The organism is Curvibacter sp. GW821-FHT01G03 (assembly GCF_059422285.1).
On record NZ_JBWKWP010000004.1, the window covers coordinates 284,274 to 340,533 of the forward strand.

At 65.3% G+C, this 56,260-nt stretch carries 51 protein-coding genes and 3 tRNA genes (2 of these 54 only partly in view); 24 read left to right on the top strand and 30 right to left on the bottom strand.

What is annotated here, in order from left to right; genetic code table 11:
• From uppS to rpsB, 5 genes are all read right to left on the bottom strand, one after another.
• A protein-coding gene (gene uppS, locus AC07VS_RS07335; protein ID WP_494657494.1) for a polyprenyl diphosphate synthase crosses the window boundary here: on the bottom strand, window positions 1-655 show its 5' portion. Its footprint begins 89 nt before the window's first position; 655 of the gene's 744 nt are visible here — the first part of the coding sequence; its start codon is at window positions 653-655; its stop codon lies off the left edge, out of view.
• Between the two features lie 119 nt (window positions 656-774).
• Window positions 775-1,335: a ribosome recycling factor gene (gene frr / locus AC07VS_RS07340; protein ID WP_019573212.1), complete on the bottom strand. Its 561-nt coding sequence runs from the start codon at window positions 1,333-1,335 to the stop codon at window positions 775-777.
• 64 nt (window positions 1,336-1,399) lie between these two features.
• Window positions 1,400-2,122 carry a UMP kinase gene (gene pyrH, locus AC07VS_RS07345; protein WP_492346318.1) on the bottom strand — a complete coding sequence of 241 codons (723 nt, stop codon included), beginning with the start codon at window positions 2,120-2,122 and terminating at the stop codon, window positions 1,400-1,402.
• Window positions 2,123-2,180: 58 nt separating this feature from the next.
• On the bottom strand, window positions 2,181-3,104 hold the full coding sequence (gene tsf, locus AC07VS_RS07350) for a translation elongation factor Ts (RefSeq protein WP_492346317.1): 924 nt from the start codon (window positions 3,102-3,104) through the stop codon (window positions 2,181-2,183).
• A 112-nt stretch (window positions 3,105-3,216) separates the two neighbouring features.
• Window positions 3,217-3,969 (bottom strand): 30S ribosomal protein S2, encoded by a 753-nt coding sequence (gene rpsB / locus AC07VS_RS07355; RefSeq protein WP_492346316.1) that lies wholly within the window; start codon window positions 3,967-3,969, stop codon window positions 3,217-3,219.
• A 276-nt stretch (window positions 3,970-4,245) separates the two neighbouring features.
• Between rpsB and AC07VS_RS07360 the strand changes: the two genes are divergently transcribed.
• The gene (locus AC07VS_RS07360; protein WP_494750588.1) at window positions 4,246-5,499 is read left to right on the top strand and encodes an FAD-dependent oxidoreductase; all 1,254 of its coding nucleotides are present in this window, start codon (window positions 4,246-4,248) and stop codon (window positions 5,497-5,499) included.
• A 51-nt stretch (window positions 5,500-5,550) separates the two neighbouring features.
• Window positions 5,551-7,047, top strand: a complete 1,497-nt coding sequence (locus AC07VS_RS07365) for an NAD(P)H-hydrate dehydratase (protein WP_494750589.1) — start codon at window positions 5,551-5,553, stop codon at window positions 7,045-7,047.
• Window positions 7,048-7,063: 16 nt separating this feature from the next.
• On the opposite strand, the gene AC07VS_RS07370 is transcribed toward AC07VS_RS07365, so the two are convergent.
• Both AC07VS_RS07370 and rnr read right to left on the bottom strand, forming a co-directional pair.
• Window positions 7,064-7,840 (bottom strand): SDR family oxidoreductase, encoded by a 777-nt coding sequence (locus AC07VS_RS07370; protein WP_492346313.1) that lies wholly within the window; start codon window positions 7,838-7,840, stop codon window positions 7,064-7,066.
• Window positions 7,841-7,894: 54 nt separating this feature from the next.
• Window positions 7,895-10,222 carry a ribonuclease R gene (gene rnr / locus AC07VS_RS07375; RefSeq protein WP_492346312.1) on the bottom strand — a complete coding sequence of 776 codons (2,328 nt, stop codon included), beginning with the start codon at window positions 10,220-10,222 and terminating at the stop codon, window positions 7,895-7,897.
• A gap of 18 nt (window positions 10,223-10,240) precedes the next feature.
• Between rnr and AC07VS_RS07380 the strand changes: the two genes are divergently transcribed.
• Together AC07VS_RS07380 and AC07VS_RS07385 are read left to right on the top strand one after the other, a co-directional pair.
• Window positions 10,241-10,325, top strand: a tRNA-Leu gene (locus AC07VS_RS07380).
• Between the two features lie 72 nt (window positions 10,326-10,397).
• Window positions 10,398-10,482 (top strand) — tRNA-Leu (locus AC07VS_RS07385).
• Between the two features lie 153 nt (window positions 10,483-10,635).
• On the opposite strand, the gene rimO is transcribed toward AC07VS_RS07385, so the two are convergent.
• The 5 genes from rimO to AC07VS_RS07410 form a co-directional block, all read right to left on the bottom strand.
• Window positions 10,636-12,048 carry a 30S ribosomal protein S12 methylthiotransferase RimO gene (gene rimO / locus AC07VS_RS07390; protein ID WP_492346310.1) on the bottom strand — a complete coding sequence of 471 codons (1,413 nt, stop codon included), beginning with the start codon at window positions 12,046-12,048 and terminating at the stop codon, window positions 10,636-10,638.
• Between the two features lie 75 nt (window positions 12,049-12,123).
• A complete protein-coding gene (gene phaR, locus AC07VS_RS07395; RefSeq protein ID WP_492346309.1) occupies window positions 12,124-12,654 on the bottom strand; it encodes a polyhydroxyalkanoate synthesis repressor PhaR in 531 nt (176 codons plus the stop codon).
• Window positions 12,655-12,965: 311 nt separating this feature from the next.
• Window positions 12,966-13,042, bottom strand: a tRNA-Val gene (locus tag AC07VS_RS07400).
• An 84-nt stretch (window positions 13,043-13,126) separates the two neighbouring features.
• Complete coding sequence (locus tag AC07VS_RS07405) at window positions 13,127-15,340, bottom strand: RelA/SpoT family protein (protein ID WP_492346308.1); 2,214 nt, start codon at window positions 15,338-15,340, stop codon at window positions 13,127-13,129.
• Window positions 15,341-15,345: 5 nt separating this feature from the next.
• Window positions 15,346-16,266: an alpha/beta fold hydrolase gene (locus tag AC07VS_RS07410; RefSeq protein ID WP_494750590.1), complete on the bottom strand. Its 921-nt coding sequence runs from the start codon at window positions 16,264-16,266 to the stop codon at window positions 15,346-15,348.
• Between the two features lie 72 nt (window positions 16,267-16,338).
• On the opposite strand from AC07VS_RS07410, the gene AC07VS_RS07415 reads away from it, so the two are divergent.
• Window positions 16,339-17,121, top strand: a complete 783-nt coding sequence (locus tag AC07VS_RS07415) for a 3-hydroxybutyrate dehydrogenase (RefSeq protein WP_492346306.1) — start codon at window positions 16,339-16,341, stop codon at window positions 17,119-17,121.
• 77 nt (window positions 17,122-17,198) lie between these two features.
• Here AC07VS_RS07415 and AC07VS_RS07420 read toward each other — a convergent pair whose 3' ends face one another.
• On the bottom strand, window positions 17,199-17,912 hold the full coding sequence (locus tag AC07VS_RS07420) for an SIMPL domain-containing protein (protein ID WP_492346662.1): 714 nt from the start codon (window positions 17,910-17,912) through the stop codon (window positions 17,199-17,201).
• A gap of 265 nt (window positions 17,913-18,177) precedes the next feature.
• Here AC07VS_RS07420 and ompR point away from each other — a divergent pair, with 265 nt between their 5' ends.
• Window positions 18,178-18,909, top strand: a complete 732-nt coding sequence (ompR, locus tag AC07VS_RS07425) for an osmolarity response regulator transcription factor OmpR (RefSeq protein WP_492346305.1) — start codon at window positions 18,178-18,180, stop codon at window positions 18,907-18,909.
• Between the two features lie 114 nt (window positions 18,910-19,023).
• The gene (locus AC07VS_RS07430; RefSeq protein ID WP_492346661.1) at window positions 19,024-20,412 is read left to right on the top strand and encodes an ATP-binding protein; all 1,389 of its coding nucleotides are present in this window, start codon (window positions 19,024-19,026) and stop codon (window positions 20,410-20,412) included.
• Between the two features lie 40 nt (window positions 20,413-20,452).
• Here the strand turns inward: AC07VS_RS07430 and ispF are convergent, their stop codons facing one another.
• The gene (gene ispF / locus AC07VS_RS07435) at window positions 20,453-20,929 is read right to left on the bottom strand and encodes a 2-C-methyl-D-erythritol 2,4-cyclodiphosphate synthase (protein WP_492346304.1); all 477 of its coding nucleotides are present in this window, start codon (window positions 20,927-20,929) and stop codon (window positions 20,453-20,455) included.
• On the bottom strand, window positions 20,926-21,612 hold the full coding sequence (ispD, locus tag AC07VS_RS07440) for a 2-C-methyl-D-erythritol 4-phosphate cytidylyltransferase (RefSeq protein ID WP_492346303.1): 687 nt from the start codon (window positions 21,610-21,612) through the stop codon (window positions 20,926-20,928). The genes ispF and ispD overlap by 4 nt, the downstream gene beginning before the upstream one ends.
• A 161-nt stretch (window positions 21,613-21,773) precedes the next feature.
• On the opposite strand from ispD, the gene mfd reads away from it, so the two are divergent.
• From mfd to AC07VS_RS07460, 4 genes are all read left to right on the top strand, one after another.
• On the top strand, window positions 21,774-25,256 hold the full coding sequence (gene mfd, locus AC07VS_RS07445) for a transcription-repair coupling factor (RefSeq protein ID WP_494750591.1): 3,483 nt from the start codon (window positions 21,774-21,776) through the stop codon (window positions 25,254-25,256).
• A gap of 15 nt (window positions 25,257-25,271) precedes the next feature.
• Window positions 25,272-25,913 (top strand): hypothetical protein, encoded by a 642-nt coding sequence (locus AC07VS_RS07450; RefSeq protein WP_492346301.1) that lies wholly within the window; start codon window positions 25,272-25,274, stop codon window positions 25,911-25,913.
• A 70-nt stretch (window positions 25,914-25,983) separates the two neighbouring features.
• On the top strand, window positions 25,984-26,700 hold the full coding sequence (gene serB / locus AC07VS_RS07455) for a phosphoserine phosphatase SerB (RefSeq protein ID WP_492346300.1): 717 nt from the start codon (window positions 25,984-25,986) through the stop codon (window positions 26,698-26,700).
• Window positions 26,701-26,745: 45 nt separating this feature from the next.
• Window positions 26,746-27,999 (top strand): MFS transporter, encoded by a 1,254-nt coding sequence (locus tag AC07VS_RS07460; protein WP_494750592.1) that lies wholly within the window; start codon window positions 26,746-26,748, stop codon window positions 27,997-27,999.
• Between the two features lie 27 nt (window positions 28,000-28,026).
• Here AC07VS_RS07460 and trxC read toward each other — a convergent pair whose 3' ends face one another.
• Window positions 28,027-28,485, bottom strand: coding sequence for a thioredoxin TrxC (gene trxC, locus AC07VS_RS07465; RefSeq protein ID WP_494750593.1), 459 nt, complete (start codon window positions 28,483-28,485; stop codon window positions 28,027-28,029).
• Window positions 28,482-28,850 carry a hypothetical protein gene (locus AC07VS_RS07470; protein WP_492346297.1) on the bottom strand — a complete coding sequence of 123 codons (369 nt, stop codon included), beginning with the start codon at window positions 28,848-28,850 and terminating at the stop codon, window positions 28,482-28,484. Before AC07VS_RS07470 ends, trxC begins: the two co-directional genes overlap by 4 nt.
• Window positions 28,851-29,086: 236 nt before the next feature.
• Between AC07VS_RS07470 and AC07VS_RS07475 the strand changes: the two genes are divergently transcribed.
• Window positions 29,087-29,653, top strand: coding sequence for a hypothetical protein (locus AC07VS_RS07475; RefSeq protein WP_494750594.1), 567 nt, complete (start codon window positions 29,087-29,089; stop codon window positions 29,651-29,653).
• Window positions 29,654-29,664: 11 nt separating this feature from the next.
• Here the strand turns inward: AC07VS_RS07475 and AC07VS_RS07480 are convergent, their stop codons facing one another.
• Entirely contained in the window at window positions 29,665-30,507 is an 843-nt protein-coding gene (locus AC07VS_RS07480; protein WP_492346295.1) for a helix-turn-helix transcriptional regulator, read from the bottom strand.
• Between the two features lie 197 nt (window positions 30,508-30,704).
• Here AC07VS_RS07480 and AC07VS_RS07485 point away from each other — a divergent pair, with 197 nt between their 5' ends.
• Window positions 30,705-32,135: an aldehyde dehydrogenase family protein gene (locus AC07VS_RS07485; protein WP_494750595.1), complete on the top strand. Its 1,431-nt coding sequence runs from the start codon at window positions 30,705-30,707 to the stop codon at window positions 32,133-32,135.
• 51 nt (window positions 32,136-32,186) lie between these two features.
• On the opposite strand, the gene AC07VS_RS07490 is transcribed toward AC07VS_RS07485, so the two are convergent.
• On the bottom strand, window positions 32,187-33,188 hold the full coding sequence (locus AC07VS_RS07490) for an aldo/keto reductase (protein WP_492346293.1): 1,002 nt from the start codon (window positions 33,186-33,188) through the stop codon (window positions 32,187-32,189).
• Between the two features lie 177 nt (window positions 33,189-33,365).
• Here AC07VS_RS07490 and AC07VS_RS07495 point away from each other — a divergent pair, with 177 nt between their 5' ends.
• The gene (locus AC07VS_RS07495) at window positions 33,366-34,643 is read left to right on the top strand and encodes a DEAD/DEAH box helicase (RefSeq protein WP_494750596.1); all 1,278 of its coding nucleotides are present in this window, start codon (window positions 33,366-33,368) and stop codon (window positions 34,641-34,643) included.
• Here AC07VS_RS07495 and AC07VS_RS07500 read toward each other — a convergent pair whose 3' ends face one another.
• Entirely contained in the window at window positions 34,644-35,834 is a 1,191-nt protein-coding gene (locus AC07VS_RS07500) for an aminotransferase-like domain-containing protein (protein ID WP_492346660.1), read from the bottom strand. It abuts the gene before it with no gap.
• Window positions 35,835-36,031: 197 nt separating this feature from the next.
• Here AC07VS_RS07500 and AC07VS_RS07505 point away from each other — a divergent pair, with 197 nt between their 5' ends.
• The 3 genes from AC07VS_RS07505 (at window position 36,032) to AC07VS_RS07515 (ending at window position 38,083) form a co-directional block, all read left to right on the top strand.
• Window positions 36,032-36,859, top strand: coding sequence for an HDOD domain-containing protein (locus AC07VS_RS07505; RefSeq protein ID WP_492346291.1), 828 nt, complete (start codon window positions 36,032-36,034; stop codon window positions 36,857-36,859).
• A gap of 95 nt (window positions 36,860-36,954) precedes the next feature.
• Window positions 36,955-37,593 carry an endonuclease III gene (gene nth, locus AC07VS_RS07510; RefSeq protein ID WP_492346290.1) on the top strand — a complete coding sequence of 213 codons (639 nt, stop codon included), beginning with the start codon at window positions 36,955-36,957 and terminating at the stop codon, window positions 37,591-37,593.
• Window position 37,594: 1 nt separating this feature from the next.
• Window positions 37,595-38,083, top strand: a complete 489-nt coding sequence (locus tag AC07VS_RS07515) for a DUF1294 domain-containing protein (protein WP_494657509.1) — start codon at window positions 37,595-37,597, stop codon at window positions 38,081-38,083.
• On the opposite strand, the gene AC07VS_RS07520 is transcribed toward AC07VS_RS07515, so the two are convergent.
• The 9 genes from AC07VS_RS07520 to AC07VS_RS07560 form a co-directional block, all read right to left on the bottom strand.
• Window positions 38,065-38,955, bottom strand: coding sequence for a transglutaminase-like domain-containing protein (locus AC07VS_RS07520; protein ID WP_494750597.1), 891 nt, complete (start codon window positions 38,953-38,955; stop codon window positions 38,065-38,067). The genes AC07VS_RS07515 and AC07VS_RS07520 overlap by 19 nt on opposite strands.
• A gap of 279 nt (window positions 38,956-39,234) precedes the next feature.
• Window positions 39,235-40,197, bottom strand: coding sequence for a cation diffusion facilitator family transporter (locus AC07VS_RS07525; RefSeq protein WP_492346287.1), 963 nt, complete (start codon window positions 40,195-40,197; stop codon window positions 39,235-39,237).
• Between the two features lie 39 nt (window positions 40,198-40,236).
• Complete coding sequence (locus AC07VS_RS07530; protein WP_494750598.1) at window positions 40,237-40,923, bottom strand: class I SAM-dependent methyltransferase; 687 nt, start codon at window positions 40,921-40,923, stop codon at window positions 40,237-40,239.
• 115 nt (window positions 40,924-41,038) lie between these two features.
• Complete coding sequence (locus tag AC07VS_RS07535) at window positions 41,039-42,043, bottom strand: tripartite tricarboxylate transporter substrate binding protein BugD (RefSeq protein WP_494750599.1); 1,005 nt, start codon at window positions 42,041-42,043, stop codon at window positions 41,039-41,041.
• A 185-nt stretch (window positions 42,044-42,228) separates the two neighbouring features.
• Window positions 42,229-43,104 (bottom strand): HpcH/HpaI aldolase/citrate lyase family protein, encoded by an 876-nt coding sequence (locus tag AC07VS_RS07540; RefSeq protein ID WP_494750600.1) that lies wholly within the window; start codon window positions 43,102-43,104, stop codon window positions 42,229-42,231.
• On the bottom strand, window positions 43,101-44,504 hold the full coding sequence (locus AC07VS_RS07545; RefSeq protein ID WP_494750601.1) for an MmgE/PrpD family protein: 1,404 nt from the start codon (window positions 44,502-44,504) through the stop codon (window positions 43,101-43,103). Before AC07VS_RS07545 ends, AC07VS_RS07540 begins: the two co-directional genes overlap by 4 nt.
• Before the next feature lie 43 nt (window positions 44,505-44,547).
• Window positions 44,548-45,732, bottom strand: coding sequence for a CaiB/BaiF CoA transferase family protein (locus AC07VS_RS07550; protein WP_492346282.1), 1,185 nt, complete (start codon window positions 45,730-45,732; stop codon window positions 44,548-44,550).
• A gap of 782 nt (window positions 45,733-46,514) precedes the next feature.
• Window positions 46,515-47,678, bottom strand: a complete 1,164-nt coding sequence (locus tag AC07VS_RS07555; RefSeq protein WP_494657515.1) for an acyl-CoA dehydrogenase family protein — start codon at window positions 47,676-47,678, stop codon at window positions 46,515-46,517.
• A gap of 52 nt (window positions 47,679-47,730) precedes the next feature.
• Complete coding sequence (locus AC07VS_RS07560; protein WP_494657516.1) at window positions 47,731-48,618, bottom strand: HTD2 family dehydratase; 888 nt, start codon at window positions 48,616-48,618, stop codon at window positions 47,731-47,733.
• 142 nt (window positions 48,619-48,760) lie between these two features.
• Between AC07VS_RS07560 and AC07VS_RS07565 the strand changes: the two genes are divergently transcribed.
• On the top strand, window positions 48,761-49,654 hold the full coding sequence (locus tag AC07VS_RS07565) for a LysR family transcriptional regulator (protein ID WP_494657518.1): 894 nt from the start codon (window positions 48,761-48,763) through the stop codon (window positions 49,652-49,654).
• A gap of 140 nt (window positions 49,655-49,794) precedes the next feature.
• Window positions 49,795-51,003: a multidrug effflux MFS transporter gene (locus tag AC07VS_RS07570; protein WP_494657519.1), complete on the top strand. Its 1,209-nt coding sequence runs from the start codon at window positions 49,795-49,797 to the stop codon at window positions 51,001-51,003.
• 8 nt (window positions 51,004-51,011) lie between these two features.
• Here the strand turns inward: AC07VS_RS07570 and AC07VS_RS07575 are convergent, their stop codons facing one another.
• The gene (locus tag AC07VS_RS07575) at window positions 51,012-51,914 is read right to left on the bottom strand and encodes a LysR family transcriptional regulator (RefSeq protein WP_494750602.1); all 903 of its coding nucleotides are present in this window, start codon (window positions 51,912-51,914) and stop codon (window positions 51,012-51,014) included.
• Between the two features lie 600 nt (window positions 51,915-52,514).
• Here AC07VS_RS07575 and AC07VS_RS07580 point away from each other — a divergent pair.
• The 5 genes from AC07VS_RS07580 to AC07VS_RS07600 all read left to right on the top strand — a co-directional run.
• Window positions 52,515-52,769, top strand: a complete 255-nt coding sequence (locus AC07VS_RS07580; RefSeq protein WP_494750603.1) for a CDGSH iron-sulfur domain-containing protein — start codon at window positions 52,515-52,517, stop codon at window positions 52,767-52,769.
• Window positions 52,770-52,900: 131 nt separating this feature from the next.
• On the top strand, window positions 52,901-53,395 hold the full coding sequence (locus AC07VS_RS07585; RefSeq protein ID WP_494657522.1) for a Spy/CpxP family protein refolding chaperone: 495 nt from the start codon (window positions 52,901-52,903) through the stop codon (window positions 53,393-53,395).
• A 39-nt stretch (window positions 53,396-53,434) separates the two neighbouring features.
• Window positions 53,435-54,157 (top strand): response regulator transcription factor, encoded by a 723-nt coding sequence (locus AC07VS_RS07590; protein WP_492346276.1) that lies wholly within the window; start codon window positions 53,435-53,437, stop codon window positions 54,155-54,157.
• A complete protein-coding gene (locus AC07VS_RS07595) occupies window positions 54,150-55,505 on the top strand; it encodes a sensor histidine kinase (RefSeq protein WP_494750604.1) in 1,356 nt (451 codons plus the stop codon). Before AC07VS_RS07590 ends, AC07VS_RS07595 begins: the two co-directional genes overlap by 8 nt.
• Window positions 55,506-55,547: 42 nt before the next feature.
• On the top strand, window positions 55,548-56,260 hold the 5' portion of the coding sequence (locus AC07VS_RS07600) for an SOS response-associated peptidase (protein WP_494750605.1). The gene runs 13 nt beyond the window's last position; the window shows 713 of its 726 coding nt (coding positions 1-713); the start codon lies at window positions 55,548-55,550; its stop codon lies off the right edge, out of view.

Below are 56,260 nucleotides of genomic sequence, written 5' to 3' on the forward strand. Positions count from 1 at the left end.
ACGCCTCATCCAGAGCAGCCTCGTCGAAATCAGGCCAGAGGCGATCGCTGAAGAACAGCTCGGAGTAAGCGCATTGCCACAACAGGAAATTACTGATGCGTTGTTCGCCCCCTGTACGGATCATCAAGTCCGGGTCGGGCACATGGGAGAGGGCCATGGCCCGATCCAGTGCCAGTTCGGTGATCGGCTCACCTCGGGCGACCAACGCTGCTGCAGCCTGGGCAATGTCCCATCGACCACCGTAGTTGAAACAGACATTGAGGATCAATCGATCGTTCTGCGCTGTCGCGGCCTCAGCTTGGGCCAAGCCTGCAGCCACCTTTTCGGAGAGGCCTCGACGTTCGCCAACAAAATGCAGACGCACACCATCCGCCTTCAGTTGAGGAACCTCACGGCCCAGGGCCATCGCCAACAAATCCATCAAGCCGGACACCTCGTCAGCCGGGCGATTCCAGTTTTCGGACGAAAAGGCAAAAACGGTCAGCACCTTCACACCGCGCGCTGCGCAGGCCTTGACACAACGCCGCAAGGAATCAACCCCCTGCTTGTGGCCAGCCACCCGCGGGAGGAATCGGCGCGTGGCCCAGCGCCCATTGCCATCCATGACGATGGCGACGTGATGAGGAACAGCCTGGTTCGCGGGAATCTGGGTCATGGACAGCAAGATACTTCAGAGACAGGGCACGATACCCCAGAAAACGAATGGGGCAGCCCTGCTGGAGAGCCGCCCCTGAAATGGCCCTCAGGCCTGGATAGCACGACAACCGGCGGCCATCAAACCGCCATGATGTCCTGTTCCTTGGAAGCCACCAGTTTGTCGATCTCGGCAATGTGCTTGTCGGTCACCTTCTGGGTGTCGGCTTCTGCACGCTTTTGATCGTCTTCGGAGGCCAGCTTGTCCTTGACCAGCTTCTTCACCGACTCATTGGCATCGCGACGCAGGTTGCGAATGGCCACCTTGGCGGCCTCACCTTCGTTGCGCACGACCTTGGTCAGTTCCTTGCGACGCTCTTCGCTCATGGGGGGCATGGGCACGCGGATCAGTTCGCCCATGCTGGAGGGGTTCAAGCCCAGGTCGCTGTCGCGGATGGCTTTTTCGATCTTGGCGCCCATGCCCTTTTCCCAGGGCTGAACGCTGATGGTGCGAGAGTCCAGCAGCGACACGTTGGCCACCTGGCTGATCGGCACCGGCGATCCGTAGTAATCCACCTGCACGGCATCCAGCAGAGCCGGGTTGGCGCGACCCGTGCGGATCTTGGTCAGGTTGTTCTTGAAGGCCGCGATGGACTGATCCATCTTGGTTTCGGTTGTCTTCTTGATGTCGGCAATGCTCATGTCAATCTCCTGGAACGAATCCCGGCAACTGTTGCCGGAACTCTTCGGGCTGAAGGGCCGGGGCTCAGGCGTAAACCAGAGTCCCCTCGTCCTCACCCATCACGACGCGCTTGAGCGCACCGGGCTTGAAGATGGAAAACACCTTCACTGGCAACTTCTGGTCGCGGCACAGAGCAAACGCCGTGGCATCCATGATGCCCAGGTTCTGCGCCATCGCTTCATCAAACGAAATTTTCGCGTAACGGGTTGCGTTGGGATCCTTCTTGGGATCCGCAGAGTACACACCATCCACCTTGGTGGCCTTGAGCACCAGCTCGGCGCCGATTTCAGCACCACGCAAGGCAGCCGCAGTGTCCGTCGTGAAGAAAGGGTTACCCGTGCCGGCGGCAAAGATCACCACCTTGCCCTCTTCGAGATACTGCAAGGCCTTGGGACGCACATAGGGCTCGACCACCTGCTCGATGGCAATCGCGGACATGACACGGGCGATCAAACCCGCTTTTTCCATGGTGTCAGCCAGCGCCAGTGCGTTCATCACCGTGGCCAGCATGCCCATGTAATCGGCCGTGGCCCGATCCATCCCCACGGAGCCTCCGGCAACACCCCGGAAGATGTTGCCGCCCCCGATCACCACCGCCACCTCGACACCCAGGCGGGTGACCTCGGCCACCTCTTCCACCATGCGGACGATGGTAGCTCGGTTGATACCAAAGGCATCGTCCCCCATCAGGGCCTCGCCTGACAGCTTCAGCAGGATCCGCTTGTTGGCTGGTTTGGCGTTGGTCATGAAAGGGTTCTCCTGAGTTCGATGGGGTGACGTTGGGGGTTATTGCGAGATGACGGAATCAGGCTGCAGCCTTGGCAGCAGCGACCTGCGCAGCCACTTCAGCAGCGAAGTCGTCAACCTTCTTTTCGATGCCTTCGCCAACGATGAACAGCGTGAAGCCCTTCACATCGGTGCTGGCGGCCTTGAGCATCTGCTCGACAGTTTGCTTGTCGTTCTTCACGAAGGCCTGGTTGAACAAGGACACTTCCTTCAGGAACTTCTGCACACCACCTTCGATGCGCTTGGTCACGATTTCAGGCGACTGCACCGGCTTGCCTTCGGCCTGGGCCTTGGCAGCATCTTCTGCAGCCTTGCCAGCGGCCACAGCACGCTCTTTTTCAATCAGATCGCTCGGCACATCGGCGCTGGTCAGGGCCACGGGCTTCATGGCGGCCACGTGCATGGCGACGTCCTTGGCGGCAGCTTCGTCACCATTGAACTCAACCACCACACCAATGCGGGTGCCGTGCAGGTAGGCGGCCAGTTGGGCGCCATTGTCAAAACGCTTGAAACGGCGGAAAGACATGTTTTCGCCGATTTTGCCGATCAAGCCCTTGCGCACGTCTTCCAGGGTGGGGCCGTAGGTGTCTTGCTCATAGGCCAGAGCGCCCAGGGCTTCAATGTCAGCGGGGTTGTGCTTGGCAACCAGCTCAGCGGCAGCCTTGGCCAGAGCCAGGAAGCTGTCGTTCTTGGTCACGAAGTCGGTTTCGCAGTTCACTTCGATCAGCGCACCGGTGTTGCCTTCGATGAAGCTGGCGACCACGCCTTCAGCGGTCACGCGCGAGGCAGCCTTGCCGGCCTTGGTGCCCAACTTGACACGCAGCAGCTCTTCCGCCTTGGCCATGTCGCCACCGGCCTCGGTCAGTGCCTTCTTGCACTCCATCATGGGGGCGTCGGTCTTGCCACGCAGTTCAGCGACCATGCTTGCGGTAATTGCAGCCATTTTTTGTTACTCCGTATTCAGTTCAAGTCAAAACGTTGTTGATGGGCTAAAAAAAAGGGGGCAACTAAGCCCCACTTTCTTCGCGACCCTTCGGAATTCGCGCGGGGCAAACTCAGGCAGCCGATTCTTCGACTTCCACGAATTCGTCGCCGCCTTCAGCAGCCACAGCCTTGACCACTTCGTTACCGGCTTCTGCACGGCCAGCGATGATGGCGTCAGCAATGCCACGGGCATACAAAGCCACGGCCTTGGCCGAGTCATCGTTGCCGGGGATCACGTAGTCGATGCCTTCGGGCGAGTGGTTGGAGTCAACCACACCAATCAGCGGGATGCCCAGCTTCTTGGCTTCAGCGATGGCAATCTTGTGGAAGCCGACGTCAATCACGAAAATGGCGTCCGGCAGGGCCGTCACGTCCTGGATACCGCCGATGTCTTTTTCGAGCTTGTCGATTTCGCGGCTGAACGTCAGCTGTTCCTTCTTGGACAGGCCACCCAGGCCAGCTTCTTGTTGTGCCTTCAGATCCTTCAGACGCTTGATCGAGGTCTTCACAGTCTTGAAGTTGGTCAGCGTACCGCCCAGCCAACGCTGGTTCACGAAAGGCACGCCGGCGCGCTCGGCTTCAGCAGCCACGATGTCGCGGGCTTGACGCTTGGTGCCCACAAACAGGATGGTGCCGCGGTTGGCAGCCAGTTGCTTCACGAACTTGGAAGCTTCCTGGAACATCGGCAGCGACTTTTCCAGGTTGATGATGTGGATCTTGTTGCGATGGCCGAAGATGAAGGGGGCCATCTTGGGGTTCCAGAAGCGGGTTTGGTGACCGAAGTGGACACCGGCTTCCAGCATTTCGCGCATAGTAACGGACATGAAAATTCTCCGAAGGTTGGGTCTAAAATCCAGCCCGACTTTGGCGTTTCTTACAGGGAAAACCCTTGAAAACGCCAACACCTTGATGGGTCTGGTTTGCGATTTGTCTTGCCGTGACACCAGCAAAAACCCCAAAATTATAGCATGGCCAACCGCCTGTCCCGACCGATGGCCTACTCACCCATTGGCAGGTCCGCGTCGCGACAGCACCAAGCCCAACGAAAGACTGGCACCTCCGGTCGACCAAGAATTCACCAGGTGCCCCAAGCAAAGCGCATGAACATTGCCATCATTGGCGCCGGAATCATCGGCGTCACGACAGCCTACGAACTGGCCTCCGACGGCCACCAGGTCACCGTTTTCGAGCGCCACGGCGCAGTTGCAGAGGAATGCAGTTTTGCGAATGCCGGCCTCATCTCGCCGGCCCAGTTGCTGCTCTGGGCAGCTCCCGGCATGGCAGGCAAATGGCTGCGCCAATGGGGCGCGGCCCACTCAGCAATGCAACTCGGCCCCAGACTCGGCCTGCGCGAACTGGGCTGGATCGGGCAATGGCTGCGCGCCAGCCGAGGCAGCCGAAGCACGGAGAGTGGCCAACATCTGCAACATCTGATCACCCACAGCCTGACGCGTCTGCATCACCTGCGCCAACGACATGCACTTGAATTTGACTCCAGCACAGGCCATCTGCTGTTGCTGCGCAACGCGCAGGAACACAAAAGCCTGCAAGAACGCCTGAGCCGCCTGCGCGAAGCGGGTCTGGGCTTTCGCGAGCTCAACGCCGACGAGGCCCGCAAGCTGGAGCCCGCCCTGAACCCGGACAGCCCCATTGAAGCCGCCATCCACCTGCCGCAGGATGAGGTGGACAACTGCCGCCAGTTCGCACTGATGATCAGGAGCGAAGCTGTGCGCCTGGGTGTGACCTTCGAATTCAACACCGCCGTCAGCCACATCGCTCCCGGCCCGCGCCCCTCACTCAGCACCCAAAGCACAAGCCCGCCCCGACCCTTCGATGCCATCGTGCTGTGCACCGGCGCCGACGCCTCAACACTGATCAAGCCACTGGGCCTGAAGATTCCACTGATGGGCATTCAGGGCTACTCGGTCAGTGCCAATGTGCGAGAAGCCCTGAATGCTCCGCGAAGCATCGTCAGCGATGAGCGCCATCGAATCACCATTGCCCGACTGGGTCAACGCGTGAGGGTGGCTGGCGGGGCAGAATTGGGCTACCGGCAGGATGACAAGCGGACCTCCGCGCTGCGCACGCTCTATCAAGTGCTGCAAGACTGGTTTCCAGGCGCCGCCTCCATGACTGCAGGTGTGCAGGAATGGAAAGGCAGCCGGCCCATGATGCCCGACGGACTTCCGGTGCTGGGTGCCAGCGGTATTCCCGGCATCTGGCTGAACCTGGGGCATGGCGACAATGGCTGGGCCCTGAGTTGCGGTAGCGCCAGGCTTCTGGCCGACGCCCTGGCGGGCCAAAAGTCCGAACTGGATCTTGACGCCTGCTCCATCGCACGACTGCACCGATGACCGAAAGGGCAGCGCTGGTTCATAGAGTCCCACCACACGGATAGACACCCCATGCACCGCATTCACCCCGATCGAGCCCACCCCCTGCATCGGCTGTCCAGCACGCGCACACTGGAGGCCACGTGGCTGAAGCAACTGCCGGCACACACCCTGATGCAGCGCGCAGGACGTGCGCTGGCTCAATTGGCCCAGGCACTGGCACCCCACGCACAAGCCATCTGGGTGGCGTGCGGCAGCGGCAACAACGGCGGCGATGGCTGGGAAGCCGCCTACCACCTCCAACTTCAGGGCTTCAGGCCTGTGGTGACCTGGCTGGGCCGACCCGATCGGTGCAGCGCGGACAGCCTCGCCAGCCGTCAGGCAGCCCTGCAGGCCGGCGTGATCTACCAGGAACACCCGCCAGTGCTGGGGCCGAATGACCTTTGCATCGACGCACTGCTTGGCATCGGACTGATTCGACAGACAGCCCCCTCCGGCGACATTCGCCTGAGAGAATGGATTGAGCGCATCAATAGCAGTGCCGCCACCGTGCTCGCAGCAGACATCCCCTCGGGTCTCTGCGCCGACCAAGGCACCCCTGCACTGGCAGCAGGCGCCGTCCGCGCCGATCACACCCTCAGCCTGTTGACCCTGAAACCAGGGCTTTTCACAGCCCAGGGGCGTGACCACGCAGGTACTGTGTGGCTGGACACCCTGGATGTTCCGTCGCTGTCCACACCAGTCGACGCCTGGCTCAGCCCGCCGCCGCCACCTCGCCCCCATCGCCATGGCAGCCACAAAGGCACTTATGGCGACGTGCAAGTGCTGGGCGGCGAGGGCCTGAGCCTGCGCGGACTGGGCATGACCGGCGCCGCCCTGCTGGCGGGCCGGGCGGCCCTGCATGCTGGCGCTGGGCGCGTGATGGTCGCTTTGCTGGATGCCGACGAATCGCACCTGCCGGTCGATATGACCCAGCCCGAGTTGATGCTGCGCAGCCCCGAAGCGCTGGTCATGGGGAACGGCGTTCTGGTTTGCGGCTGCGGCGGCGGCGAAGCGATCGAACGCTGGGTACCCCAAGCCCTGACAGAGGCGCCTCGCCTCTTGCTGGACGCAGACGCCCTCAACCTGCTGGCGCGTCATCCTGACTGGATGCCGCTGCTGGCAACGCGTCGGCAACGCGGCTGGGACACGGTACTCACGCCCCACCCGCTTGAGGCAGCACGACTCTTGGACACCACGGCAGCCAGCATCCAGGACGACCGCCTGGCCGCCGCCCAGGCCCTGGCTGCCCTGACAGGTGCCGTGACGGTGCTCAAAGGCTCAGGGACTGTGATTGCACAAAGCGGCAAGCCACCTCACATCAACCCCACTGGCAACCCCCTGCTGGCCACAGCAGGCACCGGCGACGTGCTGGCGGGGCTGATCGGAGCCCTGTGGGCGCACCCCGGCACCCAGGCCTTCGACGCTGCCTGCCAGGGCGTCTTTGAGCACGGCCGGGTCGCAGACCAATGGCCAGCCCATCAAGCGTTCACGGCGGGCGCGCTCGCCAACGCCTTGCGCCGGCCGTGAGGCTGCAGATCCGCTCTCAGCCCCGACCGGCGAACGGCATCTTGGTCGCCATCACCGTGTGGAACATCACGTTCGCCTCCAGCGGCAAGCTGGCCATGTAAAGCACCGACTGGGCCACGATGTTCACATCCATCAAAGGCTCGATCGCCACCTCGCCATTGGCCTGAGGAACCCCCTTGGCCATGCGCGCTGCCAAATCGGTGGCCGCATTGCCGACATCAATCTGGCCGACTGCGATGTCGTACTTGCGGCCATCGAGAGACGCCGTCTTGGTCAAGCCCATCACCGCATGTTTGGTGCTGGTGTAAGCCACCGAGTTGGGGCGCGGCGTGTGGGCCGAGATCGAACCGTTGTTGATGATGCGTCCGCCCTGGGGTTGCTGCACCTTCATGACCCGGAAAGCCTCGCGCACACACAAGAACATGCCCGTCAGATTGGTATCCACCACGCGACGCCAATCGGCCAGCGCCAGATCCTCCAACAACACGCCCGGAGCGTTGATGCCAGCATTGTTGAACAACAGGTCGACCCGCCCCCAGGCTTTGACGGCGGCAGAAAAAAGCGCTGCCACCGCCTGTTCGTCGGCCACATCGCAAGGCACGACAAGGGCCCGCCCTGCAGCACCCGACTCGTCTGCCACCTGCTGCAGCAACTCAAGCCGTCGCCCCGCCAGGGCCACTGCGTAACCTGCGTTCAACAAGGCCAGCGCCACAGCCCGCCCGATACCCGATCCAGCCCCCGTGACGATCGCGACACGAAGCGCCGAAGCTTCCGATGCAGTGGAGGTATTCAAGGCAAGCTCCTGGAATGGCCGTGACTTTGGGGCACGGCAAGATCAACAATCAAATCAGCGATGGGATTTGCCACGGCCGCCTTTTGCACTCTTCTTCTTGGCCGCCGCGGCCGCTTTCTTCACCGAGGCCTTCAGCGCCTGGATCGGCGAACGAGGCGTCAGGTCGCCCCCCGAGCCAGACCGAGGCGTCCGGGCCGAGGCGTCGACCTTCTCGTCCTGCCGGGAGCCACTGCGAGCCTTCTTGCTCGCACTGCGCGAGCCTCCAGGGGCTGGCGCTAGACCCGACTTGTCACGCTGCGCACGCCCCGCCACGGCCTCACCCTCATGCACCAGACGAAAGTCGATCTTGCGACCATCCAGATCCACACGGCTGACCTGCACCCGAACCCGGCTGCCGATCGCGTAGCGGATGCCCGTGCGCTCGCCACGAAGTTCCTGACGGGCCTCGTCGAACTTGAAGTACTCACCGCCCAATTCGGTGATGTGCACCAAGCCCTCAACATACATCGCGTCCAAGGTCACGAAGATGCCGAAGCTGGTCGCCGCCGAAACCACGCCACCAAACTCCTCGCCCAGATGCTCGCGCATGTATTTGCACTTGAGCCAGGCCTCCACATCTCGACTGGCCTCATCGGCACGGCGCTCATTGGCACTGCAATGCAGACCGGCTGCCTCCCAGGCCTGGGTCTCGGCCGTGGCCTTGCGCGGCTTGACCGAAGGCTCTTTGACCCGAGACGCCAGGCGTCGAGCCAGCTTGGTATGGGCCTCGCCAGGTGTGGGCAAGGCCGGCAACTGATAGCGCGACTTGCCCAGAATCGCCTTGATCACGCGGTGCACCAGCAGATCCGGATAGCGCCGGATCGGACTGGTGAAGTGGGTGTAAGCCTCGAAAGCCAGGCCGAAGTGACCGCTGTTGATGGGGGTATAGATGGCTTGCTGCATGGAGCGCAGCAGCATGGTGTGGATCTGCTGTGAATCCGGGCGGTCCTTGGTGGCCTCGGCAATCGCCTGGAACTCGCCCGGCAGCGGCTCATCACTGACCGACAGTCCGACCCCCATGGCCTTGAGGTAGTTGGCCAGCAACTCGCGCTTCTCGGGGGTTGGGCCCTCATGAACACGGAACAACCCGGGATGCTTGCCCTGCCCAATGAAGTCGGCACTGCAGACGTTGGCGGCCAGCATCGCCTCTTCAATCAAGCGGTGCGCGTCATTGCGGGTGCGAGGCACGATCTTCTCGATGCGACCACTGTCATCGCACACGATCTGAGTCTCAGTGGTGTCGAAATCCACTGCACCTCGGATCCGGCGGGCGCCCAACAAAGCCCGGTAGACATCGTGCAGGTTCAACAGGTGAGGTACCAATGCCTTACGGCGGGCGGCTTCCGGCCCTCGTGTATTGGCCAGAATGGCCGCCACTTCGGTGTATGTGAAACGCGCATGGCTCCACATCACAGCCGGGTAGAACTGATAGGCATGGATCTCGCCCTTGGCGTTGATCAACATGTCGCACACCATGCAAAGCCGATCCACCTCGGGGTTGAGCGAACACAGACCGTTGGACAGCTTCTCCGGCAGCATGGGGATCACCCGCCGGGGAAAATAAACACTGGTGGCGCGCTCATAGGCATCGATGTCAATGCCAGAGCCGGTGTGCACATACTGACTCACATCAGCGATCGCGACCAACAGACGCCATCCCTTGCCGCGTCCGACACGGGCGGGCTCGCAATAGACAGCATCATCAAAGTCACGCGCATCTTCACCATCAATGGTGACCAGCGGCACGTCCGTCAAATCGATGCGATCACGCTTGTCAGAGGGACGAACCTTGTCCGGCAGCGCCTTGGCCTCATCCAGGCAGGCCTGGGAAAATTCGTGCGGGACACCGTACTTGCGCACCGCGATCTCGATTTCCATGCCAGGGTCATCCACCTCACCCAGCACCTCCGTGATGCGACCAACCGGCTGACCGAACAGCGCCGGCGGTTCCGTCAGGTCAACCACCACCACCTGACCTGGCTTGGCGGCCCCTGTTGCGCCCTTGGGAATCAATACATCCTGACCGTAGCGCTTGTCTTCGGGTGCCACCAGCCAGACACCACTCTCTTGCAGCAAACGGCCGATGATGGGCTGAGCAGGTCGCTCAATGATTTCCACCACACGACCCTCAGGCCGGCCACGGCGATCAGATCGCACGATGCGGGCCTTAACCCGATCCTTGTGCAACACCGCTCTCATTTCATTGGGTGGCAGATAGACGTCTGGCTCACCGTTGTCACGGATCACAAACCCGTGCCCATCACGGTGTCCTTGGACGACACCTTCAAATTCATCTGAAAAATTGTTCACTGACTTGCTTTGGCCTAAATTTTTGATATACAATCGAATTCTTCCTGAGATGCCCAGGTGGCGGAATTGGTAGACGCACTAGTTTCAGGTACTAGCGAGTAACATCGTGGAGGTTCGAGTCCTCTCCTGGGCACCAAGTTTAATGAAAACGAACTCAATATTCGCTTTCAAATGAATTAAAATCAGGAAATATTATTGTCGATAGACTGCCCAGGTGGCGGAATTGGTAGACGCACTAGTTTCAGGTACTAGCGAGTAACATCGTGGAGGTTCGAGTCCTCTCCTGGGCACCAGTCTTCGATAAATATAAGCAAAGAGCCGCTGTTTCAGCGGCTTTTTTGTTTTTCAGTTCAAAATCAAAAATAGTCGACCCACAAAAAAGCCCCGGGCACCATGCAATGCCCAGGGCGATACCATGAAGCCGAAAAGAGTTCGGCGTTTCGGCTTCAGATCGGCAGTGCGACCAGGTCATGCCCCTCGGCAGCCACAATGCGAGCCCGAGTGAACTCACCCACTTTCAGTGTCTTGCTGATCTTCTCGGGCGGCAACAGACGCACCACACCATCAATCTCGGGCGCGTCCGCATAACTGCGCCCCACCCCACCGCGGCGCCCCATGGCCGGGGCAGAATCCACCAACACCTGCATGGTGGCCCCGACACGGCGCTGCAGGCGCTGGATCGATACCTCCTCAGCCACCGCCATGAACCGAGCACGACGCTCCTCCCTCACTTCAGGCGGCAACATCCCCGGGATATCGTTGGCTGCAGCACCCTCAACCGGGCTGTACGCAAAGCAACCAGCGCGATCAATCTGAGCTTCGCGAACAAAATCGAGCAGGTGCTGAAACTCTTCTTCCGTCTCGCCAGGAAAGCCAGCAATGAAAGTGCTGCGGATCACCAACTCCGGACAGATCTCGCGCCAACGCTGAATGCGCTCCAGGTTTTTTTCGCCACTGGCCGGACGCTTCATTCGCCTCAACACCTCCGGATGGCTGTGCTGGAACGGCACATCCAGATACGGCAACACCCGACCTGCCGCCATCAAAGGCAGGATCTCATCCACGCTGGGATAGGGATAGACATAGTGAAGACGAACCCAGGCACCGTGCGGCTCAGCCAACTCACTCAAGGCCTGCACCAGCTCCAGCATGCGGGTCTTGACCGGCTTGCCATCCCAGAATCCAGTGCGGTACTTGACATCAACACCATAGGCAGACGTGTCTTGGCTGATCACCAGGAGTTCTTTCACCCCCCCCTCGAAAAGGGCGCGAGCCTCTTTCAACACATCACCGACAGGGCGCGAAACCAGATCGCCACGCATGGACGGAATGATGCAGAAAGTGCAACGGTGATTGCAGCCTTCGCTGATCTTCAAATACGCATAGTGACGCGGGGTCAGCTTGATGCCTGCCTCCCCAAAGGCATTGGGCACCAGATCAATGAAAGGATCGTGGGGTTTGGGCAGATGCTGATGCACTGCATCCATCACCTCCTGAGTGGCGTGAGGCCCCGTGACCGCCAGCACGCTCGGGTGCATTTGGCGCACCAGATTCTCCCCACCCTGAGCCTGCTTGGCCCCCAAACAACCCGTGACGATCACCTTGCCGTTCTCAGCCAACGCCTCGCCAATTGTGTCGAGACTCTCCTTGACGGCGTCATCGATGAATCCACAGGTATTGACGATGACGATATCGGCACCCTCAAAGGTTTTGGAGGTCTGATAACCCTCTGCACTGAGCTGGGTCAGGATCAATTCGGAGTCGGTCAACGCCTTGGGACACCCAAGACTGACGAACCCAACACGGGGGACTGGCTGGGCCGAACCGGCGGGAGAGGGGGGAACAAGAACTTCACTCATCGGCGTATTGTCCCAGTTCTTGCCGACAACAGGCCAGGGCCAGCGCAATACCCGCCACCCAGGCCTCGAAAAAACTCAGCGCTTCAGACCAAAAGCCCCCAGCATCTGCTCGGTCTGCTTCTGCATCTGCTCCTGCATCTGAGTGAGCAGAGATTTGGACTGCTCGGTGTACCCGCCCATCATGCTCTGCAGCACGGGCGACTGCATGCTCATGAATTGCGCCCACATCTCCGGCGAAATACTCTTGGATTGAGCCGTCAACTGGGTCTGCATGTCAGAGAAGGCCTGGATGTTCTTTTCGATGTAAGAACCCATGAAGCCCTGCATGGCATGCCCATAGAAACGGATGATGCTGGACAACACCGCCTCCGTGAACATGGGGGCGCCACCCGCCTCCTCCTCGAGGATGATCTGCAAAAGGATGCTTCGCGTCAGATCATCATTCGTCTTCGCATCGCGAACCACAAACGATTCGCTGTCCATCACCAACTGACGCACCTCAGCCAAAGTGATGTAGGTGGAGGTGTCGGTATCGTACAGGCGCCGATTCGGGTACTTCTTGATGATCCGCTGAGACGGTTTGGCGGCTGCTTTCTTGCTTTGCACGTATGAGGCTCCTCGATCCTGGACAGACCGAAATATCGATGGGATCGTCACATTCTAGGGAGCACACCCGAGGCGACAGCCAAGGTTTACCCTGACCGTCTATTGTCAACCCGAACGCCACGAACAAAGACAATCTTTCCCGACCCAATGCTGCAGCACCGCCACAGCGCAACGCAGCGAGAATGCGGATCAGATCGAAAGCAGAAAAAGAAAAAGCCACCCATTGGGTGGCTTTTCAAGTTTGGAAGCTCTTGGGCTTCCGGGTCAGTTTACCGATGTTGCGAAGTCTGGTTATCTTCGCTCGGATAAACTGGTAGGCGCGATTGGACTCGAACCAACGACCCCCACCATGTCAAGGTGGTGCTCTAACCAGCTGAGCTACGCGCCTGTCTGTATTCGAGAATGTAGAGTATACAGCTGAAATTTCCTGTTTTTAGAAAAAACACAAAAAAGTTGAAATTCCCGCTTCAACTCAACGGCGCTTGGCCCACCTCACTCCTGGGACTGAAGCCACCAGCGACAACACCTTGCTCAGGCGCGCCGAATCCGAGACCTCCACCGTAAAAGTCATCCAGGCTGTTCCTTTGACGGACTGCGTCTGCACACCAATCACATTGGTCTTCTCGCGGGCGAAGACTTCTGAAATGTCGCGCAGCAACCCTTGTCGATCGGCCGCCTCGACGGCCACATCGACCGGATACCGAGCCAGGTCCTCGCCCTTGGCCCGCCCCCACTCCACCTCAATGACCCGCTCAGAACTGCGCGCAGCCATTTCACGGAAGTTGCTGCAATCAAGCCGATGCACACTGACGCCCTTGCCCCGGGTCACAAAGCCGCCGATGGCATCCGGTGGTGCGGGCTTGCAGCACTTGGCCAGTTGGGTCATCAATGAATCAATCCCCACCACCAGCACACCGCCCTTGGGGGCCTTTTCAACGTTGCGCGATTTCTTCAGCAGCAGGTAATCATCGGGCTCCAGCACCGGTTCAGGCGGGCGCAGCAGGTTCTCGATGTTGCGCAGCGAGAACTCATCCTTGCCCACCACCTCGAACAAGGCATCGGCTGACTTGAACCCCAACTGCGACGCCAGGTCGACCAATTTGATCGCCGTCTTGCCTTCGCGCTGCAGCAGCTTCTCGACGGCTTCGCGCCCTCGGGCGATGGTCTCATGCGTGATCTGAGCGTTGAACCAGGCCCGCACCTTGGCGCGGGCGCGGTTGCTGTTCAAGAAGCCGAGTTCGGCATTCAACCAATCCCGCGACGGCCCGCCCTCCTTGGCAGCCACGATCTCCACCGTCTGACCGTTTTGCAACGAGGTGTTCAAGGGCACCATGGCGCCGTCGATGCGGGCGCCGCGACACCGGTGCCCCACGTCGGTGTGCACCGCGTAGGCAAAATCGACCGGCGTGCCCCCCTGGGGCAGCTCGACGATGGCGGCATTGGGTGTCAGCACATAGATGCGATCTTCAAACAGCCCACCACTGGGCTGGGTGCCCGACAGGTCGCGCTCCCAGGCCAGCAACTGCCGCAGCACGGCGATCTTGGCGTCGTACTCGCTGCTGGCCGACACCCCGGCATAGCCCTTGGTTCCGGCTTCTTTATAGGCCCAGTGAGCAGCCACGCCGTGCTCTGCGTGGTCGTGCATGGCCTGGGTTCGGATCTGGATCTCGATCGCCTTGCCAGCCTCATCGCGCACCACCGTGTGCAGGGACTGATAGCCGTTGGGCTTGGGCTTGGCGATGTAGTCATCAAACTCGGCATCAACGGGCGTGAAGCGGTCATGCACCCAGCCCAGCACGGTGTAGCAGTCCTTGATCGAGGACACGATCACACGCAGCGCCCGCAGATCGAACACCTGCTCGAACCCCAGGCCCTTGCCACGCATCTTCTTGACGATGCTATAGATGTGCTTGGGGCGACCCTGCACACTGGCCCGGATGCCCTGGGTCTGCAGCTCGGATTCGAGACTCAGGCGCAACGCGGCCATCGATGCCTCGCGCTCGGCACGCTTTTCATCCAGAAGGCGCGCCACCTCCCGGTAGGTATCGGGCTCGATGAACCGAAAGGCCAGGTCTTCCAGCTCCCACTTGATCTGCCAGATGCCCAGCCGGTTGGCCAGCGGGGCAAAAACGTGCAGCGACTCTCGGGCCAGGCTGGGCGGAATCGGCTGTTTCGAGGCAGCGTAGTACCGCAATGTCTGCAGGCGTGAGGCCAGGCGCAGCAGGACCACACGAAGATCCCGCGAGAAGGCGAGCAGCATCTTGCGCACGTTCTCATGCTGCACAGCAGGATCATCCAGCAGTTGCTGCGCCGCACGGGCCTGCTGCTGGATGCGGATCAACTGGGTGGTTTCAACGGCCAGCGTGGCGAACTGGTCACCAAACACCTTGCTCAGCACCTCCTGCGGCTTGTTCAGGTGCTCACAGGTGTAGACAAGGTAAGTGGCGGCCTGCATGGCCTCCGAGCCGCCGATCATGCGCAGGATGGCTGCCTCGGCGTCGGCATGAGCGAGGGTGCTCTCGCCCGAGACCAGCACCTGATCAACCAGAAAAGGTTCTGCAAACGCGCGGGCCCGGGCCAGGATGTCGGCCTGCCCCTGCAAATCTCGGGCGGTCGCTGCAATCAGCGGCGCCACCGGCTCAGAACGATAAGGCGAGCCCACAGGCTCCACCGGCGGAGGGGTCATCAGAATCAGGAAAGCGGTGCTTCAGCAGCAAAAATGAAGGCGACGAGCGTATCACGCTGATCCTCTGCAATCAGCGTCGGCGCGTGCCCGATGCCCGGTAGCTCCACCACCCGCGCACGGGGCCCGCGCTCGCCCATGGCCTGGGCGGTCATCGGTGACAGCAGATCGGACTGAGCACCACGCAGCAACAGCGTCTGGGCCTGGATCTGGTCATACAGCTGCCACAGTGCCGCCTCGCCGCGCTGCGCGTCTTCTTCCTGCAAGGCGCGAAAGGGCACGGCAATTGCCGGGTCGTAGTGCAAACCCAGGCCACCGCCTGGCAACTCACGCAGCATGGGACGGGTCAGCGCGAGCCATTGTTCGGGCGTGTGGGGCCCGAAACCCGAGGAAATCAACCAAAGCGCCGCAGCCGCCTGCTTTTCATCGGCAAACTGCACGGGCTGCCCCAGATACGCGCCGATGCGTTGCAAGGCACTCCATTGGATCACCGGCCCCACGTCATTGAGCACCAGACGACGCACAGGCTGCGGCAGGGGCAGGCCAGGCTGCCCCGCCAACACCATGCCGATCAGGCCGCCCATGCTGGTGCCGACCCAGTCCAGGACCGCGATCGGTGCCTGCTGCTGCAGCTGCGCCAGCAAGGCCATCATGTCCGCCGCGTACTGCGGGATCTGGTAATGGGCCGGGTTGCTCAGCCGATCGCTGTGGCCACGGCCGACCACGTCAGGGCAGATCACCCGCACAGGGTGCTCGGCGCGGGCCACCAAATCCTGCGCCAGCACATCGAAGTCGCGCCCCTGCCTCGAAAGACCATGCACGCAAACAATCACGTGCGCGGCCTGCGCATCACCCCAAGCCCAATAGGCCATGCGGTGCCCGCCATCGGCGTCCGGACAGCTTACGTAGTTCAGCGTAGGATCATTCATGGTGCCTTCCAGGGCCAGTTCTCGGCTCGATAATCTTTGTTCACTGCATCCTAATTGATCTGGAGATTCCTCATGTTGAATGGCAAGACAGCTCTTGTGACCGGCTCCACCAGCGGCATCGGTCTGGGCATCGCGAAGGCGCTGGCCCGCCAGGGCGCCAACCTGATCCTGAATGGTTTTGGCGACGCCTCGGCGCCTCAGGCCGAAGTGGCAGAAGCCGGCAAAGCCCATGGCGTGCAGGTGGCCTTCCACGGCGCAGACATGAGCAAGCCTGCCGAGATCGCCGACATGATCGAATTCGCGAACACCCGTTTTGGCGGCGTTGACATCCTGGTCAACAACGCGGGCATTCAGCACGTGGCCCGGGTGGAGGATTTTCCCGTCGAGAAGTGGGACGCCATCCTGGCCATCAACCTGTCCAGCGCGTTCCATGCCACCCGCCTGGCCCTGCCCGGCATGAAAACCAAGAACTGGGGCCGCATCATCAACGTCGCCTCGGTGCACGGCCTAGTCGGCTCAGCCGAGAAATCGGCCTACGTGGCCGCCAAACATGGGGTCGTGGGTCTGACCAAGGTCACGGCCCTCGAAAACGCCACCAGCGGCATCACCTGCAATGCCATCTGCCCAGGCTGGGTGCTCACCCCGCTGGTGCAGAAACAGGTCGATGCCAAGGCGGCCGCCAACCAATGGACCAACGAGCAGGCCACGCGCGCCCTGCTGGGTGAAAAAGAACCCTCGATGCAGTTCACCACGCCCGAGGAATTGGGTGAGCTGGCCGTGTTCTTCTGCTCCCCCGCCGGCAACAACGTGCGCGGCGTGGCCTGGAACATGGACGGCGGCTGGACAGCTCAGTAACCTGTATCAGCCACTCCCTGGGATTGCCGGGAATGGCGGGGGCACCCGGGGGGTTGCCCCAGCCCGCATCAAACGCCTCAGTTCATCTGAATCGAACCCGACACGGTGACCGTCACCGTGCTGCGGCCGGCCTCGACCGGCAGGTCGGCCACGGCCATCGGCGAAGCCATCTTCGCCTCGGCCGCCATCAGGCGCGGGCGCGGCGAGTAGCCGCCATCGGATGAGCTCACATTCACTTCGCGCAATGAATAACCGGCAAAGCCGAACTGCCGGGTCAGGTCGGCCGCGCGCACCTTGAAGCTCTGAATCGCGCGGCTCTGGGCTTCGGCCTCCAGTTGCTGGCGCTGCTCGCGGCTGAGCGAGAAATTCAGCTGGGTCACGTTCAAGCCCGCGATCCGGGAAGCTGCCGCAGTGAGGGCAGGAATGTCACGCCCCTCCAGAATCACTTCAGCGGAGCCTTGCCAGCCATTGATCTTGCCCTCGCGCCCATAACGCGGAAAAACAGAAAAAGCGCCGCTGCGCACTTCGACCTGGCCCGGCCTGGCCTGCTTTCGGGCCTCGTTCATGGCCGGCTCCAATACAGTTCGCAGTTGGGCCTGCACCTGCGCGGCGTCAGCACCCTCACGGACCACGCCCAGCGTCAGGCTCAGCCAATCCTGCACCACCTCCACCGAGCCCGAACTCTGCAGCTGCACCACGTTTTGAGGAGCGGCCATCGACAGGGTCTGGGCCTGCGCCCCCCATCCGCCCAAGGCCCACACCCCGCCAGCCAAGACCAGACCTCGCAGAATAGAAGATTGAGACACGTGAAAACTCCTGATCATTGAAACACCAGGAAACCAGGGTAAACACCACTGATATCGGGCGAATCACGGCCAAAACGGCCTGAAAGAACCAATTTCCAACAAGACGAACGTCAAGTGCTGAACATCATGTAGGACACCGGCGGCTAGCTAACGAAAGCGCTGTAACAGTATGTGATATCGATCCCAAAACGCTGGCCTTTTGGTTGTTACAAGTCTCAAAATCGCACTTGTTACAAATCAGGTCAAAGCCATGAACACTTCCAATACCCGCACAGACAAGATTCTGGTCGTCGATGACGATGCCCGCATCCGCGATTTGCTCAGGCGCTACCTGAGCCAAGAAGGCTTTGAAGTCATGGTGGCCGAAGATGGCAAGGCGCTCAACCGCATCCTGCTGCGCGAATCGGTGGACCTCATCGTGCTCGACCTGATGATGCCCGGTGAAGACGGTCTGTCCATCTGCCGCCGCCTGCGTGCGGCCAACGACCGCACCCCCATCATCATGCTCACCGCCAAGGGCGAGGATGTGGACCGCATCGTGGGCCTGGAGGTGGGTGCCGACGACTACCTGGGCAAACCCTTCAACCCGCGTGAACTGCTGGCCCGCATCCATGCGGTACTGCGCCGCCGGCCACCGCAAGAGGCCCCCGGCGCGCCCTCGGGCGACAACGAACAGGTCACCTTTGGTCCTTTCACCTTCGATCTGGGCACCCGGGCCTTGCACCGCAACGGTGAGGAACTGCCCCTGACCACGGGTGAGTTCGCCATGTTGAAAGCGCTGGTCCGCCATCCACGCCAACCCCTGTCACGCGAAAAGCTGGCGCTGCTGGCGCGGGGCCGCGAATTCGAGCCCTTTGATCGCAGCCTTGACGTGCAGGTGTCGCGTCTTCGCAAACTGATCGAAGTGGATGCGGCCGCGCCGCGGTATATTCAAACCGTGTGGGGAGTCGGTTACGTGTTTGTGCCGGACGGTGGCAATTGAGCTGCCCCAGGTCAATCGACGGCGCCCATGGCGCCGTTTTTTCATGGTGCCGCCAAGCAGAACGACCGAGTCCAAGAAGACCCCGACGTGAGAAAAAAGAAAACCCATGTGCCGATGAATCAGGTTGATGCCACCAGTCCGGCACCCCTGGAGATGACCCAGCAAGCGCGCGGTGCGCGTGCTCGGGTCAGCCTGAATCTGTTCTGGCGCACCTTTTTCCTGCTGGCCATCCTGCTGATCGGCAGCATTCTGGCCTGGCTGCAAACCCTGCGAGCACTTGAGCTTGAACCCCGGGCCCTGCACACAGCCCAGCAAATCGCCTCGCTGGTCAACCTCAGCCGTGCCGCCCTGCTGCATGCCGACGGCATCGCACGGCTGTCCCTGATCAAGACCATGGCCGATCAGGAGGGCCTGCGCATCCTGCCGCGCGAGCCCAACGACCAGTTCGAAATGTTCGAAGCCGACAACGCCCTGGGCCAGCGGGTCACCGCTGAGGTCATCGAGCGCCTGGGCCCGGGTACCGTGGTCGCGCAGCGCGTCAACCACGAACCCGGCCTGTGGGTGGGCTTCGAGATCAATGGCGATTCCAATTGGCTGTTGATGGACCGTGCCCGCTTCAGCCCGGCCAGCGGCCGAACCTGGCTGATCTGGATGATCACGGCCGCCGTGCTGTCCCTGGCAGGTGCTGCCGCCATTGCCCGACTGATCAACAAACCCTTGCAGCAGTTGTCATTTGCGGCCAACCGGGTGCGTGACGGTGACTTTGACGCCAGCCACCTGGACGAACAGGTGGCCACCAGCGAGATCCGCGAGGTCAACATCGGCTTCAACCGCATGGCCGAAAAGTTGGCCAAGGTGGAGCAGGACCGAGCCATCATGCTGGCCGGCATCTCCCACGACCTGCGCACCCCCCTGGCTCGCCTGCGCCTGGAAACCGAAATGAGCGTTGCCGATACCGATGCACGCAACCACATGGTGGCCGACATCGTGCAGCTCGACGCCATCATCGACAAGTTCCTCGATTACGCCCGCCCCGATCACGTGGAGCTCAAGACGGTGCGGCTGGCCGATGTGGTCGACTCCTGCCTGTACGGGGTGCAGGACGACCCTGAGCTGAAGATCCATGTCTCGCTGCAGGACGACCCCCATGTGCTGGCCGACGAAGTTGAGCTGGCCCGAGTACTGTCCAACCTGATCGAGAACGCCCGCCGCTACGGCAAGACGCCCGGCACCGCCGTGTCGGTGATCGAAATCGCGGCCCGTGCACGCGAGGAATGGGTTCTGCTCAAGGTCCGCGACCATGGCCCTGGCGTGCCCCCGGACATCCTGGCCGACCTGGTCAAACCCTTTTTCCGGGGTGATTCGGCCCGTACCCACGCCACCGGCGCCGGGCTGGGCCTGTCCATCGTCAACAAGACCATCCAGCGCATGGGGGGCATGTTTGTGCTGGCCAACAGCAGCAGCGGCGGCCTGGCGGCCCACATCAAGCTGCAGCGGGCCTGAACCCAGGTGGCATGAGTCGCCTGGGGCCCAGGGGGCAGATTCAGGCCAGCAGCAGCACCACCGCCCGCGCTTCCATGCTCAGGCCCTGGCCCACTGGCCCCAGTTTCTCGGCCGTCTTGGCCTTCACGTTGACCTGCGACACCTCCAGGCCCAGCACCGCGGCAATCCGCTCGCACATGGCCGGGATGTGAGGCATCAGCTTGGGCGCTTGCGCGATCACTGTGCTGTCGATGTTGTTGATGCACCAGCCCTGTGCCTGCACGCGCCGCGCCGCCTCGGCGAGCAAAACCGTCGAATCAGCGCCTTTGAACCGAGCATCGGTGTCCGGAAAATGCCGCCCGATGTCCCCCAGGCCGGCCGCGCCCAACAAGGCATCGGTGATGGCATGCAAGAGCACATCGGCGTCGGAGTGGCCCAGCAAGCCCAAGGTGTGCGGCACCTCCACCCCCCCCAGAATCAGCTTGCGCCCGGGCACCAGCGCATGCACATCCCAGCCCTCGCCCACACGCAGCTTCATGGTGTCACCCCCAGCGCCGCCTGGCGGGCCTGCAACACGGCCGCGGCCAGCGCAAAGTCATCGGGGTAGGTCACCTTGAAATTGACCCCGGCCGCCGGCACCAGCAAAGGCGAAAAGCCCAGGGCCTCGACCGCCGCGGCCTCATCGGTCACGGCCAGCCCGCTGGCGCCCAGCGCCTGTTGCAACAGGCCCAGGCGGAACATCTGTGGCGTCTGGGCCAGCCATTTGTCCTGCCGGTCCAGGGTGCGGGCCACCCGTCCCGCGGCGCCACTTTTGAGCGTGTCGGCCAGCGGCTGCGCCAGCAATCCGCCCACCGGGTCGCTCCAGCAGGCATCAATCAGTGCGCGGACCTGGGTGGGAGTGATCAGGCAACGCGCCGCGTCATGCACCAGCACCCAGTCGTCGCCCACCGCGCCCAGGGTGCTGAGCACCCCCAGGCCGTTCAAAACGCTCTCGGCGCGCGAGGCCCCGCCGCAATCGGCCACATGGCACCCCTCGGCCAGGCCGGCCTGCTCCAGGGTGCTGTCGCCCGGTGCCACCACCACCAGCACACCGGCCAGTCCTGGGGTGGCCGCAAAAGCCCCCAGGGTGTGGGCCACCAGAGGCTGCCCGGCCAGCGGCTCGTATTGCTTGGGGCCGGTCGAGCCCGCCCGCGAACCTGAGCCCGCGCACGGGACGAGCACCCAGCAGCGCGGCGAGGCGGAGGACGAAGCTGGGGATGAAGCCAGAACTGAAGGGGGGTTTTGAGGTGTGAGATCGGTCATAGCAAGTCGCCCATTCTAAAATCCCCGGATGCACACCCCCCGTCATTGGTCACGGGGGGTGTTTGCCATTGCTGGACGCCATGGAACTGCCCAAACTCTCGCCCGGAAAACGTTTCGCCCTGCCCCGCCCCGTGGGTTCTGCCGATGCCTTGTTGCTGGCCCGCCTGGGCTTGCGCGAAAAAGCCGCCGGCCGGCCTACGGCCATCGTCACGGCAGACGCCAGCGATGCCCAGCGCCTGATCGACGAGATTGCCTTCTTCGCCCCAGGCCTTCGGTGTGCGCTGTTTCCCGACTGGGAAACCCTGCCCTACGACACCTTCTCGCCCCACCAGGACCTGATCTCCGAGCGCCTGGCCACCCTGTGGCGCATTCAGCAGCGCGACAAGGAAACCGGGGCCGACGTGGTCATCGTGCCCGCCACCACTGCGCTGTACCGGCTGGCACCGCCCTCGTTCCTGGCAGGCTATACCTTCCACTTCAAGGTCAAGCAAAAGCTCGACGAGGCCAAGCTCAAAGGCCAGCTCACCCTGGCCGGCTACAGCCACGTCACGCAGGTGGTCAGCCCTGGCGAGTACGCCGTGCGCGGCGGCCTGATCGACCTCTTTCCCATGGGCTCGGCCATGCCCTTCCGGGTGGACCTGTTCGATGACGAGATCGACTCCATCCGAACCTTCGACCCCGACAGCCAACGCAGCCTGTACCCCGTGCCCGAGGTGCGTCTGCTGCCCGGGCGCGAGTTCCCCATGGACGACGCGGCCCGCGCCAAGTTCCGCAGCCGCTGGCGTGAACTGCTGGAGGGCGACCCCACCAAGAGCCGGGTCTACAAGGACATGGGCAACGGCGTGGCCACAGCCGGCATCGAGTACTACCTGCCGCTGTTCTTCGACGACACGGCCACCGTGTTCGACTACCTGGGCACGGACGCCACGGTGGTACTGCATGGCGAGCTGGAGCCCGCCTTCCAGCGCTTCTGGCAAGACACCAAGGACCGCTTCCGCCTGATCCAGGGCGATCCTGACCGCCCCGCCCTGCCACCCGAGGCCCTGTTCCTGAGCATCGAGCAGTTCTACGGCCGGGCCAACGAGCACGCCCAGCTTTCCATCCGGCCCGGCAGCGTCGACGTCGACGACAGCGCCAATGTGCAGAAGCTGGGCGACCTGTCCGTGCTGCGCGGCACCGAAGACCCGCTGGCCCGCCTCAAGGCCCATCTGGCCAACCCGGGCACCCAACGCGTGCTGCTGCTGGCCGAGAGCGATGGCCGGCGTGAAAGCCTGCTCGACTTCCTGCGTGCGGGCGGCGTCAACCCGCCGGCCTTCGACTCACTGGCCGAGTTCGAGGCCGAGACCACCGAAGCTCTGGGCATCGCCACCGCGGCCCTCACCGTGGGCTTTCGCTGGCTGGCCCCCGGCATCGACTTCGTCACCGAGACCGAGCTGTTTGCCGCTGGTGCCACCACCCGTCGGCGCAAAAAGCAAGAGCAGGTCAGCGACGTTGAAGCCCTCATCAAGGACCTGGCCGAGCTCAACGTGGGCGACCCGGTGGTGCACGCCCAGCACGGCATCGGGCGCTACCGCGGCCTGGTCAACATGGATCTGGGCCAGGGCAAGAACCCCGATGGCACACCGGCCATGCAAGAGTTCCTGCACCTGGAGTACGCCGACAAGGCCGTGCTGTATGTGCCGGTCAGCCAGTTGCAGCAGATCAGCCGCTACACCGGCGTCAGTGCCGACGAGGCCCCGCTGCACAAGCTCGGCAGTGGCCAGTGGGACAAGGCCAAGCGCCGAGCCGCTGAACAGGTGCGCGATGCGGCGGCTGAACTGCTCAATATCTATGCCCGCCGCGCGGCCCGCGAAGGTCATGCCTTCCGCTACTCGCCGCAGGACTACGAGGTGTTTGCCAACGACTTCGGCTTCGAAGAAACCGCTGACCAGCGCGCCGCCATCCATGCCGTGATCCAGGACATGATCAGCCCCCGCCCCATGGACCGACTGGTCTGCGGCGACGTGGGCTTTGGCAAGACCGAGGTGGCCCTGCGGGCCGCCTTCGTGGCCGTGACCGGCGGACGCCAGGTGGCGTTTCTGGCCCCCACCACCCTGCTGGCCGAGCAGCACTACCAGACCCTGGTGGACCGCTTTGCCAAATGGCCTGTGAAGATCGCAGAGATGAGCCGCTTCCGCTCGGCCAAAGAGATCAGCGCGGCCGCCAAGGGCATTGCCGAAGGCACGGTCGACATCGTGGTCGGCACCCATAAGCTGCTCAGCGAAAGCGTCAAGTTCAAGAACCTGGGCCTGCTGATCATCGACGAGGAACACCGCTTCGGCGTGCGCCACAAAGAGGCCATGAAGGCCCTGCGTGCCGAGGTGGACGTGCTCACCCTCACCGCCACCCCGATTCCGCGCACCCTGGGCATGGCCCTGGAAGGCCTGCGCGACCTCAGCGTGATCGCCACGGCACCCCAGCGCCGCCTGGCCATCAAGACCTTTGTGCGCAACGAAGGCACCGGTGTCATCCGCGAGGCCGTGCTGCGCGAGCTCAAGCGGGGCGGCCAGGTCTACTTTCTGCACAACGAGGTCGAGACCATCGAGAACCGGCGCCAGAAGCTCGAAGAGATCCTGCCCGAGGCCCGCATCGCCATCGCCCATGGCCAGATGCCCGAACGCGAGCTGGAGCGCGTGATGCGCGACTTCGTGGCCCAGCGCTTCAACCTGCTGCTGTGCTCCACCATCATCGAGACCGGCATCGACGTGCCCAGCGCCAACACCATCGTCATGAGCCGGGCCGACAAGTTCGGCCTGGCCCAGTTGCACCAGTTGCGCGGTCGCGTGGGCCGCAGCCACCACCAAGCCTATGCCTACCTGATGGTGCCCGACATCGAGGGCCTGACCAAGCACGCCGCCCAGCGCCTGGAGGCCATCCAGGCCATGGAAGAACTGGGCAGCGGCTTCTACCTGGCCATGCACGACCTGGAGATCCGCGGCGCCGGCGAAGTGCTGGGCGAAAACCAGAGCGGCAACATGCTCGAAGTGGGCTTTCAGCTCTACAACGAGATGCTGTCCGAGGCCGTGCGCAGCCTGAAGGCCGGCAAAGAGCCCGACCTGCTGGCCCCGCTGTCGGTCACCACCGACATCAACCTGCACGCCCCGGCCCTGCTGCCCGACGACTATTGCGGCGATGTGCACCTGCGCCTGTCCTTCTACAAGAAGCTGGCCACGGCCCGCACACCGGATCAGATCGACACCTTGCTCGAAGAGATCGTCGACCGCTTCGGCAAACTGCCGGCCCAGGCCCAAACCCTGATCGACGTGCATCGCTTGCGCGTGCTGAGCGCGCCCTACGGCGTGGTCAAGGTCGATGCCGCCCCTGGCGTCATCACCATCACCTTCAAGTCCAACCCGCCGATCGACCCGATGCGCATCATCGAGCTGATCCAGAAGCACCGCCACATCAAACTGGCGGGCAACGAGAAGCTGCGCATCGAGCGCGAGGTCAAAGAGCCCAAGGACCGTGCCCAGGCTGTGCGTGACATCCTGCGCCAGTTGGGCCAACCCCTGGCCGTGGCCTGATCCATCGGGCCCGCCATGGACACTGCCCTGCCCTGGCTGCTGGACCTGGAGACCGGTCTGCTCGCCGCCGCCCTGCTGCTGGCCCTGTGGCTGCGCCCCTGGCGCCTGATGGCCGGCAGCGCCCTGCTGTCGCCCGTGCTGGGCTGCCTGGTGCTGCTGCCGGGCCTGTGGGCCCTGCCCTCGCTGCACGCCATGCCGTTGCAACTGCAGTGGTCAGGGGCGTGCCTGGCCTTGCTGATGCTCGGCTGGCCGCTGGCCGTGCCGGTGCTCACCGGTGTGGCCCTGCTGGCGGGCCTGCTGGCCGGCCTTACCCCATCGGCCATGATCGACATGGCGTTCTGGCAGGGCGTGCTGCCCGCCACCCTGGCCCTGCTGCTGGGGGCCGCCATCCGGCGCTGGATCGGGCCCCACCTCTTCGTCTACACCCTGGGCCGGGCCTTTCTGGGCACCGTGCTATGCAACTTCGCGGCCACCGTGCTGGGCCAGTGGCTGGGTCACGAACTGCCCGGTGTCGGCGGCGACCTGTCGATCATTGCCCACTGGCTCATGGCCTGGGCCGACGGCTTCATGACCGGCATGCTGGCCGCCATCTTCGTGGCCTTCCGCCCGCAATGGCTCGCCACCTGGTCGGATGGGCTGTACCTCAAACAACCCTGAAAAGCCTGCCGACCCGCACAGGCAAAATCACACTTCATTTCGCAGATCACACCAACTCAGCATGGCACCCATGAGCACCCAAGAATTCGCCCCCGGCCTCGTGATCCAGGGCTTCACGCCCCCGTTCGACCTCAGCAGCTACAAGCTGATTGCCTTCGACATGGACTCCACCCTGATCAACATCGAGTGCGTGGATGAGATCGCCGATGCCGCCGGCCGCAAGACCGAAGTGGCGGCCATCACCGAGGCCGCCATGCGCGGCGAGATCACCGACTACAAAGAGAGCCTGCGCCAGCGCGTGGCCCTGCTCAAAGGCGTGACCGAGGCACACATGCTTCAGGTGTACGAGCAACGGCTGCAACTCAACCCAGGCGCTGCCGAGCTGGTGGCGGCCTGCAAGGCGGCCGGCCTCAAGGTGTTGCTGGTCAGCGGCGGCTTCACCTTTTTCACCGACCGCATCCGGGCCCGCCTGGGCATCGACTTTGCGCGCTCCAACGTGCTGGAGGTGCAGGACGGCGTGCTGACGGGCCGCATGGTCGACCAACCCTGGGGCGACATCTGTGACGGTGCCGAAAAGCGCCGCACCCTGCTCGAGGTCAGTACCCTGATGGGCATCCCCGCCAGCCAGACCATCGCGATGGGCGACGGCGCCAACGACCTGCCCATGATGGCGGTGGCCGGCCTGTCGGTGGCCTACCACGCCAAGCCCCGCGTGCGCGCCGAAGCCATGGTGGCCATCAACCAGGGCGGGCTTGACCGCCTGCTGGAGCTCAGCCGCCGGGGCTGAACCCGGGTGACAGTGGGGTTGGGGCACTGCCGCCAGAATGGCGCGATGCCCGCCAAGCCCCCTCCGTCCCCCACCCAACCCGGTCCTTCGCTGCCTGGCCAGCAACGCCAGCGCTGGGTGATGCTGCTCACCCTGTGCCTGGGATTCACGCTCAGCCAGGCTTACCGCACGGTAGCCGCCATGATGGCCGCGCCGCTGCAGGCCGATTTTCAGCTGTCGACCAGCCAACTGGGCCTGTTTGCGGGCCTCTTTCACTTTGCCTTCGGGGCGCTGCAGATCTTCATGGGCATCAGCATCGACCTGTACGGCATCCGCCGCACGATCCTGCTGGCCATGCCGCTCACCGTGCTGGGATCCATCGTCTCGGCACTGGCCCCCGGCCTGGGCACGCTGCTGCTGGGTCAAGCCCTGATCGGGGCAGGCTGCGCACCGGCTTTTCTGGTGTGCACGGTGTACATTGCGCGCCGCTTCCCGATCGAGCGCTTTGCGGCGGTCTCCGGGCTGGTGATGGGCCTGGGCGGACTGGGCCTGCTGATCACGGGCACGCCCCTGGCCTGGCTGATCGAGATCAGTTCGTGGCGCGCTGGCTTCACGGTGCTGGGCGTGGCCACCGCCCTGGCCTGGTGTTGCGCCTGGGTGGGGGTGCGTGAGCCTGAGCAACCCTCAGGCACGCCAGCCGAATCGGTGCCGCAGGCCCTGCGCAGTGCGGCGCGCTTGCTCGCCCTGCCCCACACCTGGGGCATCCTGGCGCTGGCCTCCGTCACCTACGCCTCCTTCATCAGCCTGCGCGGTCTGTGGCTGGGCCCCATGCTATTGCAACGCCACGGCTTCAGCCTGGTGCAGTGCGGCAACGTGGCGCTGGCCGTGTCCGTGGTGGGCCTGTTCGGGCCACCCTTGTTCGGGCGCCTGCAACTGGAGGGGGCGCAACGCCGGCGCTGGATCGTCGGCTTCAGTACCGTGCTGGCGCTGTTGTTCGGCCTGCTGGCCTGGTCGCCGCTGGCCTGGGTGAGCGTGCTGGCCAGCCTGGTGATCGGCTTTGGCTGCGGCTTCATCATTTTGCAGTACGCCGATGTTCGTGCGTCCTACTCGCCCGAACTCACGGGGCGGGCCCTGGCGGTCTACACGATGGCCATGTTCCTGGGGATCGCCCTCATGCAGTGGGTGACCGGCGCTGTGGCCGCCTGGGCACAGTCGCACCAGATCGAAACCTTTGTGGCCGTCAACAACACGATCATGGGCATGTTGCTGCTCGGCACCGCGGCCTTTCGCGGCTTGCCAGCCGCCCACGCAGTGCGCTGAGAGAGGCAGCGCTCAGGTGGTGCGATCTCAGGCGGAGCGATGCTGGTGCGCCCAGCGCACGATGTCGGCAGCCCCCATGGCACCGGGCTGGCGGGCGACCTCGCGCCCCCCGACAAACAGGGCCAAGGTCGGGATGCTGCGGATCTGATAGCGCTGGCCCAGGGCCGGCACCGCCTCGGTGTTGACCTTGGCCAGGCGAAAGTGCGGCTCCAGCTGCTGTGCGGCCTGCTCGAAGGCGGGCGCCATCATGCGGCAGGGGCCACACCAGGGTGCCCAGAAGTCAACCAGCACCGGCACCTGGCTGCGTCCGATGTGTCGCTCAAACAAGGCCACATCGTCCAGCGCCAGCGAATGACCACCGAACAGGGGCTGCTTGCACTGCCCACAGTCAGGTGACTGCCCCATTTGAGCCATCTGCACGCGGTTGGTGGTGTGGCAATGGGGGCAGACGACATGCAGCGCCGTCGCCGCAGCAGTGGGGCTCATGCCGGGGCTCCGGGCTCGCGGCTGGCCGACTGCGGGCCCAAATACCCCAGAGGGCCCAAGCGGCCCAGAAGTTGGCGCGTGGCAACCTCGGCCTCCACGGCCTGCGCCAGCGGTGCACGACACAGGCCGGCTTCGCCGTAGTGCAGGTTTTCGTACAGCAGGCTCAAGGCCGGGCTTTGGCGCAGCAAGGCCTGCAGGCCTTCCTGGGTTTCAGCCCGATCACTCAGATCGTGCAGCATCTGTGTGGCGCGCTGCGCCAGCAGCCGATATTGCAACGGATCTGCGGCTTTGGGGGAGATGTCGAGCCGGTCCAGCATTTGTGCCAGGACGGCCAGCGGAGTGAAGTCGGTTCGGATCGTGTTCATGTCTTGGCAATTGGGGATGGGTCGGCCCTTTGCAAGAGGGCTTTCTGGCGTACCCGCGCCGCCTCGGATGACCCTGGCAGCAACCCGGTGGAAGCGCGCCCCTACACTGGATCCACCCGGCAGCCAGGATTCCCATGCACACCTCAACACGCTCGCCCTCATCCTCTAACCCCCCCACACCCCGCCCCCCCGGAGCGCGGCGGCGCTTTCTGCTGGGCCTCGCCAGTTGGCCATTCGTGCCCTCATCCGGGTGGGCACAGACCGCCCCTTCGGACGTGCGACGGCTGCGCGGCACGCTGCAGCAGGTGGGGCCAGACCGCATCACCGTGCTCACCCGCGAGGGTGACACCGTGTCGCTGGCGCTGGGCGCGAAGCTCAGCGTGGCCGAGGTCTACCCCATCACCCTGGCGGAGGTGCAGGCCGGCAGCTTCATCGGCACGGCGGCTCGGCCCCAGGCCGATGGCAGCCTGCAGGCCATCGCGGTCACCGTGTTCCCCGAATCCGCCCGGGGCCTGGGCGAAGGGCACCGCCCCTTTGACCTGCAGGCCGACAGCACCATGACGAATGCGACGGTGGCCGATGTGGTCAGCGCGCCCGCCGGGCGCACCCTGCAATTGCGTTATGCGGGTGGACAGAAAACCCTTCAGGTCCCGGCCGGCACACCGGTGGTCACCTTCAGGCCCGCCGACCGCAGCCTGCTCGTGCCCGGGGCCAGTGTCTCCTTGAGCGCCAAGGTGCTGGATGGCGAAGCCACCGCGACCCGCATCAACGCCGGGCGCAACGGGTTCCGGCTGCCCTATTGATCAGAGCCTGTTCACAGGCCCTGGCCCGCCGGGGCGTTGAGCAGGCGCACCAGCCGCGCCGTCGAGGCCACCCCGGCCTTGCCTCGGATGCTGCGCAACTGGTGATCGACGGTGGACAACGAGCGCCCCAGGCGCCGCGCCACCTCCTTGTAACTCAGGCCCATGGCCACCAGTTCGGCCACCCGACGTTCGGCCGGTGTCAACAGGGCCAGCACCGGATGAAGAGAGGCTGACCGCGGTGCAGATTCGGCTCGGTCTGACGCGTTGGCCTCGGTGGCCAAGGCCAGCAAGGGCCCGATCACCTGGCCCGCCAAGGCCGGCAGCTCGTCGCAGACCTCGCCCTGCCAAGGCGGCGTCTCGTGCTGCCAGTCGGCACAGATCAGGCCGACCGGCCCGCCGGCATGCAAGGGAAGCGCCATCTTGGCCGCCGCCCCTGAGCGCAGCAGGCGCTCGCGCAGGGGCTCAGCCATGCTGCGCTCCCGGGCCACACTGGGCACCGCCAGCCCGATGCGCCGACGCCAGACCTCGCGCACGCCCTGCTCGTCAGCCGCAAAGCGCTGGCCCAGCATGGAGGCCATGTCGCGGCCAGGCCGCCGGGTTTCGGCCAGCACCACATAGTCAAGCGGCCCCGTTCCCGCCAGCGCATAGCCGCCCAGACCGGCATCAACGCGGTCGGCACGCAGGGTCTCAAGCATCCAGTCGGTGGTGAGGCGCCAGCAGGCGGTCGGGTCGTCCAGGTAAAGCAGCAACTGGGCCGCCAGATCGCGCGCCGGGCGCCAGCGCAGAGCCTGCGGGCCTTCCAACAACTTCTGGCGCCAATGGCGTTGCTCACCCATGAGCAGCAAATCGGTCATGGCCGCCAATCTAAAGACGCGCAGCGGCTTGGCAATAGGGAGCATCCCGCAGGGCGAGGGGCGCTGGTTAACCCGAGTGCGAATCTTCGCGATGCCAAAGCGCACCGGCCTGCCCATACTGCCGAGACGCTGCCACCCATCGATTCACCGGGCTCAGCCCGTACCAGGTGCGGCCCAGCCCTTTTTGATCACACGCCATGAAAACCTACCCCAACATCGTTGCCGGCCAACCCGTGCTGTCGTCCACCACGTTCGAATCCCGCAACCCGGCCACGGGCGAACTGCTGGGCCTGGTGCCGAAAAGCAGCCCCGAGCAGGTGGCCCAGGCGGTCGCTGCCGCCCAGGCCGCTCAGCCCGCCTGGGCCGCCCTGCCCGATGCCGAACGGCAGGCCGCCCTGGTGCGGGTGGCCGACATCCTGCACGCGCAACAGGAACACCTGGCCGAATGGATCACCCGTGAGCAGGGCAAGCCACTCGGCGGCGTGGGCCCCGACCAGGTACCCGGCGCCCGCTTCGAGGCCTACGCCTGCGAGGTCTGGACCCGCGTGCCCGCCAGCCTGGCACTGCCCGTTGAAGTGGCCTTTGAAGACGACACCCGGCGCGACGAGGTGCACCGCCAGCCCTACGGGGTGATCGCCGCCATCGCGCCCTGGAACTGGCCGCTGATGATCGCCATCTGGCAGATCATCCCGGCCTTGCGTGCCGGCAACACGGTGGTCATCAAGCCCTCTGAGCACACCTCCATCGGCACCCTGGAGATGGTCCGACTGATCAGTGCGGCCCTGCCCCCGGGCGTGCTCAACACCGTCACCGGTGCGGGCGACGTCGGCTCGACCCTGGTGAGCCAGCCCGCCGTGCGCAAGATTCTGTTCACCGGCTCCACCGCCACGGGCCGCCGCATCGCGGCCCTGGCCGGCGAGCGACTGAGCGCCTGCACCCTGGAGCTGGGCGGCAACGACGCCGCCATCGTGCTGCCCGATGCCGACCCGGCCGAGATCGCCATGGGGCTGTTCTGGGGGGCCTTCCTCAACATGGGCCAGACCTGCGCAGCCATCAAGCGCCTGTACGTCCCCACCGCCTTGCACGACGCCGTGGTTGGCGCGCTGCACGGCCTGGCCCAGGCCATGCCCATGGGCGACGGCCTGCAGCCCGGTATTGCCATGGGCCCGATCCAGAACCGCATGCAGTTTGACAAGGTGGTGTCGCTGGTGGAAAGCGCGAAGGCCGGCGGTGCCCGCATCGTGTGCGGCGGCGAGGCCCCGGGTGGACCTGGGCATTTCTTCCCGATCACGCTGGTCACCGACATCGACGACGGTGCCCCGCTGGTGGACCAGGAGCAGTTCGGCCCGGTGCTGCCCATCGTGCGCTACCGCGATCTGGACGACGCCGTGGCCCGCGCCAACCGGCTTGACGTGGGCCTGGGGGCCTCAGTTTGGGGTCGGGATGCCGAACAGGCCCGCGCCGTGGCCCTGCGCCTGCAGGCCGGCACGGTGTGGATCAACCAGCACGGGGCCGTGCACCCCATGGTGCCATTCGGCGGCCTCAAGGGCTCGGGGCTGGGGGTGGAATTTGGTCTGGAAGGCCTCAAGAGCGTGACCCAGACCCGGGTCATCAGCCTGAAGAAATGATGCCCAAAGGCCACGCTGGGGCCAGCCAATCCCGGCCCCTGGGGGCCTGCCTCAGCGCCGGCGCCCCGTGAGCGGGTAGGCCGGATCGGTGTAGCCCGGCGTGGACGGGTGGCCCGGCGCCACCAGCCCATCGACCAGGGCCTCGTCCTCGGGGGTGATCACCACATCGAGTGCCGGGCGGTAGTCCTGCCACTGCTTCAGGGTGCGTGGGCCCGCGATCACTGAGCTGATGCTGCGGTTGGCCAGCACCCAGGCGGTGGCAAACTGCGCCAGCGTGCAACCCTTGGCCTCGGCATGGGTCTTGAGTTGTTGGGCGATCACGAGCGACTCCTCACGGAACTCGGTCTCGGCGATGCGCTTGTCGCCCCGGGCCACGCGACTGCCTTCTGCCGGCGGCTGGCCCGGCAGGTATTTGCCGGTCAGCACCCCGCGCGCAATCGGGCTGTAGGGCGTCACGCCGATGCCGTAATGGGCACAGGCCGGCAGGATCTCGACCTCGGGCATGCGATTGAGCAGGTTGTAATAGGGCTGGCACACCACCGGGCCCGGCATGCCCACCTGCTGCGCGAGTCGCACCAGTTCGGCAATGCGCCAGCCCCGGAAGTTCGACACCCCCCAGTAGCGGATCTTGCCTTGGCGCAGCAGTTGGTCCAGGGCACGCACCGTTTCTTCCAGGTCCATGTCCGGAAAGTCGCGGTGCAGGTACAGGATGTCGACATGGTCGGTCTGCAGACGCTGCAGGCTGGCCTCGGTCTCGCGCAACATCCAGCTGCGCGAGTAGTGGCTTTCGTTCACACGGCCTGACATCTTGTTGCCCAGCTTGGTGGCCAGCACCCAATCGTGGCGTTGCCCCTTGAGCAACTGACCGACCAGGGCTTCGGATGCACCTTGGGTGTACACATCGGCGGTGTCGATGTAGTTCACCCCCTGTTCACGGGCATCGGCCACGATGGCCGATGCCTCGTCCAGATCAGTCTGGTCGCCGAACATCATGGTGCCCAGGCACAGGGCAGAAACTTGCAGATTGCTCTTGCCGAGCGAACGGTATTGCATGGCGGACTCCTGTGAATGAAAGCGGCCCCGCACACCCTCTTCGATGGGCAGCGCCGCCGACAGCGGCCATACTATGCGCCCAAGGCCTCATCCGGCCTGAACGGGCCAGGACAAAACCCTGGTTTCCCATGACTTATTCCAGGCGCCCCCCAGCAGGGGCCGGTGCCCCCCCCTGACATGCCCTTTTCATCTCTAGGCCTTACCCCCGAACTGGTCCACGCCGCCAGCACCCAAGGCTTCAGCGCGCCCACGCCGATTCAGGCCGAAGCCATTCCGGCCATCCTGCGCGGCGCCGACCTGCAGGGTCAAGCCCAGACCGGCTCGGGCAAGACTGCGGCCTATGCCCTGCCCCTGCTGCAACGCCTGCAAGCCCACAGTCCTGGCCGGGGCCGCCGCGTGCGCGCCCTGGTGCTGGTCCCCACGCGCGAGCTGGCCGCCCAAGTGGGCGAGGTGCTGCGCAGCCTGGGCAGCACCCTGCAGAACCCGCCCAAGGTGGCCGTGGTGTTCGGCGGGGTCTCGATCAACCCTCAGATGATGCGGCTGCGCGGCGGCGCCGATGTGCTGGTGGCCACCCCGGGCCGGCTGCTGGACCTGGTGGCGCACAACGCCATCCAGCTGGGTCAGATCGAGGTGCTGGTGCTGGATGAAGCCGACCGGCTGCTGGACCTGGGCTTTGCCGAAGAGCTGCAACGCGTGCTGGCCGGTTTGCCGGCCCAGCGGCAGAACCTGTTCTTCTCGGCCACCTTCGAGCCGGCGGTGCAGCAGTTGGCCGACGGCCTGCTGCGCGAACCCGTGCGCATTGCAGTGGCCGCCACCGAGGCCAACGAACCCGCCATCACCCAGCGGGTGATCCAGGTCGATGCCGGGCGCCGCACCGAGCTGCTGCGCCACCTCATCAAGACCCAGGGATGGGACCGGGTCCTGGTGTTCGTGGCCACCCAGTACGCCTGCCAACTGGTGGCCGGCAAGCTTTACAAGAACGGCATCTATGCCACGGTGTTCCATGGCGGGCTGAGCCAGGGGGCCCGCACCCAGGTGCTGCAGGAGTTCAAGGACGAGCGCTGGGATGTGGTGGTCACCACCGACCTGGCGGCGCGCGGCATCGACATCATGCAGTTGCCGGTGGTGGTCAACTACGACCTGCCTCGCTCTGCCACCGACTACGTGCACCGCATCGGCCGCACGGCACGGGCCGGCGAGGCTGGCACCGCAGTGAGCTTTGTCAGTGCCGACACCGAGGCCCACTTTGCCCTGATCGAAAAGCGCCAGCGCCTGAGCCTGCCGCGCGAACAGATCGAGGGCTTTGAGCCCCAGGAGGTGGCGGCTCCGCCACCGCCCGATCTGGCCCCGGTGCCTGGCACCGGCGGCGTCAAGGGCAAACGCCCGAGCAAGAAAGACAAGCTGCGCGCGGCGGCCGCCGCCGCCCAGGCCCAGGGCGGCGATCAAAAAGCCTGATCAGAGCGCCTGGGCCAGGCGGGCCACGCCCTCTTCGATCTTGGCCACGTCGGCGGTGGCAAAGCTCAGGCGCAGGGTGGCGTGGTCGGGGTTGGCGCAGAAGAACGGCGCCCCCGGCACAAAGGCCACTCCTTTTTCGATGGCGCGCTGGGCCAGCACATTGCCATCGGCCACCTTGCCGCCTGCGCCCGTCAGGCGGGCCCAGATGAACAGGCCGCCCTGCGGCTGGGTGAACTCGATGGCCTCGCCCAACTCGCGGCGCAGGGCCTGGCCCATGGCCTGGGCGCGTTCGGCATACACCGAGCGCACCTTGGCCAGCGTGGCCGGCATGCGCCCGGCCTTGAGGTACTGGGCGGCCGTGGCCTGGGCAAAGGTGCTGGTGTGGGCGTCGCTGAACTGCTTGCACATGGTGGCCTTGGCCAGCAACTCGGCCGGCGCGATCATCCAGCCCACGCGCAGGCCAGGCGACAGCACCTTGCTCAGCGAGCCGCAATGCACCAGCAACTCGCGGCTGCCCGGCACGCTGGCGCTCAGGTTCAGCAGGCTGGGCGGCGGCGCAGCGCCAAAGTACAGGTCGCCATAGGGGTCGTCCTCGATCACCAGGGTCTGGTATTTGACGGCCAGTTCCAGCACCTTCTTGCGTCGCTCCAGGTTCAGCGTGGCGCCGCTCGGATTGCCAAAGGTGGGGATCAGGTAGATGAACTTGGGGCGGTGCTCGGCGATCAAGGCCTCCAGTTCGTCCACTTTCACGCCCTCGCCATCGATGGGTGCGCTGACCAGTTCGGCACCATACAGGCGAAAGCACTGGATGGTGGCCAAAAAGGTGGGCCCCTCCACAAACACCTTGTCACCGGGGCTGATCAAGGCCTTGCCCAGCAAGTCCAGCGCCTGCTGGCTGCCGGTGGTGACGATCAGGTTCTCGGGGGCCACGTCGCTGGCCCCCTTGTCAGTCATGAAGCGGGCCAGTTGCTCACGCAAAGGGTTGTAGCCCTCGGTGGCGCCGTATTGCAGGGCCCCGCCCGCCTCCTCGGTCAATGCGGTGTTGACGGCTTCGCGGATGCCGTCGACATCGAACATGGCGCTGTCGGGAAAGCCCCCGGCAAAGCTGATGATGCCGGGCTTGCCCAGCAGCTTGAAAAGTTCACGGATGGCAGAGGTTTCGACGTTGTCGAGGCGGTCGGCAAATTGCAATGGCATGGTGCATCTCACTTTCGGACGCACATTGTCGCCAATTCGCGTCCGCTCAACGTACACATGGCACCGCCAAGCCCCAGCTTGAGCCCGAATTGATGATGGACGGCAAACCAACATCGTGAAACATCCATATACAAATCAGGCGACGAAGGGCATAAATGAGGAACCTACCCAACTCTGACGAGGAATTGTCCATGCCCCAGCTTGAATCCTTTTTCCAGAGCGTCCAGTTGCCCACCATGCCCGAGGTGGCGCACACCCTGATCCGAACCCTGCACGACGATGACAGTTCCCCGCGCTCGGTGCGCGACATCCTGGCCCGCGACCCGGCCCTGACCGTGAAGCTGATCCGCCTGGCCAACTGCGCCCGCTTCGGCCTGCCGCGCACGGTGGCCAGTCTGGACGACGCGATCCTCATGACCGGCATGGAGCAAGTCCGTACCCTGGCGCTGTCGGCCTGCCTGAACGGGGCCTTCCCGATGATCACGGGGCTGAACCGCCAGGAGTTCTGGGAGCAAAGCATGGCCTGCGCCGGCTACGCCACGTGGCTGGCCCAGCGCCTGGAGGTCGACCCCCAGGCCGCGTGGCTGGCCGGGATGATGCTGCGCCTGGGCGAGCTGGTGATCGGCCAGCGCCTGCCGCAAGCCTTGTCCGAGATCGAACGCCAGCCCCACCTGCCCGGCGGGCGCTGGCAGCGCGAAACCCAGTTGCTGGGCTTCACCGAAAGCCAGGTCAGCGCCGAGATGGCACGGCGCTGGAACTTCCCGGAACTGATCGTGCGTGGGCTGGAACATGCCTCCGAGCCCATGGCCACCCGCCCCTTCTGCCGCATGGCCGGCCTGTTGCACCTGGCAGAACTGCTGGCCGAGACGGCACCCCATGCCGCCGATCCGGCCGAAGTTCAGCAAGCTGTGGCCAGCCTGCCCCAGGAGGTCATGCAGGCGCTGCAGCTGGATGCCGAGTGGATGGCCGCCCACCTGCCCCCGGTGGACAGCTTCATCGACATGAGCTCGCTGCAATGACAAAGCCCTGCCGGCACCGATCCCGGGCCAACAGGGCTTGGCTGCAAGCCCGCCCGGGACGCGACACAATGCGGTTCAGCCCACATTGAACCCGCATGAAGAAATCCGACATCGAACCCTTTTTTGCCACCCTCAAGGCGGCCAACCCCCAACCCAACACCGAGCTTGAATACACCACGGTGTTTGAGTTGCTGGCCGCCGTGCTGCTGTCAGCCCAGGCCACCGATGTGGGCGTGAACAAGGCCACCCGGCGTCTGTTCCCGGTGGCGGGTACCCCCGAGAAGATCCTGGCATTGGGCCTGGACGGGCTTGAAGACTTCATCAAAACCATCGGCCTGTACCACAGCAAGGCCCGCCACCTGCTGGAGACCTGCCGCATCCTGGTCGAGCAGCATGGCGGCCAGGTGCCGCGCACGCGTGAAGCGCTCGAAGCCTTGCCGGGCGTGGGCCGCAAGACGGCCAACGTGGTGCTGAACGTGGCTTTTGGCGAGCCCACCATGGCAGTGGACACCCACATCTTCCGGGTCAGCAACCGCACCGGGCTGGCCCCGGGCAAGAACCCGCTGGAGGTAGAGAAGCAGTTACTCAAGCGGGTGCCGGCCGCCTACGCAGTCGACTCGCACCATTGGCTGATCCTGCACGGGCGCTATGTGTGCCAGGCGCGCAAGCCCCAATGCTGGCACTGCAGCGTGGCCGCCTGGTGCGATTTCAAGCCTAAGACCCCCAAGCCCTGACGTGACCGCTTCACGTCCCCCACGCCCCACCCACCGCACGGGGCACCCACCGCCCCGCCCCGGATCAGGCCCGCGCCAGCGCCCCCCGGTGCGCTGGCGCAGCAGCAGCGTGCTGGCGTTGTCGGCCGGCATCACCCTGTATGTGGCTGCCAGCCTGCGCTGGGAGGTGCCCTGGGGTGCCGGAGGGGTCTATGCCGTGATGAGCCTGGTCTGCTACCTGAGTTATGCCGCCGACAAATCGGCGGCCCGCAGCGGCCAGTGGCGCACCAGCGAACGCACCCTGCTGTGGCTGGGCTTGGCCTGTGGCTGGCCCGGCGCCATCCTGGCGCAGGAGCGCCTGCGCCACAAATCGGCCAAGCTGCGCTTTCGCGGCTGGTTCTGGCTGACCGTGGTGCTGAACCTGATGGGCTTTGCCCTGCTGTTCACCCCACTGGTGCCCGACTGGACACCGATCTACCCGGCCGCTCTGACTCAGCGCACCCAGTACTGAGGCAGGTTCTGCCCGTCGGTGGACACGCCTTCGCTGCGCCGATACGGCAGCATCGAGCCGGGCTGGGTGGTCAGCTGGGCCGCGATCTCGATGTGCGGTGGCTCTGAACTGACCGCCCCGAAGATGGTCGCAAACGAGGCATCCGCCGCATCATGCCCGGTGCCGATGCGCACAAAGCCCATCGGGATGGCGGTGCCGGAGGGGTCGAACAGGTACCAGTTGTGGCCCAGATAAGCCTCCACATAGGCATGGAAGTCGGTCGGGCCCAGGGTTGGGTCAGCCCCGAAATCAATGCCGGTGGTGAAGCGTGCCGGGATGTTGACGGCGCGGCACAGCGCAATCATCAAATGGGCAAAGTCGCGGCACACGCCCACGCCGTCGCGCAAGGTGTCGATGGCCGAGGTCATCGAGTTGCTGCTGCTCGACTTGAACAGCACCCGCTGCTGCACCCACTGCTGGATCGCCTGCACCCGGGCATAGCCATGGGGCAAGGTGCCGAACTCGCTCATGGCCAGGGCGTTGAGCAGGTCCGACTGGCAGTAGCGGCTGGGGTACAGGTAGGTCAGCACCTCGGGGGGCAACTGGGCCACCGGCACCTCGGGGATGGCAGCAGGCGGCAGTATCAGGTGGTCCAGGTCCACCGTGGCCCGGTAGCTGACCTCCAGCGGCCCGGGCAGGGCGCTCAGGCGCAGGCTGCGCGCCTGGGTGGCCGGGTCGGTGTGCATCAGCAGGGGCAGGGGCTGGCTGACCAGCAGTTGCTCGTGCAGCACCCACTGGCGCCGGGTGTGGGCCAGCTGGATGTTGAAGATGAAGTCGGCCCCCGGGGCGGCCACCACGTAGCGCAAGGCAATCAGAAGTTCAAGGCGGACCATGGCTCAACCCGCCCCATGAAGAAGGCCGGCACGGCCAGGGCGGAAAAACGAAGAGGGCATGGGGATCCAGACAATAAAAAGGAGAACGCACCGGGGACGTCAAGCGTCACCCGGGCTGGCCTGAAGATGCAGGCAAGAAGCAGGCCCGGTCACGGCGGCCGGGCGCTTGGGCCAGGGGGTTGGGCGGGATTTGTGAGGGCCAGGGCGCAACCGACCCGCCCCATGGTACGCCCTGGCGGCCCCAGCCCAAGGCGCATGCCCATCCGAGCAGAGCAGGGATCAGCCGACAGACCCCGTCTGGGCCGGCAACTGGTGATCCAGATCGGGGCGCTTCCAGGGGTCGACGTGCGTCATCAGGTTGAGCACGCGGTGACGTGCCATCACGCGGTGCTGGGCGGCCACGGCGATGTCATGCCCGGCCTCCACGGTGAGCTGCGCATCCACCTCGATGTGGGCATCGACCACGATCATGTCGCCCATGCGCCGGGTGCGCACATCGTGCACACCGATCACACCGGGGGTCTCGACCAGGGTCTGGCGGATGGCGGCCACCTCTTCTTCGTCCACGGCCCGGTCCATCAGATCGTGCAAGGCATCCCAGCCAAACTGCCAGCCCATGCGGCCCACCATCAGGCCCACGATCAGGGCGGCAATCGGGTCGAGCAGCGGAAATCCGGCCAGATTGCCCGCAATGCCGGCCCCCACCACCAGCGATGAGGCCGCATCCGAGCGCGCATGCCAGGCGTTGGCCACCAGCAGGCTGGACTTGACCCGCTTGGCGATCATCAGCATGTAGCGGAACAACAACTCTTTGGACACCAGGGCGGCCCCGGCCACCCACAAGGCCACGCCGTGCACCTGGGGCACCGAATCGGGGCTTTGCAGCTTGAGCACGGCCGCCCAGAGCATGCCAGCGCCCACGGCCAGCAGAATCACCCCCAGCACCAGCGAGGCCGCAGTTTCGAAGCGCTGGTGGCCGTAGGGGTGGTCTTCATCGGCCTCTTTCTGGCTGTGGTGGTTGGCGAACAACACCACCGCGTCCGACACCAGATCCGACAGTGAATGAATGCCATCGGCCACCAAGCCCTGGGAATGGGTCAAGGCCCCGACGGCGATCTGGGTGGCACTGAGCGCCGTGTTCACCACCACACTGACCCAGGTGCTGCGGGATGCCGCGGCCGAGCGCTCGGCGCTGCTGTATTGGGTGTCTTCGTGGTCAGGTGGGGCGTCTTTGAATTGCATGCGGGAAATGGCGTCTGGCAGGAGCGCCGGAAAGCTCGGTCAGCCCCGATTGTGCCTGCCCGGCCGCGGCGCCGCTGAAATGGGCACGCGGCCACTGGCCACGTACACGGTGTTACCCAGATGGGTCTGCAGCGACAGATCGATGCCTCGGTCGGCCAAGGGGCGCCAGGGCTGGTCCAGCCCGTGCAGCGTGGTGACCGAATGCAGGGCGGCCAACCAAACCAGGCCATTGAAGACCCCCCAGCCCGCCGGCGCCCATTGCAGCCCGGTGGCGACCACCCGGGCTCCGGGGCGCAGATGGCCCAGCACATGATCCACTGCGGCGGGCGTCTGAAGAATGTCGTGGGTGAAATGGAACAGGGCGGCATCCGCCCCGGACGGCAAGGCCGCCTGCTCGATCGGGGCACAGGCCAGGCTCACGTTGCGCCAGCCATGGCGCTGCACCCGGCGGCGCGCCTCGTCCACCATTTCGGGGCATTGGTCCACCGCCACCACCTGGCCTTGCGGGCCCACGGCGGCTTGCAGCAGTTCCAGGCTCATGCCGGTGCCGCAGCCCAGGTCCAGCACCGTCTGCCCAGGCTGCAATTGCAAGGTGGCAATGGCCTCGGCCCGGATCGCGTCGTACGGCGCCAATTGCAAGTCGTAAATGCCCGCGCGCCAGCGGTAAAGGCCCTGCGACGCCGCAGTATCAGGGGCGGGTTGGCGTTCTTCGGTTGCGCGGGACATGGCGGGCCTCCGTGAAGTGGACAGCCCACTCTAACCCGGCAGCGCTTTGGCGTCCATGCGCTGACGCAGGGCCGCCCTACCCCGCTGAACCCACGCCCAGCCCACTGCGTCGCGCTCAGTCGGCGTAGATGCCAGCCTTGCGGATCACCGGCCCCCAGCGGTTGATTTCGGCTTCAAGGTGGGTCTTGAGGCCGTTGGGGGTGATCTTGTCGATCGGGGGAACGTCCGAGCTCAGATCGGCCAGGCGCTTGGTGACCAGGGGATCCTGCAGTGCTGTGCGCAGCGCGGCATTCAGCTTGTTGATCACCTCGGTTGGCGTGCCCTTGGGGGCATACATGCCGTGCCAGACCTTGACGTCAAAGCCCTTCAGGCCCTGTTCGTCGAGGGTGGGCACATTGGGCAGGGCCGAAAGCCGGTTCAGCGTGGTCACCCCGAACACCTTGATGCGCCCCTCCTTGATCATGGGCACCGTCTGGGTGGTCTGGTCACACAGCAAATCGACCTGCCCGCCCAGCAAGTCGTTCATGGCCGGGCCGGTGCCCTTGTAGGGGATGGTGTTCAGGTCGATGCCGATGGTGCTCATGAAGATCAGCCCGCACAGGTGCGACACCGCCCCCAGGCCGGCATTGGCGAGCGTCACCTTCTCCTTGTTGGCCTTGATGTAGCTCAGCGCCTCCTGCAGGTTGTTGGCCGGGAAGTCCTTGCGGGCCAGCAGGGTCATGGGCACGTCGACCACCTGGCCGATGTATTCAAAGTCCTTGAGCGGGTCGAAGCTGAGCTTCTTGTACAGCGCCGGCGCCGTGGACATGCCCATGTGGTGCAGAAAGATGGTGTAGCCATTGGGTGCAGCGCGCGCCGTCTTGGTGGCGGCAATGGTGCCGCCCGCGCCCACGGCGTTTTCGATCAGCACGGTCTGCCCCAGGGCCTTGCCCATGGGGATGGCGATCAGGCGCGCCACCACATCGGTCGGGCCGCCGGCCGCAAACGGCACCAGCATGGTGATGGGCCGGTCAGGGAACACCTCGGCACGGGCCGGACCGGCGCCCACCAGGGTGGCTACGGCCAGCGCCGCCAAGCCGGTGCGCATCAGGGATTTGAAAGGGTTGACGTTGAATGTCATGGTTCTTGTCTCTCGGTTCTGTGGATCTCATCAAGGCCGGCACGGTCTGCGCCCGCCCTTTGCTTCACTGCTCTCACACCGCAGTGCCAGGCGCTCTCCCCGTGATGTCGTTCTCGTTCTGAACACATGGTGCGCCGCCTCGTGGCCGACCGGCACTAGGCCTAACCCCGGGGCGCGCGAAGGTTTCAGGGCCCGCCTGGGCGATGCTCCAGGCCCAGCCAGCGCCGTGCCAGCGCCAGCACCGGGGCGTCGACCATGCGGCCATCCACCCGCAGGGCACCCGCCCCCAAAGCATCGCCTGCGGCCTCGGCAGCCGCCAACACGCGGCGCGCCCAGTCGCACTCCGCCGCGCTGGGCGCCAGGCCCTGGTGCACGGCCTCAATCTGGCTGGGGTGAATGCACAGCTTGGCGCCAAAGCCCAGGCGACGGGCACGGCGCGCGTCGTTCAAGGTCTGCTCGAGCTCATCCAGCGCCACGGTCACGCCATCGATCGGCGCCACCCGGCCTGCACCGCGTGAGGCCAGCACCAATTGCCAGCGGGCAGGCAGCAGTTCGGCCTCGTCCGGCCCGCAGGCCATGCCCAGGTCGGCCTGCAGGTCGATGTGGCCCAGCACCAGGCGCAGCACCTGGGGCGCCTCCGCAAGGGCCTGCAACTGCAACAGCCCCTGGGCACTTTCGATCAGGGGCAGCAGGGGCAGGCCTGGCAGGCGGCGGGCCAGCGCCTGCAGTTGGGCGGCACTCTCGGCCTTGGCCAACATCACGCCGGCCAAGCCAGGCAGGGCTTCAAGCAAGGCCAGATCGTCGCCATGCCAGGGCGTGGGCACGGCGTTCACCCGCACCAGCAGGCGCTGCCGCTCGGCCGGCCCCAGGCCGGGCCAGCACTGGGCCAGGGCCGCCCGGGCGGCCGGTTTGGCAGCCGGGGCGACGGCGTCTTCCAGGTCCAGGATCACGGCGTCGGCCGCACTGGCCAGGGCCTTGGCCAGCCGCTCGGGGCGGTCGCCAGGCACAAACAGAAAGCTGCGCGCCTCGTCCAGCGGGCGCACCTGGGGCGCCTTGCTCATGCGCCCCCCGGCAGCAACCGGCCCACCATCGGCCATTGGCCGACCTGCCAAAGGTGCTCGACCGCCTGGGCCATCTCTGCGGCCTGGGCCCCGCCGCTGAAGGCGGCCAGGCGCAGGGCCTTGGCCGTGATCTCGTCACGGCTCAAGGTGTTGCCGGGGTCACCCTTGGGCTCATCCACCCGGCCCTGGAACACCCGCCCGTCGGTGGTGTGCACCGTGACCTTGCCGATCCAACGGCGTGGATAGGCGCCATCGACCTCGGCATCCAGGCTCATGCTGACGCGATCGCGCAGCTGGCGTGTCGTCTCGCTGAGAAAGTGCGCATCAAACTCAGCCAGCCCCGCATGCCCGAACTGGGCCACCAAGGCCAGCACCGTGCCCATCGAGAACTTGCTCTGATGCACCGTGCTGGGCGACACCACCGGGCCCAGCACGTCGATCGCACCTTGGTGCACATGGGTCTGCACGGCGGCCAGGTCTTCGGGCTTCAGCGCATGCTCGCGCATCACCAGCAGCAGTGCATCGGCGGCCGGATGGGTGTGGCGGCAACTGGCGTGGTATTTGAACGAGGTCTCGGCGGTGACCCAGCGCGCGCCCAGGCCATCGACCAGGCGTGCCGGGTCGGCGTCGCTGGACATGCCGGCGGCCATGCCCTGGGGGCCGTCAAAGATGTCCGCCGCACCGGTGAAGCCATCCTTGGCCAGGTAGGCCGACATCAGGCCCGCCGCCGCCGCATGCGCGGTGTGCAGCTGCTTGGAGTCGGCCGCGGTGCGCAGAAACTCCCACAGACCGGCCGACTGGGTGCCGGCCGAACCGAAGGCGTGCTGCATCTGCTGCGCGTCCAATTCCAGCAGGTGGCCCACGGCAGCCGCCGCCGCCAGGGTGCCGGCCGTGCCCGTGGTGTGGAACACGCGGTAATGCGAACGTCCCAAAAACTCGCCCACGCGGATGCCCACCTCGTAGCCCACCACCGAGGCCGCCAGCAGATCGCGCCCGCTGCGCCCCAGGGCCTGGGCCACGGCCACGGCCGGCGGAAACACCACCGTGGCGGGGTGGAACACCGAACCGTTGTGCACATCGTCCTGCTCAGCCACATGAGAGGCGGCGGCATTGGCCATCGCGGCCAGGTAGGGGCTGTTCAGTTGCCGCTTGATCAGCACCTCGGCCCCGCCCTGTCCCAGCCTGGGCGAGCCCGCCCCCCCCGTACCACCAGCCCAGCCCATCTGCCCCGCAAAGCGGGTGATGCTTTCGACCGGACGCGAGCCATGGCCGGCCACCGCCGAGCCGAACCAGTCGACCAGCAGGTCTTCCGTCTTGCGCACCACGGTATCGGGAATGTCGTCGTAGCGCAGGCCGGCGGCGAATTGAGCCAAGGCGGCGGTGGGGGTGAGGGATGTCATGTTGTCTTGTCTCCGGAATGTTCTGGTTTCGTTGTGTGGCGGTTCAGATTGCGCCGCGCGCGCGCAGCGCCGCAACGTCGGCCTCGCTGCGACCCAGGCTGTGCAGGATTGCCTCGGTGTGCTGGCCCACGGCGGGCACGGCCTCCATGCGGTAGTCAAAGCTGCTGTGGCGCCCGGGCGGCAGCAGGGCCGGGATGGTGCCCGCAGGCGAGTCCACGTCGCGCCAGCGCTCGCGCGCCTGCAGCTGCGGGTGGGCCCACAGGCCAGCCATGTCGTTCATGCGGGCGTTGGCGATCTGGGCCTCGTCCAGCCGGGCCAGTACCTCGGCGCTGCTGAGGGCCCCGAAGGCCGTCAGGATGAGGGCCTTGAGGGCTTCGCGGTGCTCGTTGCGGCGGGCATTGCTGTCAAAGCGCGGGTCCGTGGCCAGCGCGGCATCGCGCAGCACCACGGCGCAGAACACCTTCCACTCGCGCTCGTTCTGCAGGCCCAGCATCACGGTGCCGCCGTCGCCGGCCTTGAAGGGCCCATACGGGTAGATGGTGGCGTGGGCAGCAGCGCTGCGGGGTGGCGGCATGGCGCCCTGGTAGGCGTAGTACATGGGGTAACCCATCCACTCGCCCAGGGCTTCGAGCATGGACACATCGATGTGCCCCCCCTGCCCCGTGCGGCCACGCTGCAACAAGGCCGCCAGCACGCTGCTGTAGGCATACATGCCAGCAGCAATGTCGGCCACCGAGTTGCCGGCCTTGCAGGGGTCGTCCGGCGTGCCGGTGACCGACAGAAAGCCGGCCTCGCTCTGGATCAGCAGGTCATAGGCCTTCTTGTCGCGGTAGGGCCCGTCTTCGCCGTAGCCGGAGATGTCGCACACGATCAGGCGCGGGTGGCTGTCTTTCAGGCTGTCGTAGCCCAGCCCCATGCGCGCCGCCGCACCCGGGGCCAGGTTCTGCACCAGCACGTCGGCGTCTTTCAGCAGCTCTTGCAGCACTTGCAAGGCCTCGGGCTGCTTGAGGTCCAGGGTGAGGCTTTCCTTGGAGCGGTTGACCCACACGAAGTGCGAGGCCTCGCCATTGACCCGCTGGTCATAGGCCCGGGCAAAGTCGCCCGCGCCGGGGCGCTCGATCTTGATGACGCGGGCACCCAGGTCGGCGAGTTGGCGCGTGCAGAAGGGGGCTGCGATGGCGTGTTCTAGGGAGATGACGGTGATGCCGTCGAGGGGGCGTTGGGTCATGGTGTGACTCACTGGGTGATGGGGCGCTGGTGGTACAAATGGGACGTTTGCCTTGTCCCTTGCGCCGTGGCGATGTTTCGCCGCTGCGCTCTGGTGGTTCTGCTCTTTGTTTCAGGGCGGAGGCCGGGGTTGCGGCCCGGCGGCCGCCTCACTTTCTTTGCTTCGCCAAAGAAAGTAAGCAAAGAAAGGCGACCCGAAGTCAGGGCCACTTCGTGGTTCCCTGCGCTGCTCGCGCCAGGGGGGTCCCCGCTAAACTCGCTAGCGCTCAAACAGACGCGGGGCCTGATCCCCCTGTCACTCCGCTGCTCGGCCCTGCCCCACGGGAAAGTCGGGATCGGATGCGGGCGAGCTTGCGAAGGCACTGACGAAATCAGTCGCGCCTGGGCATCCAGCGGCGCTGGTGTATCGGTGTTGGTTGTGTAGGGCAGAGCGCCAGTGCGCACCCGCGCTGCGGAGCAGCCGCGCCTTCTGATTGAAACAAAGCGGCGCCGCTGCGCAGCAGCAGCCGTCGGTTCCCGATCCCCACCTCCCGTCGGGCACGGCGAGCAGCGCAGACTTGGGCGGATAAGGGCTCGCGTCTGTTTGAGCGCAGCGAGTTTAGCGAGACCCCGCCCAAGTTGAGCAGCGCAGCGGACCCTGCGCAGCAGGGCGTGCACGTCGGGTCGCCTTTTTTTGCTTACTTTTTTTGGCGAAGCAAAAAAAGTGAGGCGCCCGCCGGGGCGCAATCCCGGCCTCCGACCTACAACAAGTAGCAGAAGCATGAGCAGTTCCAAGAACAAAACTCAGAACGACCGGGGTAACCCAAGCAAATGCTCCGCCACATACGAATAAATCAAATTCGTCGAAATCGGCGCCACCTGATACAGCCGCGTCTCCCGAAACTTGCGCTCCACGTCGTACTCGTGGGCAAAGCCAAAGCCCCCATGGAACTGGATGCAGGCATTGGCAGCCTCCCAACTGGCCTTGGCCGCCAAATATTTGGCCATGTTGGCCTGCGCGCCACAGGGCTGGTTGGCGTCGAACAACTCGCAGGCCTTGTAGCGCATCAGGTTGGCCGCTTCCACCTCGATGTAGGCGTCGGCAATCGGAAACTGCACGCCCTGGTTCTGGCCGATGGGGCGGCCGAAGACCACGCGCTCGCTGACGTACTTCGTCACGCGGTCGAGGAACCAGTAGCCGTCGCCGATGCATTCGGCCGCAATCAGCGTGCGCTCGGCATTGAGGCCATCGAGGATGTACTTGAAGCCCTTGCCTTCTTCGCCGATCAGGTTCTCGGCCGGGATCTCCAGGTTGTCGAAGAACAGCTCATTGGTCTCGTGGTTGACCATGTTCTGGATCGGCCGCACGGTCATGCCTTTTTTCTCGGCCTCGCGCAGGTCGACCATGAAGATCGACATGCCCTCGCTCTTCTTGCTCACCTCGGCCAGCGGCGTGGTGCGGGCCAGCAGAATCATCCACTCGCTGTGCTGCACCCGGCTGATCCAGACCTTCTGACCGTTGACCACATAACGGTCGCCCTTCTTGACGGCCGAGGTCTTGATCTTGGTGGTGTCGGTGCCGGTGGTGGGCTCGGTCACCCCCATCGACTGCAGGCGCCACTCGCCGCTGGCGATCTTGGGCAGGTACAGCTCCTTCTGCGCCTTCGAGCCATGGCGCAGCAGCGTGCCCATGTTGTACATCTGGCCGTGGCACGCGCCCGAGTTGCCGCCGCTTCGGTTGATCTCTTCCATGATCACCGAGGCCTCGGCCAGACCCAGGCCCGAGCCGCCATACTCGGCCGGGATCAGAGCGGCCAGCCAGCCGGCCTTCGTCAGGGCATCGACAAAGGCTTCGGGGTAGGCGCGATCGTGGTCGATCTGGCGGTGGTATTCGTCGGGAAACTCAGCGCACAGGGCGCGCACTGCGTCACGGATTTCCTGGTACTGGTCGGGGGCTTGCTTGATCATGGTGTCTCTTGTTGGAAGGGTGTCGGGCAGGCGTGGCGTGGCGTGACGCGGCTCAGAACAATTCGGCCGTGGCCTGTAGGGTCAGCCAGCCCTCGTGGTCGTTGGCCCACAGGCGCACGGTCTTGCCATCGGCCTCAGGCCGGCCATTGACGGCAAAGGGGTTCAGGTCGAAGGTGGGGCGCACGGCCTTGAAGGCGAAACGCTTGAAACGGGCCCCAGGCTGCTGGCGACGCACCAGATCGACCAGCAAGGTGGCGATCAGCGGGCCATGCACGATCAGGCCCGGGTAGCCTTCCACCCCGGTCACGTAGCGACGGTCGTAATGGATGCGGTGGCCGTTGAAGGTGAGCGCCGAGTAGCGGAACAGCAGCACATCGTCGGGCACGATCTCGCGCTGCCAGGGGGCGCCGGTTTCGGCCGCCACCGGGGCCGGTACCGGGTCACCGGGCTGGGCGGCGGCGCGGTAGACGATGTCATGTTCTTCGGTCAGGGCCAGACCCAGGTCGTTGTGCACTTCGTGCTTGACCAGCACAAACACCAGATCGCCGGTGCGGCCGGCCTTGTGCGTGACCGACTCGATGCGCGACACGCGCCGCACCGCCTGCCCCACCTGCAGGGGGTTGCCCTCTTCCCAACGAAGCCGGCCACCGGCCCACATGCGGCGGGGCAAGGGCACCGGGGGCAGAAAGCCGCCGCGCTCAGGGTGACCATCCGGCCCCAGCCCGCTTTGCCGCACCTGGGGCAGAAAATAAAGCCAGTGCCACAGCGGCGGCAGGGGCGTGCCGGGCTGCGGCGCCGGGTCGTCGCGGTCCAGCGTGGCCGACAGACCGCTGACGGGCGCGGCGCTCAGGCTGTCGTGCAGGGTTTCGGTGCGACCCTGCCAGGTCTGCAGGTGGGCCAGCAGGCTGGCGTCGACGTTGCGGAGAGAGTGTTCGCTCATGGATCGGTGGCTGGAAGGATGAAACAGACAGCCCGCATCGTCGGCCCAGCCAGGCGCACGCGCAATCATTGATTTCAAGACCAAGCCTTCGGTTTTGCCTGAGGCTGGCGCCCGACAGCGCCGTTTGGGCTAGCATGCGGTCATGCAGTTCGACCTGACCGACCTGCGCCTTTACGTGCAGACGGCCGAGGCGCTCAACCTGACCCGTGCCGCCGCCACACAGCACCTGTCGCTGGCGGCGGCCAGTGCCCGCATCAAGGCGCTGGAAGCGCATGCCGGCCTGCCCCTGTTCTACCGCGAAGCCCGGGGCGTTCGCCTGACACCGGCCGGCGAGGCCTTCTTGCACCACGCCCGCGGCGTGCTGCGCCAGACCGAGCAACTGCGCCTGGACCTGCAGGAATACACAGGCGGCCTGCGCGGCCACCTGCGGGTGTTGGCCAACACCACGGCGGTGACCGACTTCATGCCCGAGATCCTGCCGCCGTTTCTGGCCGCCAACCCGCGCATCAACGTGGACCTTCAGGAAAAACCGAATGCTGAGATTGCCCGCGGCGTGCTCGACGGGCGGGCCGATCTGGGCATCGTGGCCGGGCAGATCGACACCCTGGGGCTACAGGCCATCCATTTCAGCACCGACCGCCTGGTGCTGGTGACGGCACGCGGACACCGTTTTGCACGGCGCAAAAGCATCGCCTTTGCAGAAACCCTCGACGAAGACGCCGTGGGCATGCAGCGCGGCAGCACCATCCAGGCTTTTCTGGCCCAGGTGACCGAGCGCCTGGGCAAGCCGCTGCGCCTGCGCATCCAACTGGCCAGTTTTGACGCCATGTGCCGCATGATCGGAGCCGGCGTGGGCATCGGGGTGGTGCCGGTGAGCGCGGCGCGGCGCAACCAGCAGGCCATGAAACTGGCCCTGATTGAGCTGACCGACGCCTGGGCCGTGCGCGAACGCTATGTGCTGGTGCGCGACCAGACCGCCCTGCCCCCCTACGCCCAAGCCTTGGTAGACACACTGGTGGCGCATTACAAGGGTTGAACGGTCGATTTCCAGCCCAGCCAAGGGTTAACCCCCAATTCATCGGCACCCCGTGGTCGCATTGGCTATGCTGGCGCTCCTTTTCTCCATCAGCGCATGAACGGTACCCGCAACCTGCCGACCGGGCCTGCGCCTTCTCCATGAAATCCAACTTTTTCAAGACCGCGCTGGTGCTCGGTCTGCTTTCGGCGATCGGGCCTTTCGCCATCGACATGTACCTGCCGGCCCTGCCCTCCATCGGCCAAAGCCTGGGCGCCTCGATGGGTGCGGTGCAGGCCAGCCTGATGGCCTTCTTCATCTCGCTGGGCATCGGCCAGATCATTTATGGCCCGGTGTCCGACATGGTGGGGCGCAAGCCACCGCTGTACTTTGGCCTGGCCCTGTTTGCGCTGGGCAGCGTGGGCTGCGCTCTCGCCCCCGACATCCACAGCCTGATTGCCCTGCGCTTTGTGCAGGGCCTGGGTGCCTGTGCCGGCATGGTGGTGCCACGTGCCGTGGTGCGCGACCTGCACACCGGCCACGATGCCGCCCGGCTGATGTCGCTGCTGATGCTGGTGTTCAGCGTGTCACCCATCCTGGCGCCCCTGAGCGGCAGCCTGATCATCGAATGGGCCGGCTGGCGCGGCGTGTTCTGGGCCGTGACGGTGGCCGCCCTGGCCGGCCTGGGCTTGCTGGCCAGCAGCCTGCCTGAAACCCGGCTGCCCGAGCAACGCGCCGACAGCAGCGTGGGCGGTGCCCTGCGCGCCTATGGCCTGTTGCTGCGCGACCGCCACTTCATGGGCCTGGTGATGATCGGGGCTTTTGGCATTTCGAGCTTTTTTGCCTACCTGGCCAACTCGTCCTTCGTGCTGATCGACCACTACGGCCTGAGCCCGCGCCAGTACAGCATCGCCTTTGCCGTGAACGCGGCCTCATTCATCGGCGTCTCGCAGTTCACCGGTCAGCTCACCCGGCGCTTCGGGCTGGTGCCTTTGGTGCGTGTGGCGGTGCTGGGCTATGCCCTGACCATGGCCGCCTTGCTGGGCCTGAACCTGCTGGGCTTTGACAGCCTGGCCCTGATGATTGCCATGCTGCTGCTGGGCTACGGCTTTCTGGGCCTGGTGGTGCCCACCACCGCCGTGCTGGCCCTGGAGGAACACGGCGCCCTGGCCGGCACCGCCTCGGCCCTGATGGGCACCCTGCAGTTCGTGGCCGGCGCCACGGTGATGGCCGTGGTGGGCCTGTTTGTCGACGGCACGGCCCGCCCCATGGTGGCGGGCATCGCGGGCTCGGCCCTGATGGCGCTGGCGTTTTCGCTGGTCACGCTGGCGGGTCGGCATGACCCGGCCAGCCGACCTCAGCAGGGCTGATCGGCGCTTCAGTCAGTGGCCAGGCCCAGGGTGCGGCCTTGCCACCACGCCGCCGCGGGGTTCGTCGGCCCATCGCGGGGCTGCACCAATTGCAGTGGCAGGCAGGGCTTGCCCAAGGTAGAGTCCGCCAAGTCCAGCGTCACAAGATGCCCGGCATCCAAGGCCTGTTGCACGGCATGACGCGGCACAAACCCCCAACCTGCCCCGTCCAGCAACAGGGCTCGCAGGGTGCGCAGATCCGATGTCAGCAAAGGCCTCGCAGCATGCACCGTGAGCAGGTGACCCTCTTGGCCGCCGCCCGTGGCGGCATCGCCCAGCACGACCTGGGTGTGATCGCGCAGGTCCGCCACCCCAAGCCCTGACCGCCCTGACAACGGGTGGCCGCGCACCGCCACCGGCACGATGGGCAACTGGCCCAGATTCAGCCACTGCAAACCTGGCTGCGGCCCCGGGAAACCAAGCAGCAGACCCACACCATGGCTGCCGTCAAGCACCTTGCCCAACACGGCCCCCGAGAGTTCGGTGCGCAACGACAACTGAACCCCTGGCCAGGCCTGCTGAAAAGCCGTCACACCCGCGGCCAGCCAAGCAATGGGAACCATGGCGTCCGCCACCAGCCCGAGTGTGGTCGGGTGACCTTCGCGCAGGCTACGCGCCCGTGCTTTCAACTGCTCGGCCTGGGCCAGCACGGCACGCGCTTCGTGCAGCAGGCGGCGACCATCGTCGGTGAAGGCGGGTTTCCAGCCGCTGCGGTCGAACAAAGGCAAACCCAAGGCTTGCTCCAGGTTCTGGATGGCGTGGCTGATGGCCGACTGCGCGCGGCGCAGGTGCCGCGCTGCAGCCGAGAAACTGCCTCGTTCGGCGATGGCCACCAGCACCCGCAATTGGTCCAGGTTCAGGGTATCGAGCATTGGCAAAAAAGCAGATCAAGTCCATCTGAAATATGTCTCTTCCGAAGGCAAAGGGTCTTGCCTACGATGAGCGCCTTTGACGAATCCACCCGCCCGCGAGTCCCTGTGCACTGCCCCCGCCCAAACACATCCAGAGCACATAAAGTGATAAATAAGGCAAGCAATCGCTACACCGCTGGCACTTGGCTGCTGGCTCTCAGAACAGGGCAAAAGCGCCTGCTCGCCCCCACAACAGCCTGCCTGTCGGCAGGCTGTTGCCAGCCAATGACACAAACCACCCAAAGGCCGTTAGCTCCATTTACGGAATGGATAAGCGGCATTGGCTCCGTCAATCGGCCCATTTTTTATTGCGAACGGAAAGGCTGCACGGGCAATCCGTTACCAAGTGCGAGTTGGGTGACCTATCCCCCACTCCCCGGCGGTCAATCCATGGCGCCAATCGGCTAAGGCCGACCAAAGCACCCCAGCCAAAAAGCCACTCATCACAAATCACACGCGGCTCGACCAGCAACAGCGTGTTCTTTGATGCTGGTTGATTTTTACAAGTTGGAACACCAACACATCCCCCTCGGTCCAGCCCCAGTCTTTCGAAAAAGAGCCATGCGATATCAGCGCCTCAGCCACTTCCAGCAACGCAGCCCGAACGGCGAGACCTTGCCCCCACAGGGCCTTCTGTCAGCGCGGCCTCCAACACCTTTCGTGCCAGCACAGCCCCAGGCTGTCGAAGCCCGCACAGACGAGCCGGAGCCCGACGGCCCCAATCCTCTGCGTTTGTGCTTTTGTGGGCGCTCGGCCTACCCACCTTATTGCGATGGCAGCCACAAGGGGCTTCACTACGACGCCAGGGGCGCCTGAGCAAGGGCAGCCTCGAGCCCGCTCCTGACATAAAACGAAACAAACCGAAACCGCAGCGACAGGACCCGGCCGCCCCCCGGCGGCACCATTCAGGACATGTTCTTCAACCTCTGTCCTTGAAAGGGCCTGCCATGCGATTCATCCGCCTCCGCTTCCTCAACAAACGTGTTCTGTTCGGTGCCCTGGGCGCCACCTTGCTGGCCGGCAGCCTCAGTGCCTGTGGCCACATGGGCGACGGCCCCCGCATGGGCATGGGCCCCATGAGCGAGACCGATGCCGCCCAGTTTCGCGGCAAGATGGTCGAGCGCATCGCCAGCAAGCTCGATCTGGATGCCCCCCAGAAACAGCTGCTGAGCGCCCTGGGCGACAAGCTGCACGCCCAGCGCAAGGCCCTGATGGGCAACAGTGCCGACCCGCGCACCGAACTGCAGGCCCTGGTGGCCGGCAACAAGTTTGACCGCAGCCGCGCCCAGGCCCTGGTCAACGACAAGACCGACATCGTGCGCAACCAGAGCCCTGAGGTGATTGCCGCCTTCGGTGATTTCTACGACAGCCTGCGCCCCGAGCAGCAACAGAAGGTGCGCGACTTCATGCAGAAGCGCCACGGCCACCGCTGGGGCGGTTGAGAATCTGTTCACGATCTCGCATCGGCCACAATCCGCACCATGCCACGCATCCTGCTGATCGACGACGACACCGGCCTGGGGCCGCCCCTGGCGGCGTACTTTGCCCGCTTCGAATTGCAACTGGAGCAGGCCTTGCGCCCCAGCGAGGGCCTGGCCCGCCTGGCCCACCCGCCGGTGGGGGGCTATGACGCCGCCATCCTCGACGTGATGTTGCCCGAGATGGACGGCTTTGCCCTGTGCCGAGAGATCCGCAAGACCAGCGACCTGCCCATCCTGATGCTGACCGCCCGTGGTGACGTGATGGACCGCGTGGTGGGCCTGGAGCTGGGCGCCGACGACTACCTGCCCAAGCCCTTCGAGCCGCGCGAACTGGTGGCCCGGGTGCAGACCGTGCTGCGCCGGCGCCAGCCGGCCCGCCCGGCCCATCCTGCCCCTGGCGGCCCCCTGCAGTTTGATGGCCTGATGGTCGACCCCGTGACCCGCCAGGTGCAGCGCAGCGGCCAGGCCCTGGACCTGACCAGCACCGAGTTCGACCTGCTGCACCTGTTGGCGCGCGAGCCCGGCAAGGTCTTCAGCCGGGACGACATCCTCAACCAGCTGCGGGGCCACGAGGCCGAGCTGTACACCCGCGCGGTCGACATCGTGGTGAGCCGGCTGCGCAAGAAGCTGGAGCCGCTGGACTGCATCAAGACCGTGCGCAACGCGGGCTACTCCCTGGGGCTGGCCCCGCTGATTCCCCATGCCCCGGCCAGCCATGCCTGAGACCCGCCCCCACCGTCGGCATCAGTTGCACAGGCTGCACCGCGCCCACCACGCGCTGCGGCACTCGTGGCGGCATTCATTGCGCCTGCGCCTGATCGTGCTGTTCCTGGTGCTGGCCGTGGCCCTGACCCTGACCTTCATCGGCGGCATGCAGCGCGCCATGAGCCTGGGCTGGCGCGACGCGGCCCGCCCCCTGGTGGTGGACTACGTGGACCACTTGGTGGCCGACCTGGGCAGCCCGCCCGAGGTGGACAAGGCCCAGGCCCTGGTGCGCCGACTGCCCATCACGCTGCGCATCAGCGGACCGCAGGTGAATTGGGTCTCCGACCCGGCACCCCATGCCGAACACGGATGGCGCCGGCGCCCCTCAAGCACCGAAAGCGATGGTGACGCCCCCCTGCTGCAACGCGACACCGCTGACGGACACCACATCGAGATCGGGCTGAACCTGAACCGCGGCCAGTACCAGCCCCGTCGCATCGGCTGGTTCACGCTGGGGGTGCTGCTGCTGCTGACGGCCGGCACCTACCTCTACCTGCGGCGCCTGCTGCGCCCGCTGGACGACATCCGCGCCGGCGCCCGACGCTTCGGCCAGGGCGACTTCGCCCGGCCCATTGCGCAGCGGGGCCACCGCGAGCTGGCGGCCCTGGCGGCCGATGTGAACGCCATGGCACACAGCCTGCACGGCATGCTGGAGGCCAAGCGCAGCCTGTTGCTGGCCATCAGCCACGAACTGCGCAGCCCCCTGACCCGGGCCCGCCTGAACACCGAGCTGCTGCCCGACAGCGGCGAGGCCCAGCCCCTGCGAGAGGCCCTGACCCGCGACCTGGCCCTGATGCGCGACCTGATCAGCGATCTGCTGGAAAGCGAACGCCTGGGCCAGGGCCATGCCGCCCTGCACCTGGAGCCCACCAACCTGCCTGTGCTCATCGACGAGGTGCTGGGCCAGTTGGAGGGCGCCGGCGCCGTCGAGCGACAACTGCCGGCCCACATGCCCCCGCTGAGCCTGGACCCCAGCCGCCTGCGCCTGCTGGTGCGCAATCTGCTGGACAACGCCCTGCGCCACAGCACCCAGGCGCCCCGCCCCCCCGTGATCACCCTGATGGCCGAAGGGCCCCACTGGATACTGAGCGTGCGCGACTTCGGCCCCGGCGTGCCCGACGAGGTGCTGCCCCACCTGGCCGAACCCTTTTACCGCCCCGATGCGGCCCGCGAGCGCAGCAGCGGCGGCGTGGGCCTGGGCCTGTACCTGTGCCGGCTGGTAGCGCTGGCGCACGGTGGCGAGTGGCAGGTGCGCAATGCCGGCCCCGGGCTGGAAGTGCGTGTGACGTTGCCGCAGCGGATCTGAAGGCACGGATCGCGGGCCACGGGCCGCGGTTAGCATCGCAGCATGCCCACCCACTACCAGAGCCTGACCCAGGACAGCCTTTACAGCGACGCCTTCCGCGTCGCGGCCCCCGATCCCCTGCCCGGCAACGACATCGTGCCGCGCCGGCTGGCCGCCTTCATCCGCAAAGCGGACGGCATGCCGTCCGAGGCCGTGACCGCCCCCGTCGCCGATCCTGCCGCCGACCCCGCCACCTGTACCGCCCCCCCCGCAGGCCGCGAACTCGCCGTCGGCCAGTTCGGCCTGGTGCCGGCCTGGGTCAAATCGGCTTCGGACGCCAAGCTGCGCTCGGTCAAGCTGGTCAATGCACGCTCAGAAACCCTCACCACCTCCACCCCGTTTCGCGATGCCTGGCTGGCCTCGCAACGCTGCATCGTGCCCATGATGGCGTTCTTTGAAGACGATCTGCGCAGCGGCAAGCCCGTGCCCACCCGCATCGCCCGGGTGGATGGCAAGCCCCTGGGCGTGGCCGGCCTGTGGGAGCGCTGGACCGGTGCCGAAGGCGAAGAGATCATCAGCTTCACCCTGCTCACCGTGAACGCCAACAGCCACGCGCTGATGCGGCGCTACCAGCACGACGGCACCGAAAAACGCATGCCCCTGATCCTCAACGAGGGCTCTTACGACGCCTGGCTCAACACCACGCCCGAGAAGGCGCGCGATTTCATGCGCGCCTACCCCGCCCAGTCGCTGCTGGCCAACCCGGTCGAAGGCAA

Coding starts and splice junctions, on each gene's coding strand:
- frr (WP_019573212.1), bottom strand. CDS start 1,335: ATGAGCATTGCCGACATCAAGAAGACAACCGAAACCAAGATGGATCAG.
- pyrH (WP_492346318.1), bottom strand. CDS start 2,122: ATGACCAACGCCAAACCAGCCAACAAGCGGATCCTGCTGAAGCTGTCA.
- tsf (WP_492346317.1), bottom strand. CDS start 3,104: ATGGCTGCAATTACCGCAAGCATGGTCGCTGAACTGCGTGGCAAGACC.
- rpsB (WP_492346316.1), bottom strand. CDS start 3,969: ATGTCCGTTACTATGCGCGAAATGCTGGAAGCCGGTGTCCACTTCGGT.
- AC07VS_RS07360 (WP_494750588.1), top strand. CDS start 4,246: ATGAACATTGCCATCATTGGCGCCGGAATCATCGGCGTCACGACAGCC.
- AC07VS_RS07365 (WP_494750589.1), top strand. CDS start 5,551: ATGCACCGCATTCACCCCGATCGAGCCCACCCCCTGCATCGGCTGTCC.
- rimO (WP_492346310.1), bottom strand. CDS start 12,048: ATGAGTGAAGTTCTTGTTCCCCCCTCTCCCGCCGGTTCGGCCCAGCCA.
- AC07VS_RS07405 (WP_492346308.1), bottom strand. CDS start 15,340: ATGACCCCTCCGCCGGTGGAGCCTGTGGGCTCGCCTTATCGTTCTGAG.
- AC07VS_RS07410 (WP_494750590.1), bottom strand. CDS start 16,266: ATGAATGATCCTACGCTGAACTACGTAAGCTGTCCGGACGCCGATGGC.
- AC07VS_RS07415 (WP_492346306.1), top strand. CDS start 16,339: ATGTTGAATGGCAAGACAGCTCTTGTGACCGGCTCCACCAGCGGCATC.
- ompR (WP_492346305.1), top strand. CDS start 18,178: ATGAACACTTCCAATACCCGCACAGACAAGATTCTGGTCGTCGATGAC.
- AC07VS_RS07430 (WP_492346661.1), top strand. CDS start 19,024: ATGAATCAGGTTGATGCCACCAGTCCGGCACCCCTGGAGATGACCCAG.
- ispF (WP_492346304.1), bottom strand. CDS start 20,929: ATGAAGCTGCGTGTGGGCGAGGGCTGGGATGTGCATGCGCTGGTGCCC.
- mfd (WP_494750591.1), top strand. CDS start 21,774: ATGGAACTGCCCAAACTCTCGCCCGGAAAACGTTTCGCCCTGCCCCGC.
- AC07VS_RS07450 (WP_492346301.1), top strand. CDS start 25,272: ATGGACACTGCCCTGCCCTGGCTGCTGGACCTGGAGACCGGTCTGCTC.
- serB (WP_492346300.1), top strand. CDS start 25,984: ATGAGCACCCAAGAATTCGCCCCCGGCCTCGTGATCCAGGGCTTCACG.
- AC07VS_RS07460 (WP_494750592.1), top strand. CDS start 26,746: ATGCCCGCCAAGCCCCCTCCGTCCCCCACCCAACCCGGTCCTTCGCTG.
- trxC (WP_494750593.1), bottom strand. CDS start 28,485: ATGAGCCCCACTGCTGCGGCGACGGCGCTGCATGTCGTCTGCCCCCAT.
- AC07VS_RS07470 (WP_492346297.1), bottom strand. CDS start 28,850: ATGAACACGATCCGAACCGACTTCACTCCGCTGGCCGTCCTGGCACAA.
- AC07VS_RS07480 (WP_492346295.1), bottom strand. CDS start 30,507: ATGACCGATTTGCTGCTCATGGGTGAGCAACGCCATTGGCGCCAGAAG.
- AC07VS_RS07485 (WP_494750595.1), top strand. CDS start 30,705: ATGAAAACCTACCCCAACATCGTTGCCGGCCAACCCGTGCTGTCGTCC.
- AC07VS_RS07490 (WP_492346293.1), bottom strand. CDS start 33,188: ATGCAATACCGTTCGCTCGGCAAGAGCAATCTGCAAGTTTCTGCCCTG.
- AC07VS_RS07495 (WP_494750596.1), top strand. CDS start 33,366: ATGCCCTTTTCATCTCTAGGCCTTACCCCCGAACTGGTCCACGCCGCC.
- AC07VS_RS07505 (WP_492346291.1), top strand. CDS start 36,032: ATGCCCCAGCTTGAATCCTTTTTCCAGAGCGTCCAGTTGCCCACCATG.
- nth (WP_492346290.1), top strand. CDS start 36,955: ATGAAGAAATCCGACATCGAACCCTTTTTTGCCACCCTCAAGGCGGCC.
- AC07VS_RS07520 (WP_494750597.1), bottom strand. CDS start 38,955: ATGGTCCGCCTTGAACTTCTGATTGCCTTGCGCTACGTGGTGGCCGCC.
- AC07VS_RS07525 (WP_492346287.1), bottom strand. CDS start 40,197: ATGCAATTCAAAGACGCCCCACCTGACCACGAAGACACCCAATACAGC.
- AC07VS_RS07530 (WP_494750598.1), bottom strand. CDS start 40,923: ATGTCCCGCGCAACCGAAGAACGCCAACCCGCCCCTGATACTGCGGCG.
- AC07VS_RS07535 (WP_494750599.1), bottom strand. CDS start 42,043: ATGACATTCAACGTCAACCCTTTCAAATCCCTGATGCGCACCGGCTTG.
- AC07VS_RS07540 (WP_494750600.1), bottom strand. CDS start 43,104: ATGAGCAAGGCGCCCCAGGTGCGCCCGCTGGACGAGGCGCGCAGCTTT.
- AC07VS_RS07545 (WP_494750601.1), bottom strand. CDS start 44,504: ATGACATCCCTCACCCCCACCGCCGCCTTGGCTCAATTCGCCGCCGGC.
- AC07VS_RS07550 (WP_492346282.1), bottom strand. CDS start 45,732: ATGACCCAACGCCCCCTCGACGGCATCACCGTCATCTCCCTAGAACAC.
- AC07VS_RS07555 (WP_494657515.1), bottom strand. CDS start 47,678: ATGATCAAGCAAGCCCCCGACCAGTACCAGGAAATCCGTGACGCAGTG.
- AC07VS_RS07560 (WP_494657516.1), bottom strand. CDS start 48,618: ATGAGCGAACACTCTCTCCGCAACGTCGACGCCAGCCTGCTGGCCCAC.
- AC07VS_RS07565 (WP_494657518.1), top strand. CDS start 48,761: ATGCAGTTCGACCTGACCGACCTGCGCCTTTACGTGCAGACGGCCGAG.
- AC07VS_RS07570 (WP_494657519.1), top strand. CDS start 49,795: ATGAAATCCAACTTTTTCAAGACCGCGCTGGTGCTCGGTCTGCTTTCG.
- AC07VS_RS07575 (WP_494750602.1), bottom strand. CDS start 51,914: ATGCTCGATACCCTGAACCTGGACCAATTGCGGGTGCTGGTGGCCATC.
- AC07VS_RS07580 (WP_494750603.1), top strand. CDS start 52,515: ATGCGATATCAGCGCCTCAGCCACTTCCAGCAACGCAGCCCGAACGGC.
- AC07VS_RS07585 (WP_494657522.1), top strand. CDS start 52,901: ATGCGATTCATCCGCCTCCGCTTCCTCAACAAACGTGTTCTGTTCGGT.
- AC07VS_RS07590 (WP_492346276.1), top strand. CDS start 53,435: ATGCCACGCATCCTGCTGATCGACGACGACACCGGCCTGGGGCCGCCC.
- AC07VS_RS07595 (WP_494750604.1), top strand. CDS start 54,150: ATGCCTGAGACCCGCCCCCACCGTCGGCATCAGTTGCACAGGCTGCAC.